This is a genomic window from Collinsella sp. OM04-5 (assembly GCF_003439125.1).
Lineage (GTDB): Bacteria > Actinomycetota > Coriobacteriia > Coriobacteriales > Coriobacteriaceae > Collinsella.
The window spans coordinates 30,924-87,634 of sequence record NZ_QSUU01000005.1 but is presented as its reverse complement, the minus strand read 5'-3'; the positions used below and the strand labels follow the sequence as shown (position 1 = coordinate 87,634).

Here is a 56,711-nt window from a genome sequence, read left to right as displayed (position 1 = left end):
CAAGACCCAGGACAACGGCGCCAGAGGCGGACAGGCTCTTGAGGAAGTCCATCATGGCGGTGTTGATGGCAGCCATGGGGCCGGAGATGCCGAGCATGACCAGACCGACGATGGCGGTCGAGAACAGCGGGTACAGGAAGATAGCCTTGAGGCCGTCCAGGTTCTTGGGCAGACCGGCAAAGACCTTCTCGAGCAGCAGGATGACATAGCCAGCGAGGAAGCCGCCGACGATGCCGCCCAGGAAGCCGAAGCCCACGCCGGCGCCACCGGCGTCGATCATGCCGGTCTCGGCGTTAACAGGCAGGCCCTGAATGGCGATCATACCGGCAACAAAACCAGGGACGAGCGCCGGGCGCTTACCGATGGACTCGGCGATGTAGGCGGAAAGCACCGGAACCATGAGGTTCATGGCGATGCCGCCGATGATCTTGAGCATGGCAGCGAAGCTGTTGTAGTCAGCAGCCGTCGAATCGAAGGATGTGATGCCCCACAGGAACGAGACGGCGGTCAGGACACCACCGGCAACGACGAAGACCAGCATATGGCTGACGCCGTTCATAAGGTGCTTGTAGATGACGTGACCGATGGACTCCTTCTCCTCGGCCTCGTCCTCGACATCGGCAGCGGCTGCAACCGTGTTGTCGCCCTTGGCGGCGAGCGCGCGGTCAATCAGCTTACCGGCGGCCTCAACGGACAGGGCCTTGGAAACACCAACGGAAACCATGGGCTTGCCGGCGAAACGCTCAGCCTGGACATCCTTATCGGCTGCGACGACGACGGCCTTGGCACCGGCGATCTCGCTCTTGGTGAGCTCGTTCTCGACACCGACCTGGCCATGGGTCTCAACCTTAATGGTCAGACCTCGCTCGGCAGCTGCCTTCTCCAGCGCCTCCTTCGCCATGAAGGTGTGCGCGATGCCGGTCGGGCAACCGGTAGCGGCGATGATGTCAAACTTAGCCATGTGTCCCTCCTTCTTGAGTACTGCGCCCGCAGGCGCTCCCCTACACGCGCATCCTTGCGCGCTTTTCCACAACTGAAAGATACCAACCTACCGTCCGCGTGAGAAGAGACAAGGCGCAATTCTCCGGTGAAAGGTTCTTTCATAACCGTAAACGGTAAGTGAAAGTTTACCATCAACACTTGAAACGGCAAGGTGTATCTTGTAATTGAAAATCCCCCTATACTATGACATTACAAAACGAGTCCGATTTTCATGCCAACCAGGAGCCATCCATGACCGATAGTAGCAAGAGCGCACTTTCCCTCATTAGTACCCACCAGGGATACAGCGAGTCCGAGCAGCGCATTGTCGACTATATATTGGAGCACCAGTCCGAGGCGCCACGCCTCACGGCGGCTCAGCTCTCGCGCGCCGCCGCCACGTCCGAGGCGACCGTTTCGCGCTTCTGCCGCAAGCTTGGCTTTGGCAGCTTCCGCAGCTTTCAGTTTTCGTTGGCGAGGGATTTGGAAAGCCAGCGCAACGAGGGCCTGACTGACGAAGTCTCGCTCGACAATATGGAGCAGAGCCTTAAGAACATCCTGGCTGCCAAGGTGAGCGAGCTTAATGCGACCATCGACGGGATCGACCACGATACGTTGGCGGCTGTTGTGCATGCCCTTAAGCATGCAGGGGTTATTGAGTTTGCGGCTGTGGGCAATACGAACGCGGTCGCGCTCGATGCGACGTTTAAGTTTTCGCAGCTGGGCCTGCGCTGCATGGCAAGCACCATTAGCGAGACCTCGATCGGGTTTGCGCTCACGCTACGCCCCGGCGACGTCATCGTGCTCATCTCAAACTCCGGCAAATCGCGCCGACTGAATCGCATGGCAAAAGCTGCTCGCGACTGCGGTGCAACCGTAGTCGTCATCAGCAGCGACAGCAAGTCTCCACTCGCACGCCTGGCAGACTATACTTTTAATACCGTCAACCACGAGGCGTTGCTGACGACGGGCGACTTTGCGTTCTCCAAGATCAGCGCCACGATGATCATCGAAGTCATCTACAACTTCCTGCTGCCCGAGATTGAAGACGCTCGCGAACATATCAGCTACTACGAGGAGCTCATCCAGCCGGACAAGGTCGTTGAGTAAAACGCGTAGTGGGACAAAAATTTCAGTCTATTTTGTCCCACCAACACCGCTGATACGACCTAGCCTCGAACTTCTTCGAGCATCTGCTTTGCGTGGGCCAAGCTTGCCTCGGACTGATCGCCGCTCAGCATGCGGGCGATCTCGGCGGTACGCGCTTCGCCGGTTACCTCGTCCAAATGCGTCTGGGGAACATCGCCCGGCTCCTTGCTGACAACATAATGCTTGTCGGCCATGACGGCGACCTGCGCCAAGTGGGTTACGACAATCACCTGATACGTAGCGGAGAGATCGGCCAGCACACCAGCAAGAGCACGAGCCGTGGAACCACCGACACCGGCATCGACCTCGTCAAATACCAGTGTGTCGACGCCGTCAGCATTACCCAAGACCACCTTGCTCGCCAGCATAACGCGGCTGAGCTCGCCGCCCGAGGCAATGCGGCGCAGAGGGCGTGGCGTCAAGCCGGCACCGCTCCGATACAGAAGCTCGTAGCTCGAAGGACCCGCCGGCGTCCACTCGGCGCGCGGAAGATCACGCGACTCCCAAACGAGCTCGGCGCCGCCCATCTCCAAGCGTGCCATCTGACGACCAACCTCGTGGCAGAAGCGCGGGGCCGCCGTATTGCGAGCGCGCTTAAGCGCCTTGGCAGCGGCAAACAACTCGCGCTCAGCAGCACCAAGTGATTCGCGCGCCTTTTTGATCTGTTCATCGCCATCATCGACCAGGGACAGCAGCTCTTGCGAGCGATCGCGCATGGCAAAAACATCGTCCATGGTGGGACCCCACTGACGCAACAGGCCCTTGAGGTCGGAAAACCGCTCACGCATGCGAGCGAGCTCGCGCGGGTCGAAGGCGACGCCATCGCGATAAGCACGCAGCTCGTTGGCGCAATCCTCGAGTAAGATGCAGGCATTCGAAAGTGCGTCGGCGATGTCACCCAGTTTACGATCGACGGTAGCCATGCGCGACAGTTCTGCCACGGCGCCGTTCACGGCATCGAGCGCTCCCCCTTCGGAAGTAAGCGATGCATGGGCATCGTTGGCCGTCGCCACCAGCACCTCGGCATGCTCGGAGCGCGGCAGCAGCTCCTCGAGCTCCTCATACTCACCCGGCTTGGGGTCGACCTCGGCGATACGCTCCAGGGCGAAGCGCGCCTCCTCGACGCGACTCCCCTGCGCGCGTGAGGCTTCCTCCACACGGCGAAGCTCCTTGGCGGCGTCACGCGAAGCCTTGAAGCAGGCACGGTAACGGTCGAGCGCCTCGAGCGCAGAGCGACCAGCCCAGGCATCGACCATGGCAACGTGATGCGCCGGATCGAGGAGGCGCTGGTGCTCGTGCTGACCGCAAAGATCCATCATCACGCCGACGCGCTCCGAAAGCTCACGCACGCTGGCGATGCGGCCGTCAATTTTTACGCGGCTGCGGCCCTCGGCAGAAAGGCTACGCTGTACGGTGAACCCCTCCGTGTCGTGCGGACCGTCGAACAGGCGCGCCTCGACGCTCGCCAGCGCCTCGCCCTCGCGCACCGTCGACGAATCCGCGCGCTCGCCCAAAATAAGCTTGAGGGCCGAGAGCAGCGCGGTCTTGCCGGCGCCGGTCTCGCCGGTCAAAACCGTTAGGCCCGCACTCGGAACCAACGTCGCCTCGCGAATGAGCGCGATGTTGGAAACCTGCAGCTCATCGATCATGGCGCACTCCATAGAACACGCGGCTCACCGAGTTATAGAAGCTCTCGGGACCGTAATCAAGCAGCAGCACGTCGCCGGGACCACGGCGCACGGCCACGCTCTCGACCGTGCCATCGCAGGTAATAAACTGTCCGTCGATGGCAATCGCCGGCACGCTCGGGCGATCATCGGACATAAAGATCTCGACGACATCACTCGGCGAGGTCAAAAAAGCGCGAGCCTGAATGGTATGCGGGGCGATGGGCACACAGACCATACCCGTGTAATCGGGGCTGACAATGGGACCGCCGGCGGAAAGCGCGTAGCCGGTGGAGCCGGTCGCCGTCGAAACGACGACACCGTCGCCGCGAAGGCGGTCGATATGATGGCCGGACACCGTGATGTCAAACTCAACCATATCGGACAGGGGGCCGCGCGTAAGTGCCATATCGTTGAGGGCAAACGTGCGCACGACATCCTTCGTGCCGTCTTCGCGCACGGACACGATATCCGCGGCGATGGTGGCGCGGCGGCTCACGTGCAGCTCGCCGGACAGGGCGTCGCTCACGACCTGCAGAATGTCGCGCTCCTCGGGGCTCGCAGCAGTTAAAAAACCCAGGTGACCATAGGAAAGACCAAGGATAGGAATCTCGCGATGGTTGAGGATGCGGGCAGCGCGCAGCAGCGTACCGTCGCCGCCGAGCGTAATGACCAGATCGGAGCCGTCAATATCAGGCGTGCTTTGAATCTTCGATCGCTGGTCGGCAGCCCATGCGACCTCATAGCCCTGGCGCGTCAGCCAAAGCTCGAGCATCAGGCCGCTCTCGACCGCCTCTTGCTTGTAGTAATTGGGAACCAGAAAGACCTTCATAGCGTTGCAGCTTTCTCGCTCAAAACCGATACCTGGGATTGCAGCTCATCGTCGGCGCGCTCCCCGGGGACAAACCTTGTGCCGTACAAGAAAAACTCAACGTTGCCCTTAGCGCCATGGATGGGCGACACGCACACGTCAAGCGGGAACAGGCCCTTGACGGCAAAAAGCTCAATCGCCGCCACGAGCGTATCGCGGCGGACGGCGGGTTCGGTCACGATACCGCCCTCGCCCACCAGCGCCGCCGGAGCCTCAAACTGGGGCTTTACGAGCGTGCAGAACGAACCCGAAGGCTTCAGGCACGCCAGCACGGCGTCGATTATATTCGCGATGCTGGTAAACGAGACATCGCACACAGCCAGGTCGATGGCGCCGGCATAACCAAGCTCAGGCAGCTGCGTCACGTTTGTGCGCTCATGCAGCGTCACGCGATCGTCCTGACGCAGCGACCAATCAAACTGGGCACGGCCCACGTCCACCGAGACAACGGTCGCAGCTCCGCGCTTGAGCAGGCAATCGGTAAAGCCGCCGGTAGAGCAGCCAACATCCAGACAGGCAAGGCCCGTCGGATTGATACCAAACGCATCAAGCGCGCCTTCGAGCTTAAGACCACCGCGGCCAACATAGGGAATGCGCCCCTTCACGTGCAGCGGCAGGCCCGGGATCACCTTAAGACCCGGCGAGGTCAAGCGCTCGCCGCCACTCGAGACCAAGCCGGCCATAAGAGTGCGAAGGGCATCCGCGCGATCGGCGCAGATGCCCTGTGAAATCAGTTCGTCATCGAGACGCACACGTTTCATGAATGCCATCAACCATTCGTATCCAGAGACGCGGCCTGACTATCCTGGGATTCGTTTGCCGCATCCTCATCGTATTCCTGCTCGAGTTTATCGGCCTCGCGAGGCGTCAGCTCAAACTTGTCGACCATGTCGACCGCACGGGAGCCCAGCTCGATCGCCTCGTCAAACAGATCGAGCGAACGCTCCAAGGACGTATCCTTGGAGCGAACGGTCGCGATGATCTGATCCAAGCGGTCCGAGATCTCGTCGAAGTTGCGGACGGAACCCTCTGGCATGGCTACTCCTCGACGGTACCGGTCTCGGCCTCGGCGACCTCGGCGTCCTCGTCGAGAACGCCGGCCGCAGCCTGAGCGGCGGCAACCTTGGCGGCAGCCTCGGCGGCCTGGGCCTCCTCGCGGGCACGGTCCTCGGCCAGCAGTTCCTGATACAGGTCCTCGCCCGGCAGCTCCTCGCTTCGAGCGATCTTGCCCAGCACGCCGTTGACAAACGACGCAGACTGATCGGTGCCATAGGCCTTGGCAAGCTCGACAGCCTCGTTAATCACGATGGCGTCCGAGACCTCCTCGTCGGTAAGGAAGCGCATCTCATAGACAGCGATACGCAGAAGATTGCGGTCGGCGCCGGGCATGCGCATAAGATCCCAGTTCTTGGCGACGGAGCGCAGGGCGCAGTCGATGCGGTCGATGTGCTCGTAGGCACCGCGGCACAGCTCCAGCGCGTAGGGGTCGAGGGGACCCTTCGAGATCAGGAAATCGCCCTCGAGGACGCGCTCGAGCGGGCTGTCCGTGGCCTCGGCCTGGAACAGCAGCTGCAGCGCCTGACTGCGGGCAAGCGTACGCCCGCGATAAACCTTAAGGCTCAAAGGTTACTCCTTGGGGAAAACGAGGCCGTCGATGCAAACGTCAACGCGCTCGACCTCGACGCCCACCTGGGCGTCGATGGCGGCAACCACGGCAGCGCGAACGGCCTCGGCGAGTTTCTTGAACGGATAGCCAAAGAACACCACGACGCGCACGGTAAGCGCGAGCTTGTCGCCGATGACCTCGGCCTCGACCGCCGGCTCGGAAGCCGGGGCCTTGGACGAAAGCATCATGGAGACAAGGTTGGTGGCAAGGTCCTTGACGCCCACGGAGGCGATGCCCTCGACATCCGTGACGGCGCGCGAGACGATGGCGGTCAGAACATCGGGCGAAATGCCGATGCCGTCAATCTTGATTTCCTGGGGCATGAGTCCTCCTAGAAGAGTTGGTTGCTAGACGCGGGAGACGAACTTGCCGTCGCGGGTGTCAACCTTGATGACCTCGCCCTCGTTGAGGTACATGGGGACCTGGATGACGGCGCCGGTGTCGATGGTGGCCGGCTTGGTGGAACCCTGGACGGTGTCGCCCTTGAAGCCCGGGTCGGTCTGGACGATGGTGGTCTCGATGAACATCGGCGGAGTCACGCCCATGAGCTCGTCATCGGCGAAGAGCAGCTGGCAGGTGTCGTTCTCGCGCAGCCACTTGGCGTTCTCGCCCACCATGTCCTCGGGAACGGGAACCTGCTCGTAAGACTCGTTATCCATGAAGATGTAGTCAGCGCCGTCGTTGTAGAGGTACTGGAACTCACGGGTGGTGAGCATGACGCTCTCGAACTTGGTGCCGGCGTTGCAGGTGTTCTCGACGACGCGGCCGCTCTTGATGTCGCGGGTCTTGTAGCGCACGAAAGCGCCGCCCTTGCCAGGCTTGACGTGCTGGAACTCGACGATGGTGTAGACCTTGTCCTTAATGCGAAGACCGAGGCCGTTCTTGAAGTCGGCGGTAGAGATAGTAGGCATAGCAACCTTTCTTGTTATTGGCGAGACGCACAAGCGTCCAAATTACATACGAGCGAAATTATACACTTGCAGACGGCGGCTGCGGCGAGCGCATAAAAAGAGAACGCGGGGCGCCCGAATCGTTCCGGACGCCCCGCCTCCAAAGAGGACTATTGGGACATGCCCCAAAATCTACCGGAGTGGATTAGCAGTCGATGACGTGCAGGTCGTGCGGGGTCTTGGTGAAGGGCTCGTAGCCGTTCTCGGTGACGACGCCGTAGTCCTCCAGGCGCACGCCGCCCACGCCGGGCAGGTAGACGCCGGGCTCCATGGTGATAACCGAGCCGACCTCGATGATATTCTTGCTGCGGTTGAAGTTAGGCAGCTCGTGGATGTCGATGCCCACGCCGTGGCCCAGACCATGGTTGTAGTAATCGCCATAGCCGGCATCGCCGATGATCTTCTTGGAAAGCTTGAAAATGTCGTTGCCCTCGACGCCCGGATGGATAGCGGCGACGCACTCCTCATGGGTGCGGCGCACGAGCGCGTACAGGTCGAGCTGCTCCTGAGTGGGCTCACCCATCACGACGGTACGCGTCATGTCGGAGCGGTAGTCGCAGTAGCCCGCGCCGTAATCCATGAGGACGAAGTCGCCCTTCTCGATCACGCGATCACTCGGGACGGCATGCGGGTTGGCGGTGTTGGGACCGCTCGCGACGATGGAGCCAAAGGCCAGGCTGTCGGCGCCGTTGGCGAACATAAAGTTCTCGAGCTCGTTGCGGACCTGCTTCTCGGTCATACCGGGCTTAATAAAGCCGAGCATGTGCTGGAAGGCGGCGTCGGTAATCGACTGCGCATGGCGCATGAGCTCGATCTCCTCGGCGTCCTTGATGGCGCGCATCTTGCGAATGTCGTCATGCATCAGCGGCAGCATGCAGGCGACGGAACGATCCTCCAGACCACGCTGAATTCCCTGGTAGAAGTTGATCTGCATGTCGTCCTCGACAGCGCAGACGCGGCACTTGTTGGCCGCGATCTTGCCGGCGACCCAACCGGGGATGGTGCCCTCGTCCATGTCGTAAACCCAGGGGCTGCCGGCGGGCGTGTTCTCCTCAAAGCTGTTGAGGTAGCGCGAGTCGGTATGGAACAGGCACTGGTCAGCCGTAATAAACGCCGCATGCGGGAACTCGAAGGTGTAATCGAAGACGCCCTTCACGCCCGTAAGCCAACGAAGATTGGCCTCGTCACGAACCACGATAGCGTCGTAGCCGCGCTCAGCCATCAGGGCACGGACACGCTCGATACGACCGACAGGACCGGCAGCAAACTCAGACATGCAGATTCCTTTCTTGTTGTCTCCATAAAGACGGGACGGGCTCAATCAGCGTACGGAATCGCGCGCGATTCGCAACCGATTGGAAACCCGCCCCTCAACATGATACGAAAGACGATGTATGTCAATAAATCCTAGAGAAGTTCTTTGCGAGAAGCCAAGTAGGCGTGAGCATGGCGGTCGAGGACCTCGTCCTCAACGCTCGTTAGACGAATGGCGCCGAGTGCCACGGGCAGCGGCAACATACTACGGTTCGAGCGGACAAACTGCTGCCTGCGGAACTCCTCGATATATGCGGCAGGCTCCAGATCGAAGGCGAGCTCCTCGATACCAAAGTCCTCCAGGCAGTCATCGACCTCAAAGACGTAATCGATATCGAAGTCGCAGGCATCGTGTGCTAGGCGCGCCTCAAAGCGCATGCCCTCGGACAACAGCTGGTAGGCAGGCACCTGCGAAGCGGCATCGCCCAAGCAGGCGCGCAGGGTACGCTCCCCCGTCTTGCCAAAATCGAGCGCATGGCGGGCGCTCGGGTTCGTGGCCATCAGTACGTCCTTGCGGGCAGTCTGAGACCACTGAACGGCATTGACGAGCGCGACCTCCTCGCCCGCGAGAATCTCGGGAACGGTCTCGGTAAACTGATTCCAGCGGGACTTACTACTCGAAAGCATGGTGCCAACAAGTACCGCATAGCCGAGCTTGAGGTCCTCGGGGTCCGCCTCGCGTACGAGGTCGAGGTCACACACGACCAAGCCCGGCTCGGGACGGAACGCGATAGCGGGAAGCGCATTCGCCGACGAGGCGACAAGCGGCTTCATGGTCGTCGCGACCGTAAGCATGGCGTCGAACGTCGTCGGCAGCAAGGCGCACTCGGTGCGACCGCACCACTGATTGGCACACCAGCAAACGACCGAGCAGGTCGCTGTGTCGCCGACAGCGACAACGAGATCGTCGCAGGTGATGCCGTTAGCCGACAGGGCGCCAAAGACGGTATCGGCATCAGCCAGCGTAGCACCGGCAGGTGAAACCTCGAGGACGAGCATCGACACGACAAAACCGGCGTCGACCAGCGCATGCTCGACAACCTCGCCAAAACGCTCGGATGTAGCGTCGTTCCAAACCACCATCGCGCGCTTAGGCTTGCCCACAGCCGAGGCAAACATGCGCGGCAGCTCCTCGAACGCGCCCAATCCGACGCGGACATCGACACTGCGGTTTTGGAAATTGATAAGTTGACGGCGAATCATAGCAGTCCACGCTCCAAAAGCATCTCGGCACAAAGGTAGGAAACGTCCTCGAAGGACTTGTTGCGAATATCAAGGGTAATATCGGCGGCCTGACGATACAGCGGACGGCGATGCTCAAACAGGCGCGCAGCGTGCTCGGGCGAGCGGAAATCGGGCCGGGTATCGGAGCGGCGAATCTGGCGCAACGAGTCCTCAAAGTCACCTTCGAGGTACACACAGGTACCCATCTCGTGCATCAGCTCAATGTTCACCGGCGTCTCGACGATGCCACCCCCGCACGATACCAGCAGGCTGCGCTCGCTTTGAAGCGAACGGAGTGCCGAGGTCTCGAGCTCGCGAAAACGATCCTCACCCTCGGTCTCAAATATCTCGGTCACCGACTTGCCGCATCGACGCACAACCAAACGATCGGTATCGATAAAACGCCGCTTGAACATAGTGCCCACGTTGCGCGCAAGCGTCGACTTGCCCGCGCCCAAAAAGCCGATAAAGAAGATATGGTCGCAGCCGTGTTTGATGTGCTGAGACATGGCGAAACCTATTCCTCGCAGGGAAGGTCGCGCAGGGCCCGGCGCTCAAAGATACGGAAGATCTGCGTGTACCACAGGTCCTGGGTCGCCTGCGGCTTGACCAGAATAGTGTCAACGCCGGCAAAGTTACCGCTCCACACGTCCGTGTAAAGCTGGTCACCGATCAGCACGGCCTCGTCGGCCGTGGCGCCCAGACGCTTAAGACCCGCCTTCAGGGCAAACGGGGCAGGCTTCATGGCGTGGCTGATAGCCTCGAGCCCCAGCTCGCGCGCCGATGCCATGACCTGGTCGCGATGCCAGTTATTGGACACCATACACAGTTTAAAGCCCTTGGCATGGGCGGCTTCGAGCCAAGCTGAAACCGCAGCGGGAACCTGCTCGGTATCGCGCGGCACCAGAGTGTTATCGCGGTCGAGTAGAATGGCGCGCTTGCCGTCGGCCCAGAGGGTATCGAGGTCGATGCGGTCAACTGAGGCAACATATCGTTTGGGGCTAAAAATCCTCATGATCAATTCCAAGACTGTTGGTGCTCTTCGTAGGTCTTCGAGAAATACTCCTCGTCCTGTGTAATGTAGAAATACAGGTCATCAGAGTCGGTCGGCTCAAGGGTAGCCTTGAGCGCCTCGAGCGACGGAGAGCAGATGGGCGTGGGCGGCAGGCCTTCATGCTTATAGGTGTTATACGGACTATCGCTCTGCAGGTCGTCGGCGGTAACCTCGCCGCCGGTGACATACATCATGGTCGCATCGCTATTGAGGTAACGCAGGCCATCGAGCTTGCCCGCCAGACGGTTATAGAAAACCGAAGCCACATGCGCGCGCTGATCGGCGTTGAGGCCCTCGCGCTCGACGATCGAGGCAAGGTTAACGATGTCGTAATCGGACATCTCCACGCCATAGCGCTCCTTGATCTTGGCCTCGCAGCTGGCAAAGTCAAGCGACTTATACTCGGCGTTGAACTGGTCAAGCATGGCGCGAATCACATCATCGGCAGACGGGTCCTTACCCAACGAATAGGTCTTGGGGAATAGGAAGCCCTCGAGCGAATCGTTCGCGGCATCTTTAAGGAAAGCGAAATCATTCACATAATTGCTCGCCTTGGCCTGGTTAAGGAAGTCTTCCTTGGAGATGCTGTCGTATGCCGCGGCCACGCGATCGGCGACCTGGTCGACCGTTAGGCCCTCAGGGATAGTCAGCGCATCGGAGCCCGCATTGGGGCCTTCCATGAGCTGCTGAACAACCTTGGTCGCGTCCATGAGCGTGGTAAACGAGTAGGCGCCAGGCTTAAGCGACATATCGGCATTGAGCTTTTTGACCGCCGCGTAATAATCCTTGGGGTCTTCGACGATATGGTTCTCGGAGAGAATCGAAGCGATGGTATCACCCGAGGCGCCATCGGGAATCGTGATAGTAACTTGCTGGCCAGCAGCGACTTTCGCATCCTCGCCGGCAAAAAAGCCCTTGACGGCTGGCACGACAAAGAAAACGATCGCGACAAGCGCAAGCACGGCGATGACGCCACCGATAATCATAGGCACCGGAGAGCTTTTCTTTTGGACGCCACGGTGGGCACGCGTGTTATAGCTCGAGCGCGTGGCCGGAGCTGCGCCATGTGTGCCGTGAGCATGATGTGTACGCGTATGCGATTGAGGCGCCTGCGCACGCTGCGTGGGCGCCTGCTGCTTAAAGCGGGTACCGCTTGCGGCCCGGGCTGCGCGGGCAGCGGGCTGTTGGGCAGGACGCTGAGCAGATTGTGCTGCACGAGAGGAGGGCTGTGCGGGACGAGCAGCAGGCTGAGCCGCACGCTGCGTCGGTTGCATCGGACGCTGGCCGGACGATACAGGGCGCGGCGTAGGCTGCCCCTGGCGATTCGGCTGGCGCGGATCGGAAGCGCTAGGCATGCGAAACCTCCTCGTTTTTGCGATCGAGCCACGTCTGCAAGAACAGGCTGGCGGCGATCATGTCAATCTTGCCCCTCATCTGCTTTTCGTTGAGTCCCTGCTCGCGCAGGATACGCTTTGCCTCTTGCGAGGACAGGCGCTCATCCTCAAACTCAAGCGGAAGATCGAGCTCTTGGGCAATCTTTTGCGCAACGGCGGCAACGCGCTCGGCCTGGGGGCCGGGCTCACCGGCCATGGTCAAGGGACGTCCGCTTACAAGGATATCGGGCTCATAGTCCTCAACCAGGTAACGGAACGTCTTGGCCATGCCAGTGACCTCGGCAGCCGGGAGCACCTTGACGGGCATTGCCATCTTGCCATCACGGCTCGAGACGGCAATGCCAATCCGGGTCTCCCCTATGTCCAGCGCGAGCGCGACCACAGCGACTACTTAAGCGCCGAGCGCGGTCTTGGCGGCCGCGAGGGCATCGGCGATACCGGCGGCGTTCTTGCCACCGGCCTGGGCCATGTTGGGACGGCCGCCGCCGCGACCGTCGACCAGGCCCGCGATCTGCTTGATCACGTTGCCGGCGTGGAAACCGGCCTTGACGGCGTCATCGGAGCCGGCGGCGAGCAGGGCGGGGGTGCCCTTCTCGGTCACGCTGGCAACGACACAGGCGACGGGACCGTCGACCTTCTGGTGCACGGTATCCCAGACGTTGCGCAGGTCGGCAGCTTCAAGGCCCTGAAGTTCAGCGACGACGAGCTTGTAGCCGCCGAGCTCGACAGCGCCCTCGATGGCGCTGGAGATCGCATCGGAGGAGCCACCGGTCAGAGCCTTCTTGAGCTTACCGGCGGTCTCGCGCAGCTCGGCCTGCAGGTTCTCCACGCGGGCGGGAACCTCGTCCACGCGGCACTTGAGCGCTGCGGCAGCGGCGTCGACGAGCGCCAGACGGTCGGCCATGTAGTCGAGGGCACCCTTAGAGGTCACGGCCTCGATACGGCGGACGTTGGAGCCCGTGGAAGACTCGGAGATGATCTTGAACAGGCCGATCTCGGCAGTGTTGGCGGCATGCGTGCCACCGCAGAGCTCACGGGAAAACGGCTGGTCCTCGGCGCCCACGGAGACGACGCGGACGACATCGCCGTACTTCTCGCCAAAGAGGGCGACAGCACCGGCGGCCTTGGCCTCGTCGATACCCATGACGCGGGTAACGACCGGCTTGGAAGCGAAGATCTGCTGGTTGACCAGATCCTCGACAGCCTTGAGCCGCTCGGAAGAGAGGGCCTCGAAGTGCGTGAAGTCAAAGCGCAGGTGCTCGGGCGTCACCAACGAGCCAGCCTGGGAGACATGCTCGCCCAGGACCTGCTTAAGCGCGGCGTCGAGCAGGTGCGTGGCGGTGTGGTTGCGACGCAGGAAGCCACGGCGCTCGGCGTCGAGCGCGGCGGTCACGGTAGCACCGACGGTCAGCGTGCCCTCGGCAACGTGAGCAACGTGGGCATACAGGCCGTTGTGGTTCTTGGTATCGGAAATGGTCAGCGCAACGCCCTCGGCGGAAAGCTCGCCGGCGTCGCCCTGCTGGCCGCCCATCTCGGCGTAGAACGGGGTGCGGTCGAGCACGACCTCGACGTCCTCGCCGGCAGCAACGGACTCGACGGACTCGCCGTTGCGCACGATGGCGACAACCTTGGCGCCATCGATGACGTCGTTGTCATAGCCGTCGAACTCGGTCGCGGAGACCTTGTCCGAAAGCTCGACCCACACGTCGTTGAAGCTGCCCCAGGCATCGCCCTTGGCGTTGGCGCGAGCGCGGGCCTTCTGGTCCTCCATACAGGCGGTGAAGCCGTCCATGTCGACGTCATGGCCAGCGGCGCCGGCGATCTCGACAGTCAGGTCAATGGGGAAACCGAAGGTGTCGTGCAGCTTAAAGGCAACGTCGCCCGGAAGCACAGCGCCCTCGGCGAGCGCGGCCAGGGCCTCGTCCAGGTAAACGCGGCCGTTGTCGAGCGTCGTGGAGAAACGCTCCTCCTCGGAGGCGACGATGCCCTTAACGAGCGCGACGTTCTTGAGCAGCTCGGGATAGGCCTCGCCCATCTGGGCGTTGACCTCGTCGATGAACTTGGTCAGGAAGGCTCCCTCGATGCCCAGCAAGCGGCCGTGGAACACGGCGCGGCGGAGCAGGCGGCGCAGGACGTACTCGCGGCCCTCGTTGCCGGGCAGAATGCCGTCAGAGATCATAAAGTCGACGGCACGGGAGTGGTCGGCGATGATGCGCAGCGAGCGGCTGGCACCGGAATAGTCATCGGCGTCATAAGTCTTGCCGCTGATCTCCTCACCGAGCTTGATGAGGTGCTGCATCAGATCGCCGTCGTAGTTGGCGGTCTTGTGCTGCATGATGGCGGCCATGCGCTCCAGGCCCATGCCCGTATCGAGGTTGCGGTGCGGCAGCTCCGGCATGGAGCCGTCCTCCTGGCGGTCGTACTGGGTAAACACGAGGTTCCAGAACTCAAGGAAGCGGTCGCAGTCGCAGCCAGGCTTGCAGTCGGGGCTGCCGCAACCGACCTCCTCGCCCATGTCAAAGTAGATCTCGGAGCACGGACCGCAGGGACCGGTGGGGCCAGCGGCCCAGAAGTTGTCGTCCTCGCCCAGACGCGAGATGTGATCCTCGGCAACGCCCAGGGAGCGCCACACGTCATGGGTCTCGTCGTCCTCGGTAAAGACGGTGAAGTACAGGCGGTCGAGCGGCAGCTTGAACTCCTTGGTGATGAGCTCAAAGGCCCAAGCGCAGGCCTGCTGCTTGGAGACGCCACCAAAGGAGAAGTCGCCGAGCATCTCAAAGAAGGACAGATGACGGCCGTCCTCGCCGATGCAGTCGATGTCGTTGGTGCGAACACACTTCTGACAGGAGATTGCGCCGATCTCCTTCATGGTCTTCTTGCCCTGGTAGTACTCCTTAAACTGGTTCATGCCGGCATTGGCGAGCAGCAGCGAAGGATCGTCGGGAACGAGGGACGAAGAAGGATAGAGTTTAAGACCGCGCTCCTCAAAGAAGTTGAGGAACTTAGAGCGAATCTCGGCCGTAGTCATTGACGGGTAGTCAGCACTCATAGAGGGAATCTCCTCGGTTTCACATCGAAACAGTTCAAACGTAACGATATTACCATCCCACCGCCCTAGCGCAAAAAAGAGGGCCGCCAAACAGCGACCCTCCAGCGAAAGTGCATGTTATTTAGGACTAAGCAATCCTTTGAAAAAAATGTTTCTTTCTAAAATGTTCAGCTAAAGTAAACTTACATTCAGGATAATTTGAACAACCATAAAACGATTTTTTTAATACAATATTGTTGCCACACTTAGGACATTTTCCTACAAGGGGTCCCGAGCGCTTAGTGGGAATTTGTACCCCTTATCGATACAAATTCCCCGTAGGCGCTAGGGACCTCTTTAGCTCCTTGGAAGCTGTCAGTAGTATACCTAATAATTTATCTCCATTCCCTTTAGTAACGTGTAACTTTCCAAATTTACAAAAGCGACTCATAGAATTATTTCCTCCCGTTAAATAATAGATAACTATTAAAAATAGACAATACTTGCTCATAAGTAACGGTACTTAAATTGTTTACTTTGGCGTGTTTCATTGCTTGATGAAACTGATTTTTAGTAAACAGTTGACGATATTCTCGATTGACCCATTTTGAAACAAAGTACGTATATAGCTTCCAATATTTATCTGGAACATCTGTGGTATGGCGGGTAAGTTTTATTAAGACACTGTTTACTTTTGGTTTAGGATGAAAGCATTCCGCTGGCAGCTTAAGCAATTGCTGAATCGAGACTTGAGTGTGCAAGAGCAACCCTAGTGTTCGGTGAATATCCAAGGTACGCTTGTAGAATCCTTCTTCAACAATCAGATAGATGTCAGACGCATGGCTTTCAAAAACCACTTTTTTAATAATTTGTGTGCTTAAATGGTAAGGAATACTCCCAACAATTTTATACCTCTGTTTGTTAGGGAATTGAAACTGTAGAATATCTTGGTGAATTAAAGTGACACGAGTATTCAGTTTTAATTTTTCTGACGATAAGTTGAATAGATGACTGTCTAATTCAATAGACGTTACCTGTTTACTTATTTAGCCAGTTTCGACGTTAAATGCCCTTTACCTGTTCCAATTTCGTAAACGGTATCGGTTTCTTTTAAATTCAATTGTTTTATTATTTGGTTGAGTACTTTTTCACTCGTTAAAAAGTTTTGAGAATATTTTATATTTTTGTTCATATAATCACTCCTGAAGTGATTACATCAGTAAAGAAATACAGAAGTTAAACGATTTGTTTGTATTTTTAGTTATCTGTTTAAAAAGTCACAAGATTAGTCACTGGTAGGAATTAATCTAACGTATTTATTTATCTGCGTAATCACTGTTTTTAGTCTGTTTCAAAACAGTAGATGTTTTATCTACATTATGCATTTGGAATACCAACATGACGAATCCCTCCTTCTTAATTACAAATTTTTAGCATCTAATTTAACTTCAATTCCTATTATACACAAAATTTTAAGATAAATCAATAGCTGTTGTTAAAATATCGCTTGCTGAAATAGTTTCTTTTTCCGTGTGAATATCAAAATCAATAAAGAAGGTATTGATTTGTCTTAAATTGTTTTCAGAATGTCCTTTAGTGTATGAACGGTTTTCGTCTGCATACGTACCATAACGATAAACGTTTGGTGTCCAATGCGTAAATGTATCTTGATTTTCGTGAATCGCTTCTTCGGAAGTCAGAACAACGCCACGTCCGCCAATCATGCTTTTTTTTGAGCGATACGCAAAAATAGCCCCTTTACTTTTACCTGGCTTGGTAGTGATTGAGCGAATTTTACTATTTTTAAATTTGTACTTTAACAAGCCGTCATGAAGCACAGTTTCTACAACAAAAGGGATATTCATTCAGCTGTTCTCCTTTCTTACGAAAATTAATTAGTTAGAAGCTACGATCAAAGTTGAATCACAACAAAAAAGGCAATCAACTAAGTTTTTCTTAATTGATTGCCTGGTATCTTCTTAAAGACTTGAAATCCCCTCAAAAACCCGATATAATGGGTTTACAGATATTTAAGTATCTGATTAATAAAGTAATTAAATACTTTACCAAATTTTGGGTCTCGACTTCTTTAATTGATTGGTGGTAATCAATTAAGGCTCGCAGTTAAAGTTTCTCAGGCTTTAACTGGTCGTGGCTCTTTTTTTGTATTCTTTATTCAGTTCGTTGTTTCGTTATATCTAGTATATCGCTTTTTAAAAAAAATACTATATAAGAATCATCCGGAAGGAGCGGCCGATGAATACCAAACGATTTATCCTGAATGCACTTCTGGTTGTAGCACTTTTAGCGCTCTTGGCCTTCTCCCACTGGTATTCAAACCAACCAGCATTTGGCTACGTATTATATGCAGTAATGTCCGGCGATAAGGCCTATTGCCCTCTACGCGCAATTGACGTTCTCTATTTCTATGTAGCCGGCCCCTTATCAATCGCTTTGCTCGTGTTTCTTGTCTTTTACAACATCAAGAAACGTTAAAAGACCTATTTAGAATCCGAATCATCCATGGAGCCGTCGATGCCGGTTCTGGTGTCGTCGTCCGTATTGGAATCGTCATCCTTGGCGAAGGGGTTCTTGAAAAAGCCTGTCGCGTCGGGCTGAAGCCCCGAGAGCTTGATCCAGGGATTATCGAGCTCGGGCTTGGGCATTGCCTGGGCCTCGGGCGCGGTCTCGTTGCCGATGAGCTCGGACTCGTAGATGAACGTATCGTCTCCAAGCGCGTCATAGGCGGCGACAGGATTGCCCTCGGCATCGCGATACGGCGTACCCTTAAACACGGCACCTTCGTAGGCCACGAGCTGGCGGCCGGTCTCGTTTTCGAAGTAGTACACGAAGATACCCTTGAGGGCCGCGCACAGCGGGATGGCGATAACCATGCCGATGGGGCCCATAAGCGCCGAGCCAATAACCAGGGCCGTGAGGCTCATGATAGGATGCACCTGCACCGAGCTCTGCATGACCTTAGGCGAAATGACGTTATCGGTGACATTTTGTGCCACCATGGTCACAACCAAGGTCCACAACGCCAGCATCGGGCTAAACATAAACCCGAGCACCGTGGCAATCGCCGCGCTCACCCAGGGACCGACAACCGGGACCAAGTGCATGATGCCGGTAAAGATGGCCATGAGCGCCGCATACGGATGCCCGATGATCGTAAAGCCGATAAAGGCAAGGATGCCACCGCAGATGGACGTCACAACCATGCCACGCATGTAACCGCCGACTGAGCGCGAAAGAATCGCGACCATAAAGCGGTACGAGGTTTCCTTTTCCTGACCGATGATGGTGCAGACCTCGTGGTGCATACGGGGATAATCGCAGGCAAGCCAATAGGCAAGCACCAGACCCAAAAAGATCACGAACAGCTGTGAGGCCGTGTTGGTGATAAGCGGGAACACGCCGCGGCCGAGCTCGGCGGCAATCTGTGAGACATATTTGGACGCCACCGTAACGAGCGAAGAAAGGTTATCGTCCAGGTACTCCTTGACCGGCGTGTTGTTGAGCGTCTTGGCGCGCGAGATCATCTCATTAAGGTCGCTGCCCGCAACACGTAGCTGCTCAGGCAGGCGGCTCAGGACTTCCATGATCTGGCCAAAGAGAATCGGCGACAGGATACAGACGACACCGACGAGCACGGCTACGACTACAATGAGCGCGATGAGCGAGCCGATGCCGCGGCCCACCCCATGATGCTCAAGCCAGTTGGTAATCGGCGACATTACAAAGGCAATAATGGAGCCGACGGCCAGAAACTCAATAACCGGCGCCAGAATCCCCATGAGGTTAAAGATGACGGCAGCGATCACGATGCAGCCGACGACGGCCCAAATGCGCAGCGTCAGAATGCGGGTGTCACGCAGCGCGCGATCGGTTTGTTGAGGGTGCTCACTCATGAACGAACCATTACTCCGTCGGGGTCAATCTTGTCCTGAATCTTCTTAAGCGTACGGCGCAGCAGGCGCGAGACCTGCACCTGGGAGATGCCCAGCTTCTTGGCGATCTCGATCTGGGTCATGCCCTTCACAAAGCGCAGCTCGATCACCTCGCGCTCGCGCGGCGAGAAATCGCGAATGGCCTCCTCAATCACCAGACGGTCATCGGTAAAGTCGAGCTCGTTGTCGTCGTCAGCATAGCGGTCGAGAATCGAAGGCGCATCGTCGGAATCGGACGCACCGGGGGCCTCGATGGGTACCGAGGTGTAGGCCGAGGACGATTCCATGGCTTCGAGCACCTCGTCAACGGTCACGTCCAGGTATTCGGCGATTTCCTCAACCTTAGGAGAACGCTGTAGCTCGTTGGTGAGCTTGTCGGTGGCCTGGTTGACCTTGGCCGAGAGCTCCTGCAAACGACGCGGCACGCGCACGCTCCAGCCCTTGTCGCGGAAGTGGCGCTTAATCTCTCCCAGAATAGTAGGTGTCGCGAACGTGGTGAACTCGAGCCCGCGCTCAGGGTCAAAACGGTCGATAGCCTTGAGCAAGCCCAGATAGCCGACCTGCAAAAGGTCATCGAGCGGCTCACCGCGGTTCTTAAACTTGTTGGCAAGAAACCTTACCAGGTTCATGTGGGACATGACGAGTTGCTCGCGGGCATCCGGATCACCGGTCTCCTTGTAGCGACGAAACAGCTCGCGGGTTTTCTCCTTGTCCCAAGCGGTCTTACCGCTCCGGGAACGTTCGGTCATATTAGATATCCGCCTTGAGGTCGAGGGAAAGCGTCAGGGGCGCCGCGGTCTTTTCGTAGGAATCGCACACGCTTGCAAGAATGAGTTCGGCATACACGGCAGCCTGGTCATCCTCATCGACAGTCGCCTGATCGCCAAAGGTAAAGGTCATTCCCACATGAGATTCGTCGACATCGAATGTGATCGAGATATCGTCGCAGTCGACCGCGGTGCACCCAAAGATGAAGGCCTCCTCGGCAGCCATGCGAATATCCTCGATGCGATCGACGGACATAGAGCACAGGGCGCCGACGTTGGCGGCCGTCATGCGCACCAAGCGCGCGAAACGCGGATCACCGGCAACGCTCAGCGTAATGGGGCAGGTTGTTTCGCTACTCATCGCAGGACTCCTCGGAGGTCTCGGCGGGCGTATAGGTGTAATACTGAGCAGGCTTGGCTGCGGGCTTCTGAGCCGTATCTGCACCATCGGCGGCCTCGTCCTCAGCCTCACCAATCAGAACGTGCTCGGTAGGCTGTTCGGCCTCGGCGGCAGTGGCGAGCTTGCGATCGGCGTCGGCTGCAGGAGCCTTCACCTTGTTAAATAGTTTCTGCACGGCACCGGCCGCAGAGTCGGTCACGCTCGACACGGCATTGCTGGCCTCGGCCACACTGCCCGTGACCTGAGAAATGTCGCGAACGACCGCCTCAACCTCAACAAGGTTGGACGTCAGGGCGTCAACGGCAGTCTTGCTCGATTTGAGGAGCGGCTCCACCTGGGCAAGTGCCGGTGTAAGCTCATCAACGGCACCATCGAGCTTTGCCACCACGGGCTGTGCCTCGGCGAGCGTATTATTGAGGTCGCTCACCGTCTTGTCGAGCGAGTCGACGACGGTGCGGGTCTTGCGCAGCGTGAGCGCGAGCTCGACAACAGCCCACACGCCGGCAACGGCGAGCACCAGCAGGGCGATTTGAATGGGACTCATACAAGCCTCCCGAAGGAATCGAAATACAGACGTTTTTCATGGTACCCCAAAGAAGGGCAAAGATACCCAAAGGGAATGCGCGAGGCGCCAATGGCCTACTTGGGAGCGTTGCCGCTACGGTCGCGCTCGCTTTGCTCCACACGCCACTCTTCCCAACCGCGGCCGGCAGGCTGCCAGAACGCGCCGCGCTCCAACCCCTCGGGCAAATAGCGCTGATCGACCCAGCCTTCGGGATAATCGTGCGGGTACTTGTATACACCGTACTCGTCGCTGCCGGGACGGTGACGATCGCGCAGGTAGCTGGGCACCTCGCGAAGACCACTGCTGTGGATATCGGCCAGCGCCGCATCGATCGAGGCCTCACACGCGTTGGACTTAGGCGCCAGGCACACATAGAGCGCAGCCTGAGCCAGGTTGATGCGACACTCGGGATAGCCAATGACCTCGGCAGATTTAAATGCGGCATGTGCCACCAAAAGCGCCTGCGGGTCGGCGTTGCCAACATCCTCGGAAGCCTGAATCATAATGCGGCGAGCGATAAACTTGGGATCCTCCCCCGCATCGATCATGCGCGCAAGCCAATAGATCGTGGCATCGGGGTCGCTGCCGCGCATAGATTTAATAAACGCACTGATAATGTCGTAGTGAATGTCACCGTTTTTGTCATACGAAAACCCACGACGTGGATTGGCGATTTTCACGTCATCCACGGTAATGGGATAGCGTTCCCCGGCCGCCGGCGCTGGCGTTCCCTCAGTATCGGGACGCGTAACGGCAATCTCACTCGCAAGCTCGAGCGTCGTGAGCGCCGAGCGCGCATCACCCGCGGCCAGCGTGCAAATGGTCTTGACTGTATCCTCATCGGCCGAGAACTTACCGTTTAAACCCTGCGGCGCCTCGAGCGCACGCTCAATGAGCATGGCGATATCCTCGTCCTTCAGGTGCTCAAGCTCTACCACACGCCCACGCGAGAGCAATGCCGAGTTGACCTCAAAGTACGGGTTTTCCGTCGTGGCGCCAATCATAATGACGGTGCGGTTCTCAACCGCATGCAGTAAGGCATCCTGCTGCGACTTAGAGAAGCGATGGATCTCATCGATAAACAGAATGGTGCGGCGGTCGTAGGTGTTCAGACGGGTCTTAGCCTCATCGATTACGCGGCGCAGGTCCTTCACAGTGCCCGTCACGGCGCTGACCTCGACAAACTCGCTCTTGGTATGGTTGGCGATAATGTGGGCCAGCGTCGTCTTGCCCGTGCCAGCCGGGCCGTACAGAATCACGCTCGACAGCACGTCATGCTCAATCGCGGCGCGCAGCCACGAGCCCTTACCGACGGCCTTTTGCTGGCCCACATACTCGTCGAGCGAATTGGGGCGCATACGCACCGCAAGCGGCGCATTTTTAAAGGAGCGCTCGCGCGTCGAAGCAGAAAAAAGGTCGTCCATAGCCATCCCATGCATTAATCAAAATCGTTGTTGACCAACAGTATACCGAAAGGATACGAACTACCGTTCGTTAATATAGGTGCGGTGCGGAAACTTTAGACCTGGGAACAATTTGCTCGTCAGCTCGCAGAAATAACCATCCGTCATGCTTGCGATGTAATCGACGACGGCCTGATCCTTGTCGTCCTGCCAGGCATAGGTGCGATCGTAGTAGGAAAGCTGCTGCTCAATGCGCGAAACATGATGCTTAAAGATGTAAGAGAACTCGTCGCCTTTATTTAGATCCTGCAGGCAACGGTCGTAGAGCTTTTCGAAGGCCTCGCGCAACTCTGCCTCAGAATCGCCTTCGATACCGCCCTTGCTATAGATCTTCTCGTAGTTCTCGCGCTTCGCCCGGCGGATCTCCTCAAACAGGTCCTCGCTCATCTCGATACGCGGTTTGCCATAGCTATGCTCAACGATATCGATGGAAGCGTGCGTGAGAATCCAGCTGTTATAGGCGCCGCCCCGACCATCGTCAAAAGCGTCGGGCGACAGCAGGCCCGCCGCAATGGCGTCCTGACGATCACGACCGACGTAGGCGAGGATATCCGAGATACGCACCACACAGCCCTCGAGGGTCATGGGGCGCAGGTGCTCGATCGCGCCATAGCCCGTGGCAATGCAGTCCTCGACGGTACGGTCGAACTGGTCAAACGACGCCATGTCCGAGAGTTCAAAGACACGCTGCTCGTACTCGCCGTTATGGCACAGCACGCCGTCGAGCGTCTGGAGCGACACGTTGCGGCCGTACAGCGCGTCGAGCACGCGGACGGACTGCACGTTATGGAAAAAATAACGACCCGTACGCTCGTGATAGATATCGTTGAGGAAACGCTCGCCGGCATGGCCAAAGGGCGTGTGGCCCAAATCGTGGCCCAGGCCAATCGCCTCGATCAAATCGCAGTTGAGGCCCAGGGCACGGCCGATATCGCGGGCAATGCGCGAGACGAGCTGCACATGAAGGCCGCGCCGCGACAGGTCGTCGTTACTGCGAAAGCTAAAGACCTGCGTTTTGCCTGCATAACGCGTGTACGCAGGAAGATGAAGAATCTTTTCGGTATCGCGCATAAACGCCGGACGCATAAGCGTGCCTTTGTCGGCAGCGCGATCTATACGACGAATGACCTGGTCGTCGCAGCATCGATAAGGATTAACGACACCCGAGGCGCGGTCGGCGGCGATACGCTCGACCAGCTCGGGCGACAACGCCGCGGGAATGCGGTCCATGCGCGCCTTAATGACGGCCGTTTCTTGATTAGTTGCCATGGCATGCTCCTTAAAAAGGATGCGCAATCGGTTACAATGCCCAGCCCACGACCTCGATTATGGCAAATATCGGCACCAAAAACGGGAGCAATGGCAGGGAGCGCGATTTTGTGAAGAGGCAGGAGAGGGCCAGGACCAGGAGCGCGACGGCAAATGCCACGATGCCGCCCAGAGGGTCGAGCGTGCAAAGCGCGAAAAGCGCCTTGGCATCTCCCATGCCGATACCGGGGGCCTGGCGGAAACGCCGCCAAAGCGACTCGGTCAGCACAAGGGAAAGGTACACGATAACGGCAGGACCGGCGTGGTCAAGCGCCGTGTTCAAGCCCCTGTCCAGCCAAACGCCTGCAAACGCCGCCACGGCGCATGCGGCGGCAAGCGCGTTGGGAAACCGCCGTTCACGGACATCAATCACCGCACCGGCAAAGGCGCAGATCCAAAAGGGAATATAGACCATTGAACACCTCCCGGGGCAGTCACTCAAAAGCAAAAACCACCACAGAGGTGCCTGTCCCCTTCGTGGTGGTTTTGGTGGTGGTTATTTAGCGCCCTGCATGACCTCGTCGAGGGTAACGCTGACGGCATGCTGCGTCGGGACCCAGTCGACCTTCAGGAACAACGCAGCCACCGTAATGGGGATATAGCTGAACATAAAGATCGGGAAGGTAAACAGGTTGGTCACCAGGCGCCACTTTTGCGCGCAATGGATGTGCTTGTACTCGAAGATAGTCGTGAGCAGCGCCAGGATAAAGAAGGTCTGATACATCATGACGAAGGTCATGATGAGCGAAGCGGCACACGCCTGCATCTCGACCTCGGTAGCTAAGAAGCCGTGGGAAAGACCGCCAACAATGAGGAACGTCGCATTGGCAAGCATCGAAATCAGCGATAGCAGCATACCCGGTGCGATTGTCATGAACATGTCGTAGGCAGCGAAGCGATGATAGCGGAAGGTTGACTTGACCAGATGCTTACCGTAGGTAAAGAAGACCTGGTAGAAGCCCTTGGTCCAACGCATACGCTGCTTCCAGGACGCCTTAAACGTCACGGGCTGCTCGTCAAAGAACTCCGCCGGCGCATAGCCAATACGAATGCCGTGAATAGCGCAGAACGTGGTGAACTGAATATCCTCGGTCAGCGTATGGAACTGCCAGCCGTGCATGCCCTCAATAACGCTAGCCGAGATAAGGTAGCCCGAACCCGATACGGCGCAGGACGTCTTGCAGATGTTGCGCGCGTTGTTGAGGAAACGCGCCTCGCGCAGATAACAAGTGGCATTCGCTGCCGAGATCCACGAGCTTCCGAAGTTCTTGGAGTTACGATAGCTCGTGACCACATGGAAGCCCTGGTCAAAGGCATCATTCATCTTGGACACATAATCGCGGGCGATAACATTATCGGCATCGAAGATAAAGTAACCTTCAAAGGTGTCGGGATACTCGTTAAGGATACGGTCGAAACCAAAGTCCATGACCCAACTCTTGCCTTTACGGGCCAGGTCATTGCGCTCGTACACAATGGCGCCCGCCTCGCGCGCGAGCTGCGCGGTGTTATCGGTGCAGGCATCGGCGACCACGAAGACCTCGATGAGCTCGGACGGATAATCCTGGTCCTTGATGGAGCGAACGAGGTTGGCGATCACGGCCTCCTCGTTATGCGCCGCGATAAAGAAGGCATACCGGTGGAGTTTTTTGGCCTTGGGAGGCGCGACCTCGCCGCGGAGAGCACCGATGACAAAGAAGACCACCTGGTACAAGAAGCAGACCGTGAGCAGCGTGACGACGATCTGGTTGAAGATCACGATGGGTGTGTTGGTTTGTAAAAAGGCGAGCATGCAGGCTCCCAGGAACGTGTTACGTAAACAACCGTATATCTTACCGCAGGCTTACCGAGTTCAAGAAACCACCTAATACTGGCTAGGCTTCGAGCAGGCCGAGCTGCGGTACGATTTCGTCGCCGGCAGCAGTGCGACCAAGCGAACGCGGGGCTAAGTCGTCGAGGACGGCGGCGAGATCCCACGGCAGCTCGTCGCGGCACTCAATGCGCTCTCCCGTCACGGGATGATCGAACGCCACGCGCCAGGAATGGAGGAATTGCCTGGTCAGACCCTGATCGGCACGCGCATCGCACTTACCGTAGAGCGGATCGCCCACGCAGGCGTGGTTGATATGGCGCATGTGCACGCGAATCTGATGCGTGCGACCGGTAAACAGGTGACACTCAACGAGTGTGTAGCCGTCATCAAAGCGCGTGGAATCAAAGCGCTCAAGGACCTTAAAGGTCGTGATGGCCTGGCGCGCAAAAGGATCATCGGAAACCGCCATCTTGACACGGTCACGTGTAGAACGGGCAATGCCGGTGTTAACGGTGCCCTCATCCATGGCGATATGACCGTGAACGAGCGTAATGTAGCGGCGGTCGAGCGTGCGCGTACGGATAAGATTTTGGAGCGCGCGCTGGGTGTCGTCGTCCTTTGCCGCAAGCATAAGACCCGAGGTATCGCGATCCAAACGATGTACGATACCGGGGCGGTCCTCGCCCTGCACGGTGCCCAGATGGTCGATGCCGCAGTGGTAGACCAGGGCGTTCGCAAGCGTACCGCTCTCGTGGCCGTGAGCAGGATGGCACACCAGGCCGCGCTGCTTGGAGAGCACGATGAGGTAGTCGTCCTCATAGCGAATGTCGAGCGGGATGGCCTCGGGAATCACGTCGGTGGGATCGTGCGGCTCGGGCAAATCAACCGAAATACGGTCACCGGCTCGCACGGCGTACTTTTTGGACAGGCAGGTCTCGCCATTGACCACTACGGCCCCACCCTCAATCAGATGTGCGCAGGCAGAGCGCGTAGGGCAGCCGTCATTGGCGCCCAGATAGGCGTCAAGACGCTGACCAGCGGCATCGTCGGCAACAAGGATATGGATGTCGGCCATTAGCGCTCAGTCCTTTCGCGAATCTTGCGGGCACGCTCCCCACGTTGTTTAGCCTTGCGCTTGGCGCGGGCCTCGTCACGGGCGTTAAGCTCGGCGGTCGCATCGACCTCACGAGCCGCGGGGCTCAAGAACATGTAACCGAAGAGCGCCAGCACCACACCGACCGTAATGCCGATATCGGCCACATTGAAGACGGGGAAGTCGATGAAGGTGGTGGCAATAAAATCGGTCACGAAGCCAAAGGCCAAACGATCGATAGCGTTGCCGATAGCACCGCCCGCAACCATCGCCATGCCCACAACCTCAAGATGGGCGAGCTGAGGTGCACGAACGAGGTACACGGCAATAGCGATAATGACCGCCAACGCCAGCACGGCAAACGCGATGCCATGCCCCTCGCCCATGCTAAAGGCAGCACCGATATTGCGGACAAACATAAAGTCGATAACACCGGGAATGACGGTCACATGCAAGGCGTCGCCCACGGCACGAACCGCGAGCTTAGTAAGCTGGTCAACAAGCAGCACAACCAGCGCCACCCCACCAGCAACACCCAACCGCCAACGCAAAGGCGGCGTCATATCCGCACCACGACCCAAAGAAATCCCCTACCCTCAGATAATCAAATTCCATTTAACGCAGATAACCATCTTATATTGCCACACGCAGAGCGCACGACACATTCGCTAACGTCAGATAAATAACCAGCATAAAAGAAAGCGGCATTCCGGATAACGGAATGTCGCTTTTCTTCAGCGGAGCAAATGGGCCGAAGGCGCCTAAATTCTCCCTATAACTAAAATGCCGAGTTACCGTGCCTTAAAGGGCATTCGCGCAGCGCTTGCAAATGTGAGCGTGGCCGTTGTACTCGCCGACGGTGGTGCGGTAGTTCCAGCAACGGTCGCAGCACTCGCCCTCGGCTGCATCGATGGCAACAGAAAGCTCCTCGCCCTGGGTAAGCTCAACATCGGAGACGATGTAGAACTCGGCCAGGTCGACGGCCTTGTCGCCGGTCAGCAGCGCATACATTTCGGCAGGAACGACCGCCTTGACGCGGACCTGCTGGCTCTTGGTGAAGGTGCCGGCGGAGCGGGCATCCTCAAGGGCCTTGGTCACGACGCTACGGAGCTCGAGCGAAGCCTCGAGCACGCCCTCAAACTCGTTGGCCTCGTCGACCGTGATGGGCGACTTGTACCAATCGAGCAGCGCGGCGTACTTCTGGTGATCGACGCAGCCGGCGGGCGCATAGGCCATGGCCTCGTCGACCGTATAGGACAAGATCGGCTGCAGGTCGCGCATGAGCATCGAGAAGAGCTCGGCGAGCACGGTCTGGGCGCTGCGACGCTCGAGCGAGCCGGGCTTCTCACAGTACAGACGGTCCTTCAGGGCGTCGAGGTACACGTTGGAAAGCTCGGTAACCACGAAGTCGTAAAGCGCACGGTAAGCGCGCGGGAACTCGTAGCAAGAGTAAGCATCGTCGACCTCGGCCTGGACCTGGGTCAGACGGGCAACCATGAGCTTGTCGAGCGGCAGCAGGTCGGCAAAAGCGACGCCGTCGGTCTCGGGCTCAAACTGGCCCTCGAGCTCGGAGAGCAGGAAGCGCAGCGTGTTGCGGAAACGACGGTAGGCATCGGACGTACGAGCGAGAATCTCGTGGTCGATGGAAACGTCGGAGCTGGTGTCGACCGAGGCGACCCACAGGCGGATGATGTCGGCGCCCATCTCGTCACAGACCTTATTGGGGTCGATGACGTTGCCAAGCGACTTGGACATCTTACGGCCCTGGCCGTCGAGGGTGAAGCCCTGCGAGACGACCGCCTTGTACGGAGCGTGGCCGTTGGCGCCCACCGAGGTAAGCAGCGAGCTCTGGAACCAACCGCGGTGCTGGTCGGAGCCCTCGAGGTACACATCCGCCGGATACTCCAGCTCGGGACGGTACTCGCAGACGGCCTTCCAGGAAACGCCGGAATCCCACCACACGTCGAGGATGTCCTTATCGGCCTTGAGGTGATGGCCGCCGCACTTGGGGCAGACGCAGGCCTCGCCCAGGTAGCTCTCGGGAGCGTCGGTGAACCAGGCGTCGGAGCCCTTATCGTGGAAGAGCTTGATGACGGCGTCGAGCGTGGCGTCGTTCATGACCTTCTCGCCGCAGTCGGCGCAGGTGTAGCTGGGGATAGGCACGCCCCAGTTGCGCTGACGGCTGATGCACCAGTCGGGACGCTGCTCGACCATGGCACCAATGCGGTTGGCGGCATGCGCCGGATACCACTTGACGTTCTCGCGGACCTCCTTGCCAGCCTGCTCGCGCAAGCCGGTCTTGTCCATCGAGACAAACCACTGGTCGGTAGCACGGAAGAGTACCGGGTGCTTGCAGCGCCAACAGTGCGGATAGCTGTGCGTGATCTTCTTCTCGAGGACCAGGGTGCCGCGCTCGCGCAGGAACTCGATGATATGCGGGTTGGCTTCATCGGTATCCATACCGCTGAAGGGGCCACCGGTACCAAACTCCTCGCCGGTGTAGAACTTGCCGTCGTCATCGACCGGCATGCAGATGTCGGTGATGCCCTCCTTGAGGCAGGCAAAGTAGTCGTCGACGCCGTGACCGGGCGAGTTGTGGACGATACCGGTACCGTCATCGACACCGACGTAATCGGCCAGCAGCGCCACGCCCTCGACACCGTCAAAGATCGGCTGCTTGTAGTGGATGTGGTGGAAGGTCTCGGCGGGAACCACATAGGGCTTGCCGTCGACCATAACCGGGGTGTACTCCCAGCCAAACTCCTCGCAGCACTTGGGAGCCAGGTCCTCGAGCATGACCTCGGCACGGCCCTCGTGCTCAACGGCGACATAGGCGGCGCCGGGCTTAAGGGAAACGGCCTGGTCGGAGGGGATGGTCCACGGCGTGGTCGTCCAGATAATGAAGTCGACCGGGCCGTCGAAGTCCTCGAGGCCGGCGGGCTTGGAAGTCATCTCAAAGCGCACGAAGATGGACGGGCTCGTCTCGTCGGAGTACTCAATCTCGGCCTCGGCCAGCGCGGTGTGGCAGTGCTTGCACCAGTGAACCGGCTTGTGGCCGCGATAGATCATACCCTTATCGAACATGGCCTTAAAGACCTCGATGTCGGCGGCATCGTGCTGGTGATAGAGCGTCAGGTAGGGATTGTCCCAGTCGCCGAGCACACCCAGACGACGGAAGCCGGCCTTCTGCAGCTCGATGTTCTCGACAGCGAACTTGTTGCAGAGCTCACGGATCTTAGCCGTGGAGGTCTGGTTGAACTTCTCGGTGCCGAGCTTCTCCTCGACCTTGTGCTCAATCGGCTGACCGTGGCAGTCCCAACCGGGGACATAGGGAACCTCATAGCCCTGCATCATCCAGTAACGGTTGATCATGTCCTTGGAAATCTTGTTCATCGCATGGCCGATGTGGATCGGGCCGTTGGCGTACGGAGGACCGTCGTGCAGCACGAACTTCTTGTGACCCTCATTCTTCTTCAGAACCTGCTCGTAGACCTTGTTGTCCTGCCAGTCCTTGAGTCGCTTGGGCTCGGACTTGGAAAGACCGGCACGCATGGGAAATCCGGTTTTGGGCAGATTCATCGTCTGCTTGTACTCGTTTGCCACGGTACCCCTTTCATGTCGTGGGCGCGCACGCCCATTGGGCACCAAAAAAAGCGCCCGTCCCTGCAAGCTGGGACGAAGCGCCACAAAACGGGCCATGTGCCCGCAAAAGCTCTTCGCTTAACCACCCAGCTTAGATGCCCTCGCCCGCGTTACAGCGCGCTCGCATCCGTTACTCGGCTGGCCTGTATCGACGACCATCTCGGCGATGTCTACTAAGACGTGCCTGTGCGGCGCGCCCGTTGGGACCGCAGCTCCGGGGTGATTTTCATCGGTCGCATGCACGGGTTCTCAGCGCTCCCCGCTCTCTGTAGCATGCGGACGGCCGACTACTCGTCCCCATCAACGCTTATGCGGAGTATGCTAGCACGTTCCGCGCCGGCGAAAAACCCTCAACACTGGTTTTATACGTTCGAAATTTCTCGCGGCAGTGAGCCTTCTCTTGGAGCAAAATACCTGAAAGCACTTTATCTAACGAAAGAAGGCTGCTATGCGCACGATTGGAATGAGTGACTACACCGTCGGCGAGGATTGCTTTGACGAGCTGCCCGGCGCGCTGGCCGAGTACGGAGCGGCCAAGGTCGCGATTATCGGTGGTAAACGAGCACTGGCCGCGGCGCTTCCCAGTATCGAAGCGGCACTGGAGGACACCGACGTCGAGATTCTGGAGACACGCGTCTACGGCACCAACAGCACGCGTGCCAATATCGCCAAGCTTGTTAACTCCCCCGCCTGCCGAGAGGCCGATGTGCTCATCGCATGCGGCGGCGGCAAAGCGCTCGACACCGTCAAGACGGCGGCCATCGAGCTCAAGAAGATCGTCTTTACGGTACCGACGATCTGCTCCAACTGCTCGGCCGCGACCGCCATTGCCGTTGTCTACAACGACGACGGCTCGCTCGAGGGTTATTCGTACCCCAACCGCCCCGCGCACATCTTCATCAATCCCAAAATCATCGCCGAGGCTCCGGCGGAGTACTTCTGGGCCGGCGTGGGCGATGCCCTGTCCAAGCAGCCCGAGGTCGAGTACGCCACGAGCGCTGGCAACCTGGAGCACACCGCTGGTCTTGGCCTGGCGCTCGCACACACCTGCTCCGAGCCGCTGTTTACCTATGGCGTGCAGGGTCTTGAGGACGTTCGCCAGAACCTGTCGACCGAGGCCGTCAAGCAGATCGCGCTCGATATCGTGGTCAACACGGGCTATGTCTCCAACCTGACCAACCAAAACGATTACTACTACAACTCGAGCGTGGCGCATGCGTTCTACAACGCCACCTGCAGCATTCCGCGCGAGGGCACCTACCTGCATGGCGAGGTCGTGAGCCTGGGCGTGCTGGTGCTGTTTGCCTACACGGGCGATACCGAGAACCTTGAGCGCTACGCAGCCTTTAACAAGGAGATGGGGCTGCCCGTGACGCTTGAGCAGGTCGGGCTTTCCGAGTCCGATATCCCCGCCCTGTGCGAGTACGCGCACGCCACCAACGAGTGGAAGCAAGGCAACCCCGAGCCCTTCACCGACGAAAAGTTCGCCGCCGCCATCAAGGCTGCCGACGCTTACGGCCACACGCTCTAGGGCTGGCCCAAAACCACCACAAAGGGGACAGGCACCTTTCTGGTGGTTTTTTATTGCTCCAGCATTCAGTTCGTACTCGAACCCGATTCTTTACGAGAAAGGGTTCGGGTACGTTTTTTGTTTATCGGAAATTCTGCGGAAGGACTACTCGGAACGGTAAACAGGAACGAACAGAGGCAGGGCATCATCGTGGTGATGGTATCCTGCCTTTTGTTTTGCGGGATCAAGGTCGCTTTATGCGAACTTGATCGCCACTTATATGGGGCATTGATGGCAATTGCTTCGTACGTGCATACCGAGAGCCTGTACACCTCTGGCAAGGCGTAAAACACTAGACTTTATTCCAAAGTCCGTGTGCTAAGGGGGCAGGCCCCTTAGAATTCCTGTGGAGTGTGTACGCACGTACGCTGGAAAACGGCAAAATTTCGCTATATCAGGGCGTTCTATCATTGGAGAGTATGGTATACACGGCTTAGTTCAACAAATAAGAATTTATATATAAAGGAGAATATTGATGAAACTGTTTTTATGTTCTCACTTTTCAAGTGTAGGAAGTCTGATAAAGGAAGAAATTGAAAATAAAAAAGTCGCATTTATTCCAACAGCTTCGCTGCGTGAAGGCTACACCGGTTATGTCGGCTCGGCTCGAAAATTATTCAAAAAGTTGGGAGCAATCGTAACTGAAATTGATATTTCAACGGAGGCTTATTCAACGATACAGTCTCTTTTTGAAGATGCGGATGTGATCTATTTTACCGGCGGAAATTCTTTTTTCCTTATAGACCAGCTCCGTAAAACGGGAACGGATGAGCTGTTGAAGAAAGAATTGGCAAAGGGAAAACTGATGATTGGTGAATCGGCAGGTGCGATTGTATGCGCTCCAAGCATCCAATATATCGAGCAAATGGATGAAATGCCGGAGGACTACTCACAAGAAGATGATTCAGGGCTTAATTTGATTGATTTCTATGTTCTTCCGCATTATCTCACAGCACCATTTAAGAAAGTTACCGAGAAAATAATGGCTGAGTTTTCGGATTTGAATCTATGCCCAATTAACAACCGTCAGGGAATTGTAATTGATGGTGAAGGTTCAAAGGTAATTTGCAAAGACTAATTTGAAAATTCCAGTTAGCTGTACTCGTTCCTAGCAGGGTTTGGGGCAGGCACGCCCCAACAAGAAGCTGTCCCAAAGGGGCAAGAATGGGGACTGCGGATGATTTCATGGACCGTCACGCGGCCCTTCCCAGCGCGGAGCGGAACTCGGCCGGCGTGCGGCCACCGAGCGCATCGCTGCGCCTCTCCGTATTGTATCGACCAATCCAGCCCCCGAGCTCCTCGATGAAGCGGGCGGGGGTCCAGTCCGACCTGTCCCTGCCGTGCCAGAACTCCTTCTTGAGCAGGCCGAAGAAGCCCTCCATCGCCGCGTTGTCCGGGCTGCAGCCCTTGGCGGACTGGATTGGCTACACTGATGTGGACAGTTCCGGGAGAGGCGCAAGAGACGGGAAGGCCGTGTGCGCGTTCCTGCGCGATGGCCGCGGGGAGGGGCTGCCTGGGTACGGCACCTGTCAACTCGGTCTACGTCTTTGATGACCGGGTCGTACTCAATATCAACTTCACGGATGATGCCAAAACGGTCACCCGTGAGGAAGTGTTGGGTTCGAGTGCTGTGAACAATGTTCCAGCATGCTGGGGTCAAATTCGCTTGCAGGGATCACACGGTACCCGTGGCGCAGGAGCAAGTCAACGAAAACGCCGTTACCCGCGGTGAGCGTACCGCTAAAGGTGCCATCGTAGACGCGACCCGCACCGCACGAGGGGCTACGGTCCTGCAAGACGCACGCAGCGATCTCGGACGGGCCGCCCGCCTGCTCGCACATATCGAGCGCACGTTGGGCACCCAGGCGAAACTCGCGATCGACTGAGGCGCCCTCGCAGGTACGGACCTCGCCGCTCACAATCTCGGACGGCTTGCGCGGTGTGGGAAGGCCGCCAAAGACCTCGGGGCATACCAACAGGACCTCGGTCCCCGTGCGCTCGCAAGCCTCGACCAGCTCGCGATGGTAGTTATCGAGCCCGTTATACTTGCAGCTCTCGCCCATCAAGCAGGCACTCACCACGATCTTCATATAACAACTCTCCTCACGCAAAATCGCCCCATTTGAGATGGACACTCAAATGGGGCGATTGACACAGCGCAACTAGTGTTACTGCTGCTTTGGCATCAGCGGATTCTCGCGCGTAAGGAGATTCATGAACTCCTCGCCCGTAATCGTCTCCTTCTTGTACAGATAACGAGCCAGCTCGTGGAGCTTAAACTTGTTCTCCTTGAGGATCTGCAGGGCACGATCGTGCGCATCCTCAATCAGCTTGGCGACAATCGCGTCCACGCGCTCGGCCGTACCGGGAGCGCAGGTAAGCGACGTGTCCTGGTTGAGGTACGCGTTCTGGACGGTACCGAGCGCCATCATGCCAAACTCATCGGACATACCAAAGCGTGTCACCATATTACGGGCGAGCTTAGTGGCCTGCTCGATGTCGTTGGCCGCACCGGTCGTCATCTCGCCAAAGATGAGCTCCTCGGCAGCACGTCCGCCGCAGTAGACGGCGAGCTTGTCCAGAACCTCCTGGCGCGTGGTCAGGAAGCGCTCGTCCTCCTCGACCTGCATGGTGTAGCCCAGAGCGCCGCTCGTGCGCGGCACGATGGTGATCTTGGTAACCGGCGCAGAGCCCTTCTGGCGGGCGGCAACGATGGCATGGCCGATCTCGTGGTAAGAAACAACCTGCTTCTCGTGATCGGACAGCACCGTGGACTTGCGCTGCTGACCGGCGATGACAACCTCCACCGACTCCTCAAAATCGTCCTGAGTGGCGCGCTTGCGACCCTCGCGGACGGCGCGCAGGGCGCCCTCGTTGATGATGTTGGCAAGGTCGGCGCCCGAGGCACCGGGCGTGGCGCGGGCAATCGCGGTCAGGTCGATCGGCGGCTGCGTCTTCACGCTCTTGGCATGGAGCTCAAGAATGTTCTTACGTCCGGTCAGGTCGGGCAGCTCAACGGGAATACGGCGGTCAAAGCGGCCGGGGCGCAGCAGGGCCGGGTCAAGGCTATCGGGACGGTTGGTGGCAGCGAGAACGACAATACCCTTGTGGTTATCAAAGCCGTCCATCTCGGTCAGCAGCTGGTTGAGCGTCTGCTCGCGCTCGTCGTTGCCACTAAAGCCGCCGCCATCGCGCTTCTTGCCGATGGTATCGATCTCATCGATAAAGACGATGCACGGGGCCTTTTCCTTGGCCTGCTTAAACAGATCGCGAACCTTAGCGGCGCCACGGCCGACGAACATCTCGACGAACTCAGAACCAGAAATACTAAAGAACGGAACGCCCGCCTCGCCGGCAACGGCCTTGGCAAGCAGGGTCTTACCCGTACCCGGAGGGCCGACAAGGAGGGCACCGCGCGGCAGCTTGGCGCCGATCTCCTCGTAGCGCTGCGGCTTCTCCAGAAAGTCGACGACCTCCTTGAGGGACTCCTTGGCCTCTTCCTGGCCGGCGACATCCTTAAAGGTCACGCCCACATCCTTGGAGGCGATCACGCGAGCACCGGACTTGCCCAGTCCACCGCCGCCAAAACCACCGCCGCCAAAGTTCATCGAGGGACCGTCATCACCCATGGCCTTCTTCATGCGGCGGTTGAGCCACCAGCCAATCAGGAAGAAAATCACCATGGGAAGAATGAGGGTGAGCAGGTAGTAGGTCATCAGACCCGAGTTCTTATCGGGAACGACCGACTCAAGCGAGGCGCCAGATTCAAGCACGCGATCGGTAAAGCCCGCGTCATTCGGCACACCGGTCGTCTTGTAGGCGATGTTCTCGTCCTCGCCCTTCTTGGTGTAATAAATCGTGTAATCGTCCGTGTTGTACTCGACCTTGTCGACACTCTTCTTATCGAGCGCTTTGACAAACGTCGAATAATCGGTCTTCGTAATCTGCTGCGTGTGACCGATGTTGGGGAACAGAACGGTCGAGAGCACGAGGTAGACGACGAAGGCGATGAGCACGTAGAGGATCATATTCCGTCTACGTTTGTTGTCATCCATCTCCATCTGCTTGAACTCCATCTACTGGGGTTGATAATGCTATCTAGAATACCCAACCCGAACGGCGATAAACCGACGCCGGGCACGAAAGGACAGAGATGGCATCACTGGAAGTCGGCAAGGTTCAAATCTATACGGGCGACGGCAAGGGCAAGACGACGGCTGCGCTGGGGCTCGCGCTGCGCGCCACGGGCTATGGACTTAACGTGCTCATGCTTCAGTTTGCCAAGAAGCTGCACTGCGCCGAACATGACGCAGCACCTCGATTGGGGCTACGCATCGTACAAGCCAATCGCGATACGCCCGAAGCCTGTGCCGTACAGATCATGGAGCTGGCGCGCGAGCAGATTTGCCAGGTCGACGTGCTGATCTTGGATGAGCTGGGGGAAGCCATGCGACGGGGCTTTGTAACGCGCGAAGATGTCGAAGCATTGATCGCGATGAAACCGACCACCGCGGAGCTCGTGCTCACCGGCCGCGGCTTGCTGCCCCTCGCCGACCTTGCCGACCTAGTAACCGAAATGCGCCCCGTCAAACACTACTTCGACGAAGGCCTCCTAGCCCGCCAAGGCATCGAATACTAATTGATCCGAAGGGGACGAAGGGAAACGGATCCTCGACATCACGACGGAGAGCAATGAGCCGTTTTCCTCCGTCCCCCCCCCAGGGATCATTAGGCAGTGGCGCGGCCTAGCCAGTTGCCGCTGTGGTGGTAGACGGTAAACATCGTGGCGGTTATTACCCAGGTTACGGGGTAGACCAGCAGCAGATGCTCGAGCGAGGGGTCGAGCGGCATAATCGCGAACACCCACGCCACGCGGAGCACGACCGTGCCGAATATCGTGAGCATCATAGGCTGGAAGCTCACGCCAGCGCCGCGGATGGAGCCGGACGCGTTTTCGATAATCGAGAAGATCGCGTAGAACGGCGCGATGAAATGAAGAATCGTCGTGGTGTAGGTCGAAATCGCGGCATCGTCGATAAACAAACGCGAAAGCGGGCCCGAAAACACCAGCAGCACGGCAGACAGGCCACCGATAAGCACAAATGAAAGCACGAGCGACGTGTGATATCCCTTTCGCATGCGATCGTAATTGCGCGCACCAAAGTTCTGCGCCGAGAACGTAGTGATCGACACACCAAGCGCCTCGGTCACCATCCAGATAATGCCGTCCAGGCGGCCGGAAAGGCCCCAAGCGGTCGTGACATCGGCTCCAAACGAGTTAACCGACACCTGAATCAAAACGTTGGAGATCGAATACGCCGCAGACTGAACGCCCAGCGGCAAACCGCACGAAAGCATGCTCTTGCAAATGCCGCGATCAATACCGAGCTTGGATAGCGACAACCGCCACGCCCCCGGAGCGCGCATCATGCGGATCACAATCATCGTGGCATTGGTGCAGATAGTCAGCGCCACCGCGATGCCGCAGCCCAGCGCTTCCATGTGCAGCACGGCGACAAAGAGAATGTCGAGCGCCACGTTGACGAAGCAGCCGGAGGCAATAATGACCGCCGGACCGCGCGTGTCGCCCACGGCGCGCAACAACGCCGTCCCCATATTGAGCAGCAGCGCTGCAAACATGGCGGCAAAGTAGCAACGGGCATACGCCACACCCTCGGCCAACAGCTCATGCGGTGTATTCATCAGCACAAGCATCGGCTCGACAAACACCATGCCCAGAATGGAAATGACAATGCCGCCCACCAGCGCGAGCGTCATGGCCGTATGGACCGATCGGCTCAGGCACTCGTCATCGTGCTGGCCAAAAAACTGGCCCGTAATGACCGCACAGCCAGCACCCACACCGACGCAAAAACCAATGCAGAGCTCCGTGAGCACCATCGTGGCCTGAATGCCGCCCAGCGCGAGCTTGCCGCCAAACTGACCGACGATATAGGTACCGATAAGCGTGTAAGCCTGCTGAAAAAACGAGCTAAAGAAGATAGGGACGCACAGCGACAGCAGCTGCTGCCAAATAACGCCCTGCGTTACATCGATAGCCGTAGATTTCTTAGCCACACGCCCTCCCCACTAGCGTACGTCAGACAACAAAACGGCAATTTAAGACCAAAGCAAATACCAGCTTAGCACCGACCGACGTCGGCCGAAACGCCCCGAACCAGAGCCCGGTGCGAACTATCTGCCTAGTGATACAGACCCGGCTGGTAGTGGTACTCGTTGCTCACATGTGGGCACAGCTGCCAAAAGGCAACAGCACTTGCCGCGGCCACGTTGAGTGAATCGACCCCATGCGCCATCGGAATACGCACGGCGCGGTCGCAGCCTGCAATGGTCTTGGCGCCCAAGCCAGCACCCTCGGTGCCCATAAAGATTGCCAGGCGGTCAATCTCCTGGAGCGCGGGATCGTCCAGCGACACCGAATCATCCGTCAACGCCATAGCGGCACACGAAAAGCCGGCATCGTGCAGCGCCGCCAGCCCATCATGCGGCCATACGCGCGCCTCGCTGCCAATGCGCGTCCAGGGCACCTGGAACACCGTGCCCATGCTCACACGGGCCGAGCGGCGGTACAGCGGGTCACAGCAAGTGGGGCTCACCAAAATACCATCGACGTTCAGTGCAGCCGCCGAGCGGAAAATCGCGCCGACATTGGTGTGGTCGACAATGCCCTCGAGCACGCACACGCGCACCGGGCGCTCACCCGCCGCCTCGACGACGCCACTCAAGAACTCGGCTACCGGAATCTGGCGTGGACGACGGAATGCCGCGAGCGCACCGCGCGTCACGTTAAAACCCGTCAGCTGCTCCATAAGCTCCATCGAGGCCACGAACACGGGAACCGGGCCGGCGGCCTCGCACACAACCAGGCGCTCAAACAGCGGCATCATTTGATCGAGCCAGCGTTCGCCCAAAAGAAAGCTCACCGGCTGGTATCCGGCACGCACCGCGCGCTCAATAACCTTGGCACTCTCGGCGATAAAGATGCCCTTTTGCGGCTCCAACACGCAGCGCAGCTCGCGCTCGGTCAGTCGCACGTAGGCATCGAGCCGCTCGTCCTCGAGCGAATCAATTCGCAGAACCTCAACGGCATCAGTCATAGCAGCCAGCCAGCACCCTTCTTTACAGCACATCTATACCAAACGAGGCGACGCTAAGCGCCGCCCCATGCATTCAATCAACCCGATGATACCGTTCACGTCAGGCGATTTACGCCTCAACGCGACGATACGTCACGAACTCATAATCGACGCCCTCGTCGCCCTCGCCCGAGGCAATCGTGGCAGCACCGCCACGCCGCGCAATCTCCCACGCGGGATCGGCATCCAGATCGGGAAAGTACGTATCCACGTCATGCACGCAATGGTCATGCGTAACCTCGGCCTCGGCGCAATACGGCAAAAACTGCCGATACACCTCGCCACCACCGATCACCCAAGCAACGGGCTCATCGGCTACCGCGGCGAGCGCTTCGTCGATGCTATGCACCACGTCGACACCCTCGGCAGCAAAGCTCTCGTCGCGGGTGAGCACGATATTGCGGCGATTCTTGAGCGGACGCCCGCCGGGAAAACTCAGCAGCGTCTTGCGTCCCATAATGACCGGGCAGCCTTTGGTGCACGCCACAAAATGACGCATGTCGGCGCGATTGGACACGACCATGTCGCCCTCGCACCCAATACCCCAATCATCGCACACGGCGACAATGGCAGAAAGCTTACACGTCATGAGCACCACCTACACCGCAATGGGAATGTTCTTGACCTGCGGGCCGTGCTCATAGCCCTCGACGATGAGGTCATCGGTCGTAAACGCGTAGAAATCGTGCACGTCGGGGTTAAGCGTCACCTTAGGCGCCGCAAACTGCGGACGCTCGATAAGCTCGCGGACTATATCGACATGGCGGTCGTAAATATGAGCGTCAGCAATCACGTGCAACAGCTCGCCAGCGATCATGTCGACCGACTGCGCGACCATCATCAGCAAAATGGCGTACTGGCACACATTCCAGTTGTTCGCGGCCAAAATATCCTGGCTGCGCTGGTTGAGAATCATGTTGAGTGTCGGCTTATCGTCCTGCGGGCGCTGCGTCACGTTATACGTCACGCCGTAGGCGCACGGATACAGGTGCATCTCGGACAAGTCGCTAAACACATAGGTGTTCGTCATGATGCGGCGGCTGTACGGAGTGATCTTAAGGTCGTACAGTACGCGATCCATCTGGTCAAAGTCGCCCTCGGCATAATGGCTCTTCTGCCCAATCTGATACCCGTAGGCCTTGCCGATGGAGCCGGTCTCATCGGCCCACTCATCCCAAATATGGCTGTTGAGGTCATGGACGTTATTGGACTTCTTTTGATAGATCCACAGGATCTCGTCCATCGCAGACTTAAGCGCCGTGCGGCGCAGGGTAAGCGCGGGAAACTCCTCGCGCAGGTCGTAGCGAGCCGTAACGCCAAAGTTTTTAATGGTATAGGCAGGGGTGCCGTCCTCCCACACCGGTCGGACCTTTTGTCCCTCGGTGGTGGTGCCATGGTCCAGAATATCGCGGCACATGGCCACAAACTGCTGATCAGCCTTGCTCATTGACCCTCCTGTCAGTCGCCTATAAGCGAGATTCATTGTAGCCCAGGCACATGCGGCCCCACAGCCAAAACATAAGCCCTCATTTTCTGGCATATGCCAGAAATTCCTTGCGCAAATCAGCGCGTTCGCTATTCTATTGTTGACATATGTCAGATAAGGAGGGCGCATGGCAGGAAGACGCGAAAAATTGCGCCGCGTCGGGATCATCCCCGAATACCGCGGCTTTACCCCTGACGGCCTAGCCAGTGGAGACGCCATCGACATGACAATCGACGAGTTCGAAGTCCTGCGCCTGTGCGACCTGGAAGGCCTCAATCAAGAGGCCGTCGCCCAGCACATGGGCATTGCCCGTGCCACGGTGGCGGCAATTTGCAGCCGCGCACATCGCAAGGTGGCAAACGCCCTGGTCAACGGTCGAGCGCTTATTATCGAGGGCGGCAATATCGCGTACTCCCCCATCACCACAACGACGGCCGCATGGCCAGCAAAGGAGGTCGGCACCATGAGGGTGGCAACCACGTACGACAACGGCAACATCTTTATGCACTTTGGCCGCAGCGAGCAGTTCAAGATCTACGACATTCAGGACGGCAAGGTACTCAACGAGCAGGTCGTGGGCACCGGCGGCACCGGCCACGGTGCCCTTGCGGGCCTGCTCGCCAACGGCGGCGTGGACACGCTCATCTGCGGCGGCATCGGCGGTGGCGCTATCAACGCGCTTGCCCAAGCCGGCATCACGGTATACGCAGGTGCCCAAGGCAGCTGCGACGCTTGCGTCGAGGCCCTTATCGCCGGCACGCTCGCACAGAACAGCGAGGCCACGTGCGGCTGCCACGGCCACGACCACGACCACGCCCACGAACATGGCGAGTCCTGCAGCTGCCACGACCATCACGAGCACGAGGGCCACGAGGGCTGCGGCTGCCACTAACGGCACGGCACCGCGAGCTCGGGGCGCGACGCTGAACGCAACCCAACAATCAAAGCCAACAACAAAGGCCACCCGGTAGCTTCCGAGTGGCCTTTGCCATATCAAGCTGGAATTACAGCTCTATTTCTTATTACGCATCTGCGCTTCCATCTGGCGCAGCAGTTCCATATCGGACTTGGGGCCGCCCGTACCCAGGCCGCCCATGCCACCCAGACCCATAGCGTCCAAGCCAGGGATATTGGGCATGCGCATCTTCTTGCCCTTCTTGCCCTTCTTGCCCTTTTTGCCGCCGGCCTGTGCCTGATTGGCCATCGTGCGCATGCGGCCCATCATCTTATTCATCTCGCCCCACTGCTTCATAAGGCTGTTGACCTCGGTGGGGGTTACGCCGGCTCCCTTGGCAATGCGGGCGCGACGCTGGCCGTTGATGATGGAGGGACGCAGGCGCTCCTCCTTGGTCATTGACATGATGATGGCCTCGTTCTTATCGAAGATGCCCTCGTCCAAGTTGCCGCCCATCTGGTTGAGCGCGCGCTGGCCGCCGGGAAGCATACCCAGAATGCCCTTCATGCCACCCATCTTCTTGACGGCCTTCATCTGGTCGAGCATGTCGTTCATGGTGAAGCCCTCGCGCAGCATACGCTCGGCAGCCTCAAGCTGCTCTGCATCGGCTGCCTCCTGGGCCTTCTCGATGATGCCGACAACATCGCCCATGCCCAAGATGCGCTTGGCCATGCGATCGGGATAGAACGGCTCAAGCGAATCGGGTTTCTCGCCCATGCTCACAAACTTGATGGGCTTACCGGTCACCTGGCGCACCGAAAGTGCGCCACCGCCACGGGCGTCGCCGTCGAGCTTGGAGATGATCACGCCGTCAAAGTCGGTGCGCTCGGCGAAGGTCGAGACGACGTTGACGATATCCTGGCCGGTCATGGCATCGACGACCATCAGCACCTGGTCGGGCTTGACGGCCTTCTTGATGTCGACTGCCTCCTGCATCATCTGCTCGTCGATCTGCAGACGACCGGCGGTATCGACGATGACCACGTCACGCAGGTGGTCGACGGCCTCCTGGATGGCGCCCTTTGCGATGTCGATCGGGTGCGCTCCGTCACCGCGGAAGACCGGCACGCCGATCTCGCCACCGAGCGTGGCCAGCTGGTCGGCAGCGGCGGGACGGTAGACGTCGCACGCGGCGAGCAGCGGAGAGCGGCCCTGCTTCTTGAGCAGGTAGGCCAGTTTCACGGCCGCCGTGGTCTTACCGGAGCCCTGCAGGCCCACGAGCATGATGACATTGGGAATGCGGTTGCTAAAGACGAGTTTGCTCTCGGTTGAGCCGAGCATCTCGGTGAGCTCGTCGAGCACGATCTTGACGACGTTTTGCGCCGGCGACAGCGACTCCATGACCTCGGCGGTCATGCAGCGCTCCTTGGTCTTGGCAACGAACTCCTTGACGACCTTAAAGTTAACGTCGGCCTCGAGCAGCGCCATGCGAATGTCGCGCATGGCCGAAGTAATATCGGCCTCGGTCAGCTTACCCTTGCCGCGCAGGCGGTCAAATGTGTCGTTGAGGCGATCGCTCAGAGAATCAAACACTAGTCACTCCTTAGTTGGACTCGCCCACCAGGGCGCGGCAGAAATCTATGGCGTTAAACTCCTGCAGGTCATCGACCTGCTCGCCCACGCCGATGCGCAGGATCGGGAGCTTGAGCTTCTCGGCCACGGCCATGGCGATACCGCCCTTAGCCGTGCCGTCGAGCTTAGTCATGATAATACCGTCCAGGCCCAGCGCCTCGTTAAACTCGAGCGCCTGGTTCAGACCGTTCTGACCAGTGGCGGCATCGATCACGAGGACAACCGAGACGGGCATGGGGCCGGCGGCCATATTAGCGGCGCGCTTACGCGTCACGTTGACCACCTTGGCGAGCTCGCGCATGAGCTCGGGGCTCGTGTGCAGACGGCCGGCGGTATCGATGAGCACCAGGTCACTGCCGCGCTTATCGGCCTCGTCGAGCACGTCATAGCATACGCTCGCCGGATCGGAGCCGCGGTCACGCTTGATAACCGGTACGCCGGCGCGCTGGCCCCACACATCGAGCTGCTCGATGGCGGCGGCGCGGAAGGTGTCGGCCGAACCGATCACCACGTTCTTGCCGCGGGCGGCCATGGCACTCGCAATCTTGCCGACCGTGGTGGTCTTGCCGGCACCGTTAATACCGACAAACAGCACGCAGCTCGGCGTATCGGAAAACGGATCGCGCTTAACAGGCACAAAATGGCCCTCGAGCTGCTCTGCCAGGGCGCGGCGAAGCTGCGGGGCGGTCTTGAGGTTCTTCTTGGCCGCGGCGTCGCGCAGGTCATCGGAAACCTGAATAGCGACCTCGGCACCCATGTCACCCATGACGAGCGTGTCCTCAAGATCCTCCCAAAAATCCTCGTCGACCTCGCCGCCAAAGTAGAAGACCTCGTTGAGGGCCTCGCGGCTGCGCTCGAGTCCGCGCGAGAGTGCGTCAAAGAATCCCATTATGCATTCACGACCTTTCCGGTTTCGCGATCGAGTTTTTGCGAGACGACGCGACTGACGCCGTCGGCTTGCATCGAGACGCCGTAGAGAACGTCAGCATCCTCCATAGTACGGCGCTGATGCGAGATTACCAAGAGCTGCGTATCGGAACGCAGCACATCGAGGGCGCCGATGAGCTTGGACAGGTTGGCGTCGTCGAGCGCAGCCTCGACCTCGTCCAGAACATAGAACGGCACCGTGCGCGTACGGTATACGGCAAAGAGCAGGGCAAGCGCCGTCAGGCTCTTCTCGCCACCCGACATGAGCATCATCTTGGTGATACGCTTGCCGCGCGGCTGCGCCACGACCTCAATGCCCGTCTCGGCCGGATGCTCGGGATCGGTCATCTCAAGGTGAGCCTGACCGCCGGGGAAGAGCATGGCAAAGATCTCGCGGAAGTTCGCATCAACCTTCTCAAACGTCACCAGGAACGCCTTGCGCATTTTGCGGTCGATCGCCACGGTAATCTTGGTGAGCGCCTTGCGCGCGCTCTCAAGATCGGCCAGCTGCTCCTCGATGTAATCGGCACGGCGCTTGAGCTGCTCGTACTCCTCCATGGCGACCTGGTTCACAGGACCCAGGTTGTTGATCTGGCGCACGAGCTGGTTAAGTTCCCGCTCGGCGGCATCGCGATCGGTGGGTGCCGGCAGCATGAGCGCTTCCTCGAGCACCGTGGTACCGTCGGCGGTGATGGCCTTGATGGCAGCCTCGACCTGCACCTCGAGCTTGCCGCGCGCCACCTTGAACTCATTTTGCGTCGTGGCGGCAACATCGACCCTCTCTTTGGCGCGGGCGACCTCGGTCTTGGCGTCCTCGATGGTCTTCTTAAGCGAAGCCGAGTCCGCCTCCTCAAGCGATGCCTGATCGCGCAGGCGCGCAGCCCAGTCCGAGGCGCGCTCCAACAGGGCAGAATAGCGCTCGTGCATGGGATCGACGCGAAGGCGCAGCAGCTCGAGCGAGCGTGAGGCCTGACGCGTCCCGCGGATACGACGGTCGATACCCTCAAGGCGATGCTCAAGATCGGGCACGCGGCCCTTCAGCGAACGCAGGCGCTCGCTCGTCTGAGCCAGGCGCACCTTAGCGTCGGCGAGCTTACCGGCGGCCTCGGAGTCATCGCGCCGAACGCGATCGAGCTCGTCGTTGGCCTCGGCAATCTGCAAGCCCAAGTCACTCGCCTGCGCACGGGCCTCGTCACGTGAACGGGTAAGTTCATCCACGCGCGGACGTGCGGCACGTACGGCCTCGGCAGCCTGCTCGCGGCGCTTGGAAATCCGTACCCGCTCGACCTCGGCATTGTTGGCACTCTGCTCCAGGCGGCCGATCTCGGACAGCAGGGAGCGACGCTCGCCCTCAAGGCGGGCAATCTCGCCGGCAGTATCGCCCTCGGCAGCATGGGCCTCCTCAACGGCAGTATTGGCCTCGACGACCTGATCAGAAACATGCTCAAACACGGCAGCGAGATCGGGCTCCAGGCCTTCCAGCTCGCGGATACGACGTTTACGCTCCAAGGCACCCGAAGCCTCGCCGGCATCAAGCCCCACGCGAACCAGGCCGCCACAGCTCACGCGGGCGCCATCGGGAGTCACATAGGTCGCGCCGTCAACGACAGGCGCAGCCAGTGCGGCAGCCAAATCATCGACCACGTAATAGCCGCCGAGCAATGCCTCGACGACCGGACCGTAGCCCGCACGCACGGACAGACGATCAACAAGACGGGTACCGGCGGCACCCTCGGCAGCCGCAGAGCCACTCACGCTGCGCGCCACCAGCAGCGCCTCGCCCGAGGCCTTCTTCTGGTCCAGGGCGGCGCGACCGGCGCGCTCGAGTGCGGCAGTGTTATCGAACAACAGGGCATCGATATCGCCGGCGAGCAGCTGCTCAACCAGACCCTCGAGCTCACGCGGCGCCTCGAGCACATCACCCAGACGGCCCGAAACATCGTCGCCCAGCGCGCCCACCAGACGGCTTACGAGCGGCGAGCTGTCTGCCATGCGGGCATCGAGCTTCTTTTGGCTGGCAAGCTCCGAGCGTATCTCGGACAGCTTGTTGCGCGCCTCGCCCTCGCGGGCACGCAGGTCCTTGAGGGCAGCGCGTGCCGTCTCGGTGGCCTCGCGCGCATCGCTCTGGGCCTGACGAGCCGCCTCAAGGGCGCTCTCAAGCTCCTCAGCACGGTCGCGGCGGCTCTCAAGCGATGCTGTGACCTCCTCGAGCTGTTCATCAATCTGCTCCAGGCGCGAGGCGTACATGTTGTCCTCGACCTCAGCGTTGCTCAGCGAGTCCTTCACCTTGGCAAGCTCGAGTGCGGCGTTATCGGTCACACGCTGCACATCGCGCTGCTCGCGCATGAACTGCGAAATCTGCGCATCAAGCGCCACGCGGCGCTCGTGAAGCTCGGCAGCGGCAGGACCAGCGGCGTCGACGTCCTCCTGGGCCTGCATATGCGCGCCGGTCACTTCCTCAAACTGGGCTCGTGCATCCTCGAGCTCCTCGACCACGCGACGGCGCTGATGCTCGGAGCTCGAGATCTGGCCGCGCATGTCGGACAGGCGCGACACCATGTTGTGGCCCTTTTCCTCGAGCAGACGCATGTCGGAGTTAATGCGACCGACCACATCTTGCATATGGCGGCGCTGCTCGCCCAGATCGCCCACAAACAGGCCCTTTTCTTCGAGCATGACCTGGAGCTTCTCGAGCTCGCGCTCTTTCTCACCCAGACGGTACTGCGCAAGCTCAAGCTCGGCAGCGCCCTCTTTGGAGCGGCTTTCCAGGTCGTTCCACTGCGACTGCAGCGAACGAAGCTCGTCGACGGCCAGCATCTGCGTAAGCTCGTTCGCGCGCGAGGACAGCTCTTTGTACTTGCGCGCGCGATCGACCTGACGCTCCAGCGGTCGCAGCTGACGGGCGATTTCCTTGTTGATATCGCGGGCACGGGTCAGGTGCTCGTCCATCGATTTAATCTTTTTGAGCGCACGCTCCTTGCGACGCTTGTGCTTGGAGATGCCGGCGGCCTCCTCAATGAGGGCACGGCGCTCCTCAGGGCGGCTCTGCAAAATGGCATCGAGCTTGCCCTGGCTGATGATGGAATGCGTATCCTTGCCCAGTCCCGAATCGTGCAGGATGTCCTGGATGTCCATCAGGCGGCACGGGCTCGAGTTGATGAGGTACTCGCTTTCGCCCGAGCGATACATGCGGCGGGTGATAGCCACCTCGTCAAAGTCGACAGGCAGCATATGGTCCGAGTTATCGAGCACCAGCGTGACCTCGGCCACACCCACCGGCTTGCGCGCCGACGAGCCCGAGAATATGACGTCCTCCATGGCCTGGCCGCGCAGCTGCTTGGCGCTCTGCTCACCCAGGACCCACAGAATCGAGTCGGAGATGTTCGATTTTCCCGAGCCGTTGGGACCGACGATGACGGTCAGGCCCGGCTCAAACGTCATATGGGCGCGGTCGGCAAACGACTTGAACCCTTTGAGCGTGAGGGACTTGAGATACACGGCTCCTCGCTTAAACAGGCTTCTTGTTGAGAATCACGCCGTTGGTGGTGTAACCCATGCGGTCGAGCGCCTCGAGCGCGGCAGCTCCCTCGGCTTCCTTCTTGGAGGAACCGGTGCCGCGGCCCTGGCGAATACCGTCGATGAGAACCACGGCGGTAAAGGTCGGTGCGTGCGCCGGGCCCTCAGAGCCAACGAGCTTGTACGCCGGAGGCTCGTGGCCGTCGGCCTGCACGCACTCCTGCAAGAACGACTTGGGGTTCGCGGGGTGCTCGGCACGCTCGGAGGCCAGGTGCGGCTTAAGCGTACGGTGAATGAACTCCGCCGCGGCATCCCAGCCAGCATCCAGATACAGCGCGCCCACGAGCGACTCGTAGACGTTCTCGAGCGCCGAGTGCAGGCCGCGCGCGCCGGTACCGGTCTCGGAGGCACCAAAGATGATGATGTCGTCGATGCCCAGCTCATGGGACACCTCGGACAGCGTGGCACCCGAGACAAGGGACACCTTCAGGCGCGTAAGCTTGCCCTCGTCAAACTCCGGATAGGATTCAAAGAGCGAACGGGCAACCACGGCGCCCAAAATGGAATCGCCCAAAAACTCAAGACGCTCATAGCTCGCCGAGACGGGCTGACCTTCCACGGCAGAGGGGTGCGTGAGCGCCGCGCGCAGCAGCACCTTGTTATTGAACTCGTGGCCCAAGATTTCCTGGGCGCGCGCGAGTCGTTGAGATAAAGCCAAGACTTAGGCCTCCTTGGCGTTTTCAATAGCGTCGACAGCGTCGGCGACAGAGTTGAGCGACAGCAGGGTCTCGTCATCGATCTCGAGGTCGAACTCGTCCTCGATGGCCGTCACCAACTGCAGACGCTCGAGCGAATCGGCATCGAGATCGTCGAAGGTGGTCTCGTCGCTAATCTCGGCAACGTCGACACCCAGCACATCGGCGGCAACTTCGGCGATCTTATCGAAGATTTCGGAGCGGTCCATAGCGCTTCCTCTCGTATTGCGTGAACATCAACGCGCTGGCGCCGCAAGCGCAGCGCCAAGACACGGTTTTGATTCTACCCCACGACGCAGGCCGCGAGGCACATAACAGCGCCCTAACTCGCTCCTACAAAACGATGCCGTCCATAGAGTTGGCGACGTTCTCGACAAGCCCGGCGCGCACGGCCTCCGCCGCGGCGAGCGTACCGTTTTTGACGGCCTCGACCGAGGTGGCACCATGGCCAATCAGAACTACGCCACGCAGGCCCAGCAGAATGGCGCCGCCCTTAGCATCACCCGAGAGCTTTGCCTTAATCTCGCGCATCTGCTTTTTTATGAGCAGCGCGGCAATCTTGGTGCCGAGCGAAGACATAAAGACACCCTTGAGCTCCTGCAGCAAAAATTTGGTAGCGCCCTCGGTGGCCTTGAGTGCGATGTTGCCCGACATGCCGTCGGCAACCACGACGTCAAAATTGCCCGACGTAAGATCGGTGCCCTCGCAGTTGCCCACAAAACCGGGAACAGCGGCCTTCATGGCCGGGAAGCAGGACTTGGTAAAGTTGGAGCCCTTCTCGTCCTCGGTGCCGTTAGCAAGCAGGCCCACGCGGGGATGCTCGATACCCAAAACGACGCGGGCATAGGCGGCGCCCATCTGGGCAAAGCGCACCATATCGTCCACCTCGACATCGGGGTTGGCGCCCATATCGCACAGCACCGTCAGGCCGCCGGCGCGATTGGGCAGTGCATTGGTCAGACAGGGGCGCACCGGCTGCTTCTTGCCTTCGGCCTGATACCTAAACGGCGTCACATAGGCGGTAGCGGCAGCGGTCATGGCACCGGTCGAACCGGCAGAGAAGAACGCGTCAGCATTGCCCTTCTTGATAGCGCGGCACGACAGCACGATCGAAGACTTGCGTTTGGTCATCACGGCGCGAATGGGATCGTCATCCATGGCGATAACGTCGGGTGCCTCAAGGGCCTCAACACGTGCGTGGGAAGCAGCAAAGGGATTGACGATTTCGGCGGGGCCAGCTGCCAAGACCTCGATATCGGGATCGGCGGCAAGCGCAGCCTCGATACCATCGAGAACAACCTGAGGTTTCTCGTCTCCGCCCACAACGTCTACACAAACGCGAACGTTACTCATATACATGCTCCTTATACAAAAATGGCCGACTCATTGAGCCGGCCATTGTGGTTCCATTTGGAACGGCATCGCATCCAGAGTATAGCGTTACTCGGTAACGATAACCTCGCGGTCCTTATAGAAACCGCAGCTGGGGCACACGTGGTGCGGAAGCTTGACAGCGCCGCAACGGGGGCACGTGGACTGAGCCGCAGCCGAGATCTTCATGTTGGCGGAACGACGGGTGTGAGTGCGGATACGACCCTGCTTTTGTTTAGGTACGGGCATAGTGACCTTCCTTATGAACTATCCAGTGTGGCGATTACGCGCAAGTAGAGATACTACCACAGTTTTACTCATCGAGCTTGAGATTCTTCAATGCTGCAAATGGATTTTCCGTGGCAGCGGCCCATTCTGCCTCTGCCTGGGCGGCGCAATCGCATTGCTCGACGTTGAGATTACAACCGCAAGTGGGGCACAGACCGCGGCAATCGGGCTTGCACAGAACGACAAACGGCGTGTCCATGACGACCGCGTCGTTGATGGGCTCACCCAAATCGACGATGCGGTCCTCACCCAGGAGCTCGTAGCCGTCCTCGTAGGCCTCGGGATCCTCGGGCTCCTCGAAGAGGTAGAACTCCTCGATCTCGCCGGCGATATCAAACGAGGCGGGCTCCAGACAACGGTCGCACTCGCCGGTGGCGTGCGCGCGAACCATGCCCGTGAGCAAGACACCGGTACCGGCATTGGTAAAGACAACGTCGTAGTCGATGCCGTCCTGTAGCTGATACTCCTTCTCGCCCACCATGTAGGTGGCGACGTCGACCTTACCGGTCAGCGGATACGAATCACCAGGAAACTCGAGCTGCTCGGAAAGATCGACGGTAACGCTCGGGAACTCAGCCATTACCACTGACCATTCTGCTGGGCGGCACCCTCGTTGAGCTGCTGACGGCAACGGGTAACGGTGCCGGTCAGGCTCTTGAGGTTCTCCTCCAGGTGCGTAAAGACCTGCTCTGCGTAGTCCTCGGCAGCATAACGCGTCTCGCGCTCGTACTGCTGGGCACGATCGCGGATGTCGTCGGCCTGCTGCTGGGCTAAGCGGACGATCTCCTGCTCACCGGCAATGGTGAGGGCCTGCTGCTGAGCGTCGGCGATGATGGAATCGGCCTGAGCGGCGGCGGAAGCCATAAGCTCCTCGCGCTCCTTAAGGATACGGCGGGACTTCTGCCACTCCTCGGGATAGCTCATGCGGATCTCGTCGAGGATGTTGAAGAACACGTCGGCGTCGATGACCTTGAACTGAGCGTTCTTGCCGAAAGGCGGCTTGGCTTCCTCGATCAGCCCTTCGAGCTCATCGACCAAGCTGACGATCCTATCGCCAGGAAAATTCTCGCCCGGCATCCGGTCTCCTTTCATAGGTAACATATCATCGTGCTAGTTTACCACATGCCACCAGGCAATAAAAAACGTCACGAAAAGCGATGTCTGAGCGCTTCGACCACGTTGGGCGGGACAAACGTCGATACATCGCTGCCGAGCGAGGCGATCTGGCGAACGACCGAGCTCGAGATATAGCCGTACTGCGGCGCACTCATGACAAAGATAGACTCCAGCTCGTTATCCAAGCGATAGTTGAGGTCGGCCTGCTGCAGCTCGTACTCAAAGTCGGTCATGGCGCGCAGGCCCTTGACCACGGCCCCCGCCCCCTGCTCGCGAGCGAAGTCGACCAAGAGGCCGGTAAAGGGCAGGACCTCGACGCCGTCGATATCACCGAGCGCCTCACGGGCCAGCGCCACGCGCTCATCGAGCATAAACGTGGTGCCCACACCGTTTTTACCCTGCGACTCGGCAACAGCGACGATCACGCTGGGAAAGATGCGGCGGGCACGGCGGATGACGTCGATATGGCCAAATGTGATGGGATCGAAGGTGCCCGGGACAATCACGCGGTTGATGGTGTCATTCATGGGCGTCCTCCCAAGGCGCTTCCTCGTTATTTTCGTTCTTGTCAGCAAGGTCGTTCTCGTCCTCGGCCACCCAGCGCAGCAAGTCAACCGAGGTTATGCCGTAGCGCTTCTCTCGCACGGTCTCAAAACCGGTCGGGTGAGCGCCCGCGTCGGCGGCAGCGTGCTCAAACAGCGCATAGGCACCCTGTGCCAGCAAGCCTTGCTGAGCTAGGTTTTGCAGCAGCTCCTCGACCGGCTCGGCGCCAAAGGCATAGGGCGGATCGAGCAGGACCAGATCAAAGGGGCCACCCGGCACACGGCCGCGCGAGGCGCTCGCCAACACATCGCCGGTAACGACGCGCCAACGCGAGCGGTCGCCGCACAGCGACTCGATATTCTTGGTGATCAGACGGGCGGCATTGCGATCGATCTCGAACGTGGTGAGCGAGCGGGCGCCACGCGAGAGCATCTCGATTCCCAGGGCACCGGAGCCGCCAAAGGCATCCAGCACGCGGACCTCGTCCAAATCGAAATCGAACGCCGACATGACCATGGATGCACATGCCTCGCGCACGCGATCGGTCGTAGGACGGGTGACATCGCGTCCACGCGGCTCTTCGATCTTGCGGCCGCGCCATTCACCGCCGATGATTCTCATCCTCCGCTGACCTCCTTAAAGATATGTCGATAACGCATGGCGACCGCGTCGCGCAAGGGGCGCGTCGCCACGGAGTCAAGGTTGCAAGCATACCGCAAGAGCTCGACCGCGTCCAAATGGGCCCATTCGATAAGATCCTCGTCGGCGTCCAGGTCCACAAAGCGCAAGGTAATGCCGCCGTGTTGACGATAACCCAGAATCTCGCCCTCGTGGCGCAGACGCAGGTCCATCTGGGCGAGCGTAAAGCCGTCCGAGGTCTTTTCGAGCGACTGGAGGCGGTCTTGTGCCGCCGAGGCGCCGCCATTGCCCTTGGAGTGCGTCATGACCAGGCAGGTGCCCGACACGCTGCCGCGGCCCACGCGACCGCGCAGCTGGTGCAGGGCCGCCAAGCCAAAGCGCTCACCGTTCTCGATGACCATGACGGTGGCGTTGGGCACGTCGACGCCCACCTCGACCACCGTAGTCGAGACGAGCACGTCGATCTCGCCACGCTTAAAGGCATCGATAACCTGGTCCTTCTCCCCCGCTGGCATGCGGCCGTGAAGGCGCTCGATGGCAAGACCCGGCAACGCCAGACGCAGGCGATCGAGCTCGGTCGCCGTATCGTGCAGCGGCACGGGGACCGTCACGCGGCCCTCGTCGTCGCGGGCGATACCGGGCACGTCCTCCAGATCATCGGCCGAGTCACTCGGCTCCACGAGCGGGCAAATCACGTAGGCCTGCTGACCCTTTTCATGCGCCTCGCGGATGGCGCCATAGGCAAGGTCGCGGCTCGACTCGGTAAGCACGCGTGTCGTCACGCCAGCGCCAGGGACGGGCCGATGGCGGATGATGCTCGTGTCCAGATCGCCGTAGACCGAAAGCGCCAGCGTACGTGGGATGGGCGTTGCCGTCATAACGAGCAGATCGGCACCAGGGCCCTTCGCACGCAGGGCGTTGCGTTGGCCGACGCCAAACCGGTGCTGCTCATCGATGACCACGAGCGACAGATGCTTGAACGCCACGTTATCCGAAAGCACCGCGTGGGTGCCAAAGAGGACATCGAGCTCGCCCGATTCCAGCTGGGCATGGATCCGCTCGCGCTCGGCCGCTGGCGTGGCGCCCGTCAGGAGCGCCCAGGTCATGCCAGCCTGCGAGAGCAAGGGGCCGGTCTTATCGGCATATTGACGCGCCAGCACGCCCGTGGGCGCCATAACGCAGGCCTGCGTGCCGCTATCGGTAGCCACAGCCAGCGCGCAGGCGGCAACGGCGGTCTTACCGGTACCGACATCGCCCAGCAGCAGGCGGTTCATCACGCGCCCGCCATCGCACATATCGCGCAGGATATCTTGGAACGCGGCCTCCTGCTCGTCGCTCAGCGAAAATGGCAGGGCCTGCTTGAGCGCGGCCAGGTGCTCGCCCGCGGCGTGGGCGTAGGGCACCACATCGACCAGGCTGCCGTCGTTGCGCAGGCGCAGCGCCAGCTGCAGGTAAAGGCACTCCTCGTAGGCAAGCCGTGCGCGCGCGATATCGCGCTCAGCCATGCTCGAGGGAAAGTGAATTGATCGAAGCGCACGAGCATTGCTCATCAGGCGACGCTTAACGCGCAAGCGTGCGGGAATCGGGTCGAAGGGATTGCCGACGACCTCGAGCGCGCCACTTACGATGCGGCGCATCCATGCCTGGCTCACGCCGTCACTCACATAATGGACCGGCAAAATGGTGCCCGCAGCACGCCCGTCATCGAGCTTTTCAAAGTGCGGCGAGGCCATCTGCTTAAAACCGTAGGCAAACTCGACCTTGCCCATCACGGCCAGGCGGTCGCCCTGCTTAAGCTGCTGGGCAATCCAAGGCTGACGGAAAAAGGCGACCTGCAGCACGCCCGTCTCGTCAACGAGTGAGACCTCGGTCACCTGCATGCGCGGACGCGGCTTCTTTTGAACGATACGGTCGACCGTGGCGATGATGGTGCACACGGTACCGATGGGCGCCATCTCGATGGACCAGGAGCGCGTAAAGTCCAGGTATCGATGAGGGATATGCAGAAGGAGGTCCCCCACCGTCCGAATTCCCAGACGGCGAAGGGCCTCCTCACGTTTACCCGAAACATATTTGAGTCGCGCGATATCCTCGTCGAGCGCATTGCTCTGGGCAAAGCGATCCGAGACGCGCGGCACGGAGCAGAGCTCAGACATGGGCAGATGCCTACTCGATCGAGAAGATCACGGGATAGAGCGGCTGCTCGCCACGATGGGCGTCGATCTCCAGGTCGGGCTGAGCCTCCTCGATAGCGTCGACGATCTCCTGGAAGGCTTCATCGGACAGCTCCTCGCCGGCCAGAATCGTCAGCGCGTCGCCCTCCTCTTCCTCCTGCATACGGTTGATACAATCGAGCGTGACCTGTTTCACATCGGAGCCGACCACATCGATGGAACCGGCAATGATACCCATGACGTCACCGGAGTGAATCGGGGAGCCGTCCGAGGCGCTGGAGTCGCGCACGGCGCGGGTGACCTCGCCATCGCGGACCTCGCTGATGGCGTCAACCATAGCGGCGACGGCGTCCTCGAGATCGGAATCGGGCAGGACCGCGAACAGCGCGGAGAAGGCCTGCGGAACGGTCTTGGTGGGAACGACGGCGACCTTCTTGTCGGTGCAGGCAGAGGCGGCGGCCTCGGCAGCCATGCGGATGTTACCGTTGTTGGGCAGGATGATAACCGAGGTCGCGTTGACCTGGTCGACGGCGCCCAGCAGGTCTGCAGTCGAGGGGTTCATGGTCTGACCACCCGACACGATCACGTCGACGCCGAGGGACTTGAGGATGTCGGCCTCGCCCGAACCGGCGGCAACGGCGACAAAGCCCAGCGCCTTGGCGGGCTCGGCAGCCTTCTCCTGGTCCTCATGAATCTTGGCGGTACGGTCGTGGGCCTCCATCTCCATGTTGTGGATAAAGACCTCGTAGATCTGACCGAGCTGCAGCATGTGCTCGAGCACCAGGTTGGGGGTGTTGGAGTGCACGTGGATCTTGTAGTCGGGGTAGGCGCCCACGAGCAACTCACAGTCACCCATGGAGCCCAGGAACTTGAGGCACTCGTCCTCGTCAAAAGGAGCGTCGGCCTTAAAGAGGAACTCGTTGCAGTAGCGGAACTCCGAGCCCTCCCAGTCGTCGTTGGCCTCGATCTCAACACGACCAAGGGCCGCGTCGCGGGCAGAGCCAGCGGAATCAAACGTGGCAGAGAAATCCTCGACAACGGTGCTGCGGCCAAGCGCAGCGGCAACAAAGTTCTCAAGGAAAATAGCAAAGCCGAAGGCGCCGGAGTCGACCACGCCGTTCTCCTTCAGAACGGGCAGCAGGTCGGGCGTGCGGGCGACGGACTGGTAGGCCTCGACGACGATAGCGTCGAGCGCATCCTCGGCCGAGAACTTCTTCTTTTCGCACTCGTCGGCCTTGGTCGAGACATCGCGCAGCACCGTGAGGATCGTGCCCTCGATGGGCTTACGGACGGCCTGGAAGGCGACCTTGACGGCTCGGCGGAACGCATAGGCAATGTTGGCGGACGTAATGGGCTCGTCGGCAGAGACAAGACCCTCGGCCACGCCGCGCAGGATCTGCGAAGTGATGACGCCGGAGTTGCCGCGGGCGCCCATCAGGGAGCCGTGGGTGATGGCGCCGGCAATGGCCTCCATGTCGGCATCGGCGGGAAGGGCAGAAAGCTCCTTGGTCACCGAGGCGAGCGTGAGCGACATGTTGGTGCCGGTGTCGCCGTCGGGCACGGGAAAGACGTTGAGCTTGTTGATCTCCTCGGCCTTGTCGGAAACGGCAGCCGCAGCGATCGGAAAACAGGTGCGAATGGTCTTTGCAATCATGGGTATTTGAATCTCCGTTTTCGGATGCTAGTTCAGACGGCTCTTGAGCGCGTCGATATGGATGCCGATCTTAAGGCTGGCGGGATCGATCTGGGCGATCTCCTGCAGGGTGAAGGCAACGGAGCTCGAAAGATTGTGGCAGACGGACTTCATGTTGACGCCGTTCTCGAGCACGACGTGAAGATCGACCGTAAGGCCGTTCTCGTCGGCGGAGACAAGCACGCCCTTGCGGAGGCGCTGGCCGGCAAGCAGGCGCACGCTCTCGGCGCCCTGGAGCTGCTCAGCCATACCGACGACGCCATAGCACGTCATCGCGGCATAACCGGCAATATCGGCAATAACGTCGTTCGAGACGCTCAGGCTGCCGTTAATGGTCTCAGACACAAGAATCTCCTTATCTGGTGCTCGCGGCACCATGTCGTGGGAGCAATCATTGCAATATTTTACAACGACCGCGCCATGTTGAGGTGGTGGGTCGCGGGATTACATCCTCGACACGAAATGTTGATATGGCAACGTTCGAGTCAAGTGGTCGCGGCATGAAAAAACCCGCCGCTTAAGCGACGGGTTTTACAACCTGGCTCCCCGGGTAGGACTCGAACCTACAACAGCGCGGTTAACAGCCGCGTGCTCTACCATTGAGCTACCGAGGAATTAAAAAGCCCAGCGAAATGGGCTGAGAAATT

Annotated in this window: 55 protein-coding genes, 1 tRNA gene and 2 pseudogenes (1 of these 58 only partly in view); 6 read left to right on the top strand and 52 right to left on the bottom strand. The window is 59.2% G+C overall.

Annotated elements, in window-relative coordinates; genetic code table 11:
• Positions 1–961 carry the beginning of a fructose-specific PTS transporter subunit EIIC gene (locus tag DXB53_RS04305; RefSeq protein ID WP_117583461.1) on the bottom strand. 1,043 nt of this gene lie to the left of the window's left edge, so only the first 961 of its 2,004 coding nucleotides appear in the window; it begins with the start codon at positions 959–961; its stop codon lies beyond the left edge, outside the window.
• Between the two features lie 272 nt (positions 962–1,233).
• Between DXB53_RS04305 and DXB53_RS04300 the strand changes: the two genes are divergently transcribed.
• Positions 1,234–2,091 (top strand): MurR/RpiR family transcriptional regulator, encoded by an 858-nt coding sequence (locus tag DXB53_RS04300; RefSeq protein WP_117806188.1) that lies wholly within the window; start codon positions 1,234–1,236, stop codon positions 2,089–2,091.
• 59 nt (positions 2,092–2,150) lie between these two features.
• Here the strand turns inward: DXB53_RS04300 and DXB53_RS04295 are convergent, their stop codons facing one another.
• The 18 genes and pseudogenes from DXB53_RS04295 to DXB53_RS04200 form a co-directional block, all read right to left on the bottom strand.
• A complete protein-coding gene (locus tag DXB53_RS04295; RefSeq protein WP_117583459.1) occupies positions 2,151–3,779 on the bottom strand; it encodes a DNA repair protein RecN in 1,629 nt (542 codons plus the stop codon).
• The gene (locus DXB53_RS04290) at positions 3,769–4,629 is read right to left on the bottom strand and encodes an NAD(+)/NADH kinase (RefSeq protein WP_035138200.1); all 861 of its coding nucleotides are present in this window, start codon (positions 4,627–4,629) and stop codon (positions 3,769–3,771) included. Before DXB53_RS04290 ends, DXB53_RS04295 begins: the two co-directional genes overlap by 11 nt.
• A complete protein-coding gene (locus DXB53_RS04285) occupies positions 4,626–5,429 on the bottom strand; it encodes a TlyA family RNA methyltransferase (protein ID WP_117583507.1) in 804 nt (267 codons plus the stop codon). The genes DXB53_RS04290 and DXB53_RS04285 overlap by 4 nt, the downstream gene beginning before the upstream one ends.
• A gap of 8 nt (positions 5,430–5,437) precedes the next feature.
• Entirely contained in the window at positions 5,438–5,704 is a 267-nt protein-coding gene (locus tag DXB53_RS04280; RefSeq protein WP_117583458.1) for an exodeoxyribonuclease VII small subunit, read from the bottom strand.
• Between the two features lie 2 nt (positions 5,705–5,706).
• Positions 5,707–6,291, bottom strand: a complete 585-nt coding sequence (gene nusB / locus DXB53_RS04275) for a transcription antitermination factor NusB (RefSeq protein WP_117583457.1) — start codon at positions 6,289–6,291, stop codon at positions 5,707–5,709.
• Between the two features lie 3 nt (positions 6,292–6,294).
• A complete protein-coding gene (locus DXB53_RS04270; RefSeq protein WP_117583456.1) occupies positions 6,295–6,657 on the bottom strand; it encodes an Asp23/Gls24 family envelope stress response protein in 363 nt (120 codons plus the stop codon).
• 24 nt (positions 6,658–6,681) lie between these two features.
• Entirely contained in the window at positions 6,682–7,245 is a 564-nt protein-coding gene (efp, locus tag DXB53_RS04265; RefSeq protein ID WP_117583455.1) for an elongation factor P, read from the bottom strand.
• 184 nt (positions 7,246–7,429) lie between these two features.
• Positions 7,430–8,560, bottom strand: coding sequence for a Xaa-Pro peptidase family protein (locus tag DXB53_RS04260; RefSeq protein ID WP_117583454.1), 1,131 nt, complete (start codon positions 8,558–8,560; stop codon positions 7,430–7,432).
• Positions 8,561–8,691: 131 nt separating this feature from the next.
• Positions 8,692–9,801, bottom strand: a complete 1,110-nt coding sequence (locus tag DXB53_RS04255) for a hypothetical protein (protein ID WP_117583453.1) — start codon at positions 9,799–9,801, stop codon at positions 8,692–8,694.
• Positions 9,798–10,331 carry a shikimate kinase gene (locus tag DXB53_RS04250; RefSeq protein WP_099431675.1) on the bottom strand — a complete coding sequence of 178 codons (534 nt, stop codon included), beginning with the start codon at positions 10,329–10,331 and terminating at the stop codon, positions 9,798–9,800. Before DXB53_RS04250 ends, DXB53_RS04255 begins: the two co-directional genes overlap by 4 nt.
• A gap of 8 nt (positions 10,332–10,339) precedes the next feature.
• Positions 10,340–10,837 carry a YqeG family HAD IIIA-type phosphatase gene (locus DXB53_RS04245; RefSeq protein ID WP_117583452.1) on the bottom strand — a complete coding sequence of 166 codons (498 nt, stop codon included), beginning with the start codon at positions 10,835–10,837 and terminating at the stop codon, positions 10,340–10,342.
• Positions 10,838–10,839: 2 nt separating this feature from the next.
• Positions 10,840–12,231, bottom strand: a complete 1,392-nt coding sequence (gene mltG, locus DXB53_RS04240; protein WP_233503798.1) for an endolytic transglycosylase MltG — start codon at positions 12,229–12,231, stop codon at positions 10,840–10,842.
• Positions 12,224–12,652: a Holliday junction resolvase RuvX gene (gene ruvX / locus DXB53_RS04235; RefSeq protein WP_117583450.1), complete on the bottom strand. Its 429-nt coding sequence runs from the start codon at positions 12,650–12,652 to the stop codon at positions 12,224–12,226. Before ruvX ends, mltG begins: the two co-directional genes overlap by 8 nt.
• Before the next feature lie 9 nt (positions 12,653–12,661).
• Positions 12,662–15,319 carry an alanine--tRNA ligase gene (alaS, locus tag DXB53_RS04230; RefSeq protein ID WP_117583449.1) on the bottom strand — a complete coding sequence of 886 codons (2,658 nt, stop codon included), beginning with the start codon at positions 15,317–15,319 and terminating at the stop codon, positions 12,662–12,664.
• Positions 15,320–15,470: 151 nt separating this feature from the next.
• A pseudogene (locus tag DXB53_RS10195) lies at positions 15,471–15,584 on the bottom strand (topoisomerase DNA-binding C4 zinc finger domain-containing protein); the annotation flags it as partial.
• A 169-nt stretch (positions 15,585–15,753) separates the two neighbouring features.
• A pseudogene (gene erm(B) / locus DXB53_RS04215) lies at positions 15,754–16,490 on the bottom strand (23S rRNA (adenine(2058)-N(6))-methyltransferase Erm(B)).
• Positions 16,491–16,614: 124 nt separating this feature from the next.
• On the bottom strand, positions 16,615–16,698 hold the full coding sequence (locus DXB53_RS04210) for a 23S rRNA methyltransferase attenuator leader peptide ErmL (RefSeq protein WP_001860874.1): 84 nt from the start codon (positions 16,696–16,698) through the stop codon (positions 16,615–16,617).
• A 72-nt stretch (positions 16,699–16,770) separates the two neighbouring features.
• The gene (locus DXB53_RS04200) at positions 16,771–17,163 is read right to left on the bottom strand and encodes a hypothetical protein (protein ID WP_222847410.1); all 393 of its coding nucleotides are present in this window, start codon (positions 17,161–17,163) and stop codon (positions 16,771–16,773) included.
• Positions 17,164–17,554: 391 nt separating this feature from the next.
• On the opposite strand from DXB53_RS04200, the gene DXB53_RS04195 reads away from it, so the two are divergent.
• Positions 17,555–17,794, top strand: coding sequence for a hypothetical protein (locus DXB53_RS04195; protein ID WP_117583448.1), 240 nt, complete (start codon positions 17,555–17,557; stop codon positions 17,792–17,794).
• A gap of 5 nt (positions 17,795–17,799) precedes the next feature.
• Here the strand turns inward: DXB53_RS04195 and DXB53_RS04190 are convergent, their stop codons facing one another.
• From DXB53_RS04190 to ileS, 11 genes are all read right to left on the bottom strand, one after another.
• Positions 17,800–19,212, bottom strand: coding sequence for an AI-2E family transporter (locus tag DXB53_RS04190; protein ID WP_117583447.1), 1,413 nt, complete (start codon positions 19,210–19,212; stop codon positions 17,800–17,802).
• Positions 19,209–20,000, bottom strand: a complete 792-nt coding sequence (locus DXB53_RS04185; protein ID WP_117583446.1) for an RNA polymerase sigma factor SigF — start codon at positions 19,998–20,000, stop codon at positions 19,209–19,211. The genes DXB53_RS04190 and DXB53_RS04185 overlap by 4 nt, the downstream gene beginning before the upstream one ends.
• 1 nt (position 20,001) lies before the next feature.
• Entirely contained in the window at positions 20,002–20,379 is a 378-nt protein-coding gene (locus DXB53_RS04180) for an ATP-binding protein (RefSeq protein ID WP_117583445.1), read from the bottom strand.
• The gene (locus tag DXB53_RS04175; RefSeq protein ID WP_117583444.1) at positions 20,372–20,962 is read right to left on the bottom strand and encodes a hypothetical protein; all 591 of its coding nucleotides are present in this window, start codon (positions 20,960–20,962) and stop codon (positions 20,372–20,374) included. Before DXB53_RS04175 ends, DXB53_RS04180 begins: the two co-directional genes overlap by 8 nt.
• Positions 20,963–21,057: 95 nt before the next feature.
• On the bottom strand, positions 21,058–22,407 hold the full coding sequence (locus tag DXB53_RS04170; RefSeq protein ID WP_199409676.1) for a replication-associated recombination protein A: 1,350 nt from the start codon (positions 22,405–22,407) through the stop codon (positions 21,058–21,060).
• Between the two features lie 60 nt (positions 22,408–22,467).
• Entirely contained in the window at positions 22,468–23,715 is a 1,248-nt protein-coding gene (locus DXB53_RS04165; RefSeq protein WP_117583442.1) for a deoxyguanosinetriphosphate triphosphohydrolase family protein, read from the bottom strand.
• A 31-nt stretch (positions 23,716–23,746) separates the two neighbouring features.
• Complete coding sequence (locus DXB53_RS04160; protein WP_117583441.1) at positions 23,747–24,169, bottom strand: prepilin peptidase; 423 nt, start codon at positions 24,167–24,169, stop codon at positions 23,747–23,749.
• An 81-nt stretch (positions 24,170–24,250) separates the two neighbouring features.
• Positions 24,251–25,546, bottom strand: coding sequence for a glycosyltransferase family 2 protein (locus tag DXB53_RS04155; protein ID WP_117583440.1), 1,296 nt, complete (start codon positions 25,544–25,546; stop codon positions 24,251–24,253).
• An 82-nt stretch (positions 25,547–25,628) separates the two neighbouring features.
• Positions 25,629–26,642, bottom strand: a complete 1,014-nt coding sequence (locus DXB53_RS04150) for an RluA family pseudouridine synthase (protein WP_117583439.1) — start codon at positions 26,640–26,642, stop codon at positions 25,629–25,631.
• The gene (gene lspA / locus DXB53_RS04145; RefSeq protein WP_117583506.1) at positions 26,642–27,223 is read right to left on the bottom strand and encodes a signal peptidase II; all 582 of its coding nucleotides are present in this window, start codon (positions 27,221–27,223) and stop codon (positions 26,642–26,644) included. Before lspA ends, DXB53_RS04150 begins: the two co-directional genes overlap by 1 nt.
• A gap of 238 nt (positions 27,224–27,461) precedes the next feature.
• On the bottom strand, positions 27,462–30,239 hold the full coding sequence (gene ileS / locus DXB53_RS04140; protein ID WP_369831566.1) for an isoleucine--tRNA ligase: 2,778 nt from the start codon (positions 30,237–30,239) through the stop codon (positions 27,462–27,464).
• Positions 30,240–30,750: 511 nt separating this feature from the next.
• Here ileS and DXB53_RS04135 point away from each other — a divergent pair.
• Both DXB53_RS04135 and DXB53_RS04125 read left to right on the top strand, forming a co-directional pair.
• Positions 30,751–31,833, top strand: a complete 1,083-nt coding sequence (locus DXB53_RS04135; protein WP_117583437.1) for an iron-containing alcohol dehydrogenase family protein — start codon at positions 30,751–30,753, stop codon at positions 31,831–31,833.
• A gap of 514 nt (positions 31,834–32,347) precedes the next feature.
• Positions 32,348–32,950, top strand: a complete 603-nt coding sequence (locus DXB53_RS04125; RefSeq protein ID WP_117583435.1) for a Type 1 glutamine amidotransferase-like domain-containing protein — start codon at positions 32,348–32,350, stop codon at positions 32,948–32,950.
• A gap of 115 nt (positions 32,951–33,065) precedes the next feature.
• Here the strand turns inward: DXB53_RS04125 and DXB53_RS04120 are convergent, their stop codons facing one another.
• From DXB53_RS04120 to ftsH, 3 genes are all read right to left on the bottom strand, one after another.
• A complete protein-coding gene (locus DXB53_RS04120; RefSeq protein ID WP_369831565.1) occupies positions 33,066–33,293 on the bottom strand; it encodes an IS3 family transposase in 228 nt (75 codons plus the stop codon).
• 177 nt (positions 33,294–33,470) lie between these two features.
• Positions 33,471–33,962 (bottom strand): DUF523 domain-containing protein, encoded by a 492-nt coding sequence (locus DXB53_RS04115; RefSeq protein WP_117583433.1) that lies wholly within the window; start codon positions 33,960–33,962, stop codon positions 33,471–33,473.
• 78 nt (positions 33,963–34,040) lie between these two features.
• Entirely contained in the window at positions 34,041–35,933 is a 1,893-nt protein-coding gene (ftsH, locus tag DXB53_RS04110; RefSeq protein ID WP_199408124.1) for an ATP-dependent zinc metalloprotease FtsH, read from the bottom strand.
• A gap of 92 nt (positions 35,934–36,025) precedes the next feature.
• On the opposite strand from ftsH, the gene DXB53_RS04105 reads away from it, so the two are divergent.
• Complete coding sequence (locus DXB53_RS04105; RefSeq protein ID WP_117583431.1) at positions 36,026–36,511, top strand: cob(I)yrinic acid a,c-diamide adenosyltransferase; 486 nt, start codon at positions 36,026–36,028, stop codon at positions 36,509–36,511.
• A gap of 89 nt (positions 36,512–36,600) precedes the next feature.
• On the opposite strand, the gene DXB53_RS04100 is transcribed toward DXB53_RS04105, so the two are convergent.
• The 4 genes from DXB53_RS04100 to thyA all read right to left on the bottom strand — a co-directional run bounded on the left by DXB53_RS04100 (position 36,601) and on the right by thyA (position 40,476).
• A complete protein-coding gene (locus DXB53_RS04100; RefSeq protein ID WP_117583430.1) occupies positions 36,601–37,950 on the bottom strand; it encodes an MATE family efflux transporter in 1,350 nt (449 codons plus the stop codon).
• A gap of 125 nt (positions 37,951–38,075) precedes the next feature.
• Positions 38,076–38,990: an RNA methyltransferase gene (locus DXB53_RS04095; protein ID WP_117583429.1), complete on the bottom strand. Its 915-nt coding sequence runs from the start codon at positions 38,988–38,990 to the stop codon at positions 38,076–38,078.
• Positions 38,991–39,099: 109 nt separating this feature from the next.
• A complete protein-coding gene (locus DXB53_RS04090; RefSeq protein ID WP_117583428.1) occupies positions 39,100–39,618 on the bottom strand; it encodes a dihydrofolate reductase in 519 nt (172 codons plus the stop codon).
• Positions 39,619–39,627: 9 nt separating this feature from the next.
• On the bottom strand, positions 39,628–40,476 hold the full coding sequence (gene thyA / locus DXB53_RS04085; protein ID WP_117583427.1) for a thymidylate synthase: 849 nt from the start codon (positions 40,474–40,476) through the stop codon (positions 39,628–39,630).
• 166 nt (positions 40,477–40,642) lie between these two features.
• Between thyA and DXB53_RS04080 the strand changes: the two genes are divergently transcribed.
• Positions 40,643–41,407 (top strand): DUF134 domain-containing protein, encoded by a 765-nt coding sequence (locus tag DXB53_RS04080; protein ID WP_117583426.1) that lies wholly within the window; start codon positions 40,643–40,645, stop codon positions 41,405–41,407.
• A gap of 120 nt (positions 41,408–41,527) precedes the next feature.
• Here the strand turns inward: DXB53_RS04080 and ffh are convergent, their stop codons facing one another.
• The 15 genes from ffh to DXB53_RS04005 form a co-directional block, all read right to left on the bottom strand.
• A complete protein-coding gene (gene ffh, locus DXB53_RS04075) occupies positions 41,528–43,003 on the bottom strand; it encodes a signal recognition particle protein (RefSeq protein ID WP_099431647.1) in 1,476 nt (491 codons plus the stop codon).
• 10 nt (positions 43,004–43,013) lie between these two features.
• A complete protein-coding gene (gene ftsY / locus DXB53_RS04070) occupies positions 43,014–43,931 on the bottom strand; it encodes a signal recognition particle-docking protein FtsY (RefSeq protein WP_117583425.1) in 918 nt (305 codons plus the stop codon).
• Positions 43,931–47,467, bottom strand: a complete 3,537-nt coding sequence (gene smc, locus DXB53_RS04065) for a chromosome segregation protein SMC (protein ID WP_117583424.1) — start codon at positions 47,465–47,467, stop codon at positions 43,931–43,933. The genes ftsY and smc overlap by 1 nt, the downstream gene beginning before the upstream one ends.
• A 10-nt stretch (positions 47,468–47,477) precedes the next feature.
• Positions 47,478–48,203, bottom strand: coding sequence for a ribonuclease III (rnc, locus tag DXB53_RS04060; RefSeq protein WP_117583423.1), 726 nt, complete (start codon positions 48,201–48,203; stop codon positions 47,478–47,480).
• 3 nt (positions 48,204–48,206) lie between these two features.
• A complete protein-coding gene (locus DXB53_RS04055) occupies positions 48,207–48,449 on the bottom strand; it encodes an acyl carrier protein (protein ID WP_117583422.1) in 243 nt (80 codons plus the stop codon).
• A gap of 124 nt (positions 48,450–48,573) precedes the next feature.
• Positions 48,574–49,593 (bottom strand): phosphate acyltransferase PlsX, encoded by a 1,020-nt coding sequence (gene plsX / locus DXB53_RS04050; protein WP_117583421.1) that lies wholly within the window; start codon positions 49,591–49,593, stop codon positions 48,574–48,576.
• Between the two features lie 87 nt (positions 49,594–49,680).
• Complete coding sequence (gene rpmF / locus DXB53_RS04045) at positions 49,681–49,860, bottom strand: 50S ribosomal protein L32 (RefSeq protein ID WP_022094017.1); 180 nt, start codon at positions 49,858–49,860, stop codon at positions 49,681–49,683.
• A gap of 64 nt (positions 49,861–49,924) precedes the next feature.
• The gene (locus tag DXB53_RS04040) at positions 49,925–50,479 is read right to left on the bottom strand and encodes a DUF177 domain-containing protein (protein WP_117564150.1); all 555 of its coding nucleotides are present in this window, start codon (positions 50,477–50,479) and stop codon (positions 49,925–49,927) included.
• A complete protein-coding gene (locus DXB53_RS04035; protein ID WP_040358176.1) occupies positions 50,479–50,976 on the bottom strand; it encodes an ATPase in 498 nt (165 codons plus the stop codon). The genes DXB53_RS04040 and DXB53_RS04035 overlap by 1 nt, the downstream gene beginning before the upstream one ends.
• Positions 50,977–51,044: 68 nt before the next feature.
• Complete coding sequence (coaD, locus tag DXB53_RS04030) at positions 51,045–51,542, bottom strand: pantetheine-phosphate adenylyltransferase (RefSeq protein WP_117564151.1); 498 nt, start codon at positions 51,540–51,542, stop codon at positions 51,045–51,047.
• Positions 51,535–52,179: a 16S rRNA (guanine(966)-N(2))-methyltransferase RsmD gene (rsmD, locus tag DXB53_RS04025; protein ID WP_117583420.1), complete on the bottom strand. Its 645-nt coding sequence runs from the start codon at positions 52,177–52,179 to the stop codon at positions 51,535–51,537. The genes coaD and rsmD overlap by 8 nt, the downstream gene beginning before the upstream one ends.
• The gene (gene recG / locus DXB53_RS04020) at positions 52,176–54,353 is read right to left on the bottom strand and encodes an ATP-dependent DNA helicase RecG (protein WP_117583419.1); all 2,178 of its coding nucleotides are present in this window, start codon (positions 54,351–54,353) and stop codon (positions 52,176–52,178) included. Before recG ends, rsmD begins: the two co-directional genes overlap by 4 nt.
• Positions 54,354–54,363: 10 nt before the next feature.
• Complete coding sequence (locus DXB53_RS04015) at positions 54,364–56,025, bottom strand: DAK2 domain-containing protein (RefSeq protein WP_117583418.1); 1,662 nt, start codon at positions 56,023–56,025, stop codon at positions 54,364–54,366.
• A gap of 27 nt (positions 56,026–56,052) precedes the next feature.
• A complete protein-coding gene (locus tag DXB53_RS04010; protein ID WP_187361832.1) occupies positions 56,053–56,442 on the bottom strand; it encodes an Asp23/Gls24 family envelope stress response protein in 390 nt (129 codons plus the stop codon).
• A 161-nt stretch (positions 56,443–56,603) separates the two neighbouring features.
• Positions 56,604–56,678, bottom strand: a tRNA-Asn gene (locus DXB53_RS04005).
• Positions 56,679–56,711 lie beyond the last annotated feature (33 nt).

What these genes read in the sequence shown, in the direction of transcription:
- DXB53_RS04010 (WP_187361832.1), bottom strand. Translation starts at nt 56,442, where the DNA reads ATGGTGCCGCGAGCACCAGATAAGGAGATTCTTGTGTCTGAGACCATT.
- DXB53_RS04105 (WP_117583431.1), top strand. Translation starts at nt 36,026, where the DNA reads ATGGCATCACTGGAAGTCGGCAAGGTTCAAATCTATACGGGCGACGGC.
- rpmF (WP_022094017.1), bottom strand. Translation starts at nt 49,860, where the DNA reads ATGCCCGTACCTAAACAAAAGCAGGGTCGTATCCGCACTCACACCCGT.
- alaS (WP_117583449.1), bottom strand. Translation starts at nt 15,319, where the DNA reads ATGAGTGCTGACTACCCGTCAATGACTACGGCCGAGATTCGCTCTAAG.
- DXB53_RS04280 (WP_117583458.1), bottom strand. Translation starts at nt 5,704, where the DNA reads ATGCCAGAGGGTTCCGTCCGCAACTTCGACGAGATCTCGGACCGCTTG.
- DXB53_RS04115 (WP_117583433.1), bottom strand. Translation starts at nt 33,962, where the DNA reads ATGAAGATCGTGGTGAGTGCCTGCTTGATGGGCGAGAGCTGCAAGTAT.
- mltG (WP_233503798.1), bottom strand. Translation starts at nt 12,231, where the DNA reads ATGCCTAGCGCTTCCGATCCGCGCCAGCCGAATCGCCAGGGGCAGCCT.
- DXB53_RS04210 (WP_001860874.1), bottom strand. Translation starts at nt 16,698, where the DNA reads ATGTTGGTATTCCAAATGCATAATGTAGATAAAACATCTACTGTTTTG.
- DXB53_RS04080 (WP_117583426.1), top strand. Translation starts at nt 40,643, where the DNA reads ATGGCAGGAAGACGCGAAAAATTGCGCCGCGTCGGGATCATCCCCGAA.
- thyA (WP_117583427.1), bottom strand. Translation starts at nt 40,476, where the DNA reads ATGAGCAAGGCTGATCAGCAGTTTGTGGCCATGTGCCGCGATATTCTG.
- DXB53_RS04250 (WP_099431675.1), bottom strand. Translation starts at nt 10,331, where the DNA reads ATGTCTCAGCACATCAAACACGGCTGCGACCATATCTTCTTTATCGGC.
- DXB53_RS04155 (WP_117583440.1), bottom strand. Translation starts at nt 25,546, where the DNA reads ATGCTCGCCTTTTTACAAACCAACACACCCATCGTGATCTTCAACCAG.
- DXB53_RS04190 (WP_117583447.1), bottom strand. Translation starts at nt 19,212, where the DNA reads ATGAGTGAGCACCCTCAACAAACCGATCGCGCGCTGCGTGACACCCGC.
- DXB53_RS04180 (WP_117583445.1), bottom strand. Translation starts at nt 20,379, where the DNA reads ATGAGTAGCGAAACAACCTGCCCCATTACGCTGAGCGTTGCCGGTGAT.
- DXB53_RS04270 (WP_117583456.1), bottom strand. Translation starts at nt 6,657, where the DNA reads ATGCCCCAGGAAATCAAGATTGACGGCATCGGCATTTCGCCCGATGTT.
- DXB53_RS04290 (WP_035138200.1), bottom strand. Translation starts at nt 4,629, where the DNA reads ATGAAGGTCTTTCTGGTTCCCAATTACTACAAGCAAGAGGCGGTCGAG.
- rsmD (WP_117583420.1), bottom strand. Translation starts at nt 52,179, where the DNA reads ATGAGAATCATCGGCGGTGAATGGCGCGGCCGCAAGATCGAAGAGCCG.
- DXB53_RS04015 (WP_117583418.1), bottom strand. Translation starts at nt 56,025, where the DNA reads ATGATTGCAAAGACCATTCGCACCTGTTTTCCGATCGCTGCGGCTGCC.
- DXB53_RS04170 (WP_199409676.1), bottom strand. Translation starts at nt 22,407, where the DNA reads ATGGACGACCTTTTTTCTGCTTCGACGCGCGAGCGCTCCTTTAAAAAT.
- ileS (WP_369831566.1), bottom strand. Translation starts at nt 30,239, where the DNA reads ATGAATCTGCCCAAAACCGGATTTCCCATGCGTGCCGGTCTTTCCAAG.
- DXB53_RS04255 (WP_117583453.1), bottom strand. Translation starts at nt 9,801, where the DNA reads ATGATTCGCCGTCAACTTATCAATTTCCAAAACCGCAGTGTCGATGTC.
- DXB53_RS04040 (WP_117564150.1), bottom strand. Translation starts at nt 50,479, where the DNA reads ATGGCTGAGTTCCCGAGCGTTACCGTCGATCTTTCCGAGCAGCTCGAG.
- DXB53_RS04300 (WP_117806188.1), top strand. Translation starts at nt 1,234, where the DNA reads ATGACCGATAGTAGCAAGAGCGCACTTTCCCTCATTAGTACCCACCAG.
- DXB53_RS04195 (WP_117583448.1), top strand. Translation starts at nt 17,555, where the DNA reads ATGAATACCAAACGATTTATCCTGAATGCACTTCTGGTTGTAGCACTT.
- DXB53_RS04200 (WP_222847410.1), bottom strand. Translation starts at nt 17,163, where the DNA reads ATGAATATCCCTTTTGTTGTAGAAACTGTGCTTCATGACGGCTTGTTA.
- DXB53_RS04295 (WP_117583459.1), bottom strand. Translation starts at nt 3,779, where the DNA reads ATGATCGATGAGCTGCAGGTTTCCAACATCGCGCTCATTCGCGAGGCG.
- DXB53_RS04055 (WP_117583422.1), bottom strand. Translation starts at nt 48,449, where the DNA reads ATGGACCGCTCCGAAATCTTCGATAAGATCGCCGAAGTTGCCGCCGAT.
- DXB53_RS04160 (WP_117583441.1), bottom strand. Translation starts at nt 24,169, where the DNA reads ATGGTCTATATTCCCTTTTGGATCTGCGCCTTTGCCGGTGCGGTGATT.
- DXB53_RS04260 (WP_117583454.1), bottom strand. Translation starts at nt 8,560, where the DNA reads ATGTCTGAGTTTGCTGCCGGTCCTGTCGGTCGTATCGAGCGTGTCCGT.
- DXB53_RS04125 (WP_117583435.1), top strand. Translation starts at nt 32,348, where the DNA reads ATGAAACTGTTTTTATGTTCTCACTTTTCAAGTGTAGGAAGTCTGATA.
- coaD (WP_117564151.1), bottom strand. Translation starts at nt 51,542, where the DNA reads ATGAATGACACCATCAACCGCGTGATTGTCCCGGGCACCTTCGATCCC.
- DXB53_RS04245 (WP_117583452.1), bottom strand. Translation starts at nt 10,837, where the DNA reads ATGAGGATTTTTAGCCCCAAACGATATGTTGCCTCAGTTGACCGCATC.
- DXB53_RS04150 (WP_117583439.1), bottom strand. Translation starts at nt 26,642, where the DNA reads ATGGCCGACATCCATATCCTTGTTGCCGACGATGCCGCTGGTCAGCGT.
- DXB53_RS04095 (WP_117583429.1), bottom strand. Translation starts at nt 38,990, where the DNA reads ATGACTGATGCCGTTGAGGTTCTGCGAATTGATTCGCTCGAGGACGAG.
- DXB53_RS04185 (WP_117583446.1), bottom strand. Translation starts at nt 20,000, where the DNA reads ATGACCGAACGTTCCCGGAGCGGTAAGACCGCTTGGGACAAGGAGAAA.
- DXB53_RS04175 (WP_117583444.1), bottom strand. Translation starts at nt 20,962, where the DNA reads ATGAGTCCCATTCAAATCGCCCTGCTGGTGCTCGCCGTTGCCGGCGTG.
- ftsY (WP_117583425.1), bottom strand. Translation starts at nt 43,931, where the DNA reads ATGGGATTCTTTGACGCACTCTCGCGCGGACTCGAGCGCAGCCGCGAG.
- DXB53_RS04035 (WP_040358176.1), bottom strand. Translation starts at nt 50,976, where the DNA reads ATGCCGGGCGAGAATTTTCCTGGCGATAGGATCGTCAGCTTGGTCGAT.
- DXB53_RS04285 (WP_117583507.1), bottom strand. Translation starts at nt 5,429, where the DNA reads ATGAAACGTGTGCGTCTCGATGACGAACTGATTTCACAGGGCATCTGC.
- recG (WP_117583419.1), bottom strand. Translation starts at nt 54,353, where the DNA reads ATGTCTGAGCTCTGCTCCGTGCCGCGCGTCTCGGATCGCTTTGCCCAG.
- ftsH (WP_199408124.1), bottom strand. Translation starts at nt 35,933, where the DNA reads ATGGAGATGGATGACAACAAACGTAGACGGAATATGATCCTCTACGTG.
- lspA (WP_117583506.1), bottom strand. Translation starts at nt 27,223, where the DNA reads ATGACGCCGCCTTTGCGTTGGCGGTTGGGTGTTGCTGGTGGGGTGGCG.
- plsX (WP_117583421.1), bottom strand. Translation starts at nt 49,593, where the DNA reads ATGAGTAACGTTCGCGTTTGTGTAGACGTTGTGGGCGGAGACGAGAAA.
- DXB53_RS04090 (WP_117583428.1), bottom strand. Translation starts at nt 39,618, where the DNA reads ATGACGTGTAAGCTTTCTGCCATTGTCGCCGTGTGCGATGATTGGGGT.
- DXB53_RS04135 (WP_117583437.1), top strand. Translation starts at nt 30,751, where the DNA reads ATGCGCACGATTGGAATGAGTGACTACACCGTCGGCGAGGATTGCTTT.
- efp (WP_117583455.1), bottom strand. Translation starts at nt 7,245, where the DNA reads ATGCCTACTATCTCTACCGCCGACTTCAAGAACGGCCTCGGTCTTCGC.
- DXB53_RS04165 (WP_117583442.1), bottom strand. Translation starts at nt 23,715, where the DNA reads ATGGCAACTAATCAAGAAACGGCCGTCATTAAGGCGCGCATGGACCGC.